We start from the raw sequence: 52,887 nt of genomic DNA on the forward strand, positions 1-52,887 counted from the left end.
CCATCGTTGTGGCTTGCGAGATCGCTATTTGCGCAATTTCGATCGTCTCATCATCCCCGGTAACTGGACGTGCCATGACTTTCTCCATCAAGTATGATGGAGGATATTATTGCACTAATGTTGTGGAAATGGAATAACGACAAGCACCAGCGCCATTGTCGAACTCTTGCTGGATAGGTAAGCCCAAGATGACAGAAGCAGGCCACGGGATCGAGCGAATTGGGGCCTTTGCCCTCCGACTAGAGGAGGCGTGTTCAGCCACTCAGCCCCATAATTGAAGCAGCCTAAAACACGCTGGCGCCTTGCCAGCAGTTGAAGATCCGGAAGCAAAAATCAGCCCACAAATGCTCCTCACAAATGTCTTCACGGTTCCATGGAGTCTTCAATGAAAAACCGCATCATCAACGTCAAGGGCGCAGAAGTTGCCATCGTTTCCCGCCAGGGGCAAGACTATATTTGCCTGACGGATATGTTGAAGGCCAAGGATGGTGACTTTTTCATCTCTGATTGGCTGCGAAACAGGAACACTGTTGAGTTTTTGGGTATCTGGGAGGCGGTTTACAACCCCGCTTTTAATTCCGGCGAATTCGCCACAATTAAAAGTCAGACAGGCTTGAATAGTTACAAAATCAGCGTCAAGGAGTGGGTTGAAAAAACCAATGCAATCGGTCTTCATGCCACGGCGGGCAGATACGGCGGAACTTACGCCCACAAAGACATTGCTTTCGAGTTCGGCATGTGGATCAGTGCCGAATTTAAAATTTACCTCATTAAAGAGTTCCAGCGGCTCAAGGATGAAGAATCACGCGCCACCTCGGTAGCGTGGGACTTTCAACGCACACTGGCGAAGGTCAACTACAAAATCCATACCGACGCCATCAAGGCGCACTTGATTCCCCCCAGCCTGACTGCAATCCAGACCAGTACCGTCTACGCCAGTGAAGCCGACCTGCTCAACGTCGCCCTGTTTGGCCTTACCGCAGCCCAGTGGCGACAAGTCAACCCAAACCAAGGCGGCAACATGCGCGATGCTGCAACCCTTGAACAACTGGTGGTGCTGTCAAATCTGGAAAGCATCAACGCGGTGCTGATTCACCAGGGCCTGGGCGCCAAAGACCGGCTGGTGCAACTCAATGCCATTGCCATCACGCAAATACGGTCACTAATTGGCCAGAACACCCTGCAAAAGCTGGCGAAACCAGCCGCCAAAAAGAGGATTACCTAATGACCGAACCCACCATCATCTGCCCCAACTGCAGAACAGAGATCAAACTCACCGAGTCGCTGGCAGCGCCCCTGATTGCATCCACCCGCCTGCAGTTTGAAAAGCAACTGGCCCAAAAAGACAGCGACATCGCCCAGCGCGAAACCGCCATGCGCGAGAAGGAAAAAGCGCTGACCGACGCAAAGCGTGATCTGGACGAGCAGGTGGCTGACCAGGTGGCCAGCCAGCTCAAAACCGAACGCGCCCGCGTGGTGGCAGAAGAAGCCAAAAAAGCCAAAGCTGCATCGGCCAACGAGCTGGACGCCAAAGCCCGCGAACTGGCAGAACTGCAAGACGTGCTCAAGGCACGCGACGCCAAACTGCTTGAGGCCCAAAAAGCCCAGGCCGAGCTGATCAAAAAGCAACGTGAACTGGACGACGCCAGGCGCGAGCTGGACCTGACCATCGAAAAGCGCGTGCAAGACGGCCTGAGCGAAGTGCGCACCCTGGCCAAACGCGAAGCCGAAGACGGCATGAAGCTGCGGGTGGCCGAAAAAGACCAGACCATCGCATCCATGCAGCAGAAGATTGAAGAACTCAAGCAAAAAGCCGAGCAAGGCTCACAGCAACTGCAAGGCGAAGTGCAGGAGCTGGAACTGGAAAACCTGCTGCGCGCCAAGTTTCCGTTTGACCTGATTGAGCCCGTGCCCAAAGGCGAGTTTGGCGGCGATGCGCTGCACCGCGTCAACAGCCAGGGCGGCACGCACTGCGGCAGCATTTTGTGGGAGTCCAAACGCACCCGCAACTGGAGCGACGGCTGGCTGGCCAAGCTGCGCGAAGACCAGCGCAGCGCCAAGGCCGAGGTCTGCGTGCTGGTGAGCCAGGTGCTGCCCAAAGGGGTTGAAAATTTTGACCTGGTGGACGGCGTGTGGATCACCTCCCCGCGCGTGGCCATCCCCGTGGCCATCATGCTGCGCCAGGGCCTGCTGCAAATCAGCCAGACCCGCGCCTTGTCTGAAGGCGTGCAGACCAAGACCGAGATGGTTTACCAATACCTCACCGGCCCGCGCTTCAGGCAGCGGGTGGAGGCGATTGTGGAGGCCTTCTCATCCATGCAAGACGACCTGGACAAAGAGCGCAAAGTCATCATGAAGCAATGGGCCAAGCGGCAAGGTCAAATTGATAGCGTAATGAACTCCACCGTGGGCATGTATGGGGATTTGCAGGGGATTGCGGGACAATCACTACAAGAAATTGAGGGGCTGGAGTTGTCAGCCCTGGAAATGAAGCTTTGATGATCAAAAACCCTATTCAGTCTGGAGCCACCTATGAGAGCTGAACCCGTTGCGGGCGTTCAACCGTCGGTCATCCGCTGGGCGCGCGAATCTATGGGAATGTCCGTTGAAGACGTTGCCCATAAGCTCAAAAGATCGTCTGAAGAGGTGATGGCTTGGGAGGCGGAAGACGGCACGTCTCCAACCTACGCGCAACTAGAAAGCCTGGCATACAAAATATTCAAGCGGCCACTGGCTATCTTTTTCTTGCCAGCCCCGCCAGATGAAATTCCGCCGACCCGAGAATTCAGAACACTGCCGGATGCCGACCTGCAGGCCCTGCACGCAGACACCTATGTTCAGGTACGCAAGGCGCATGCCTATCAAATCACTCTCAAAGAGATATTTGAAGGCCGCAATCCCAGCGGGCGACACAGCTCGCAAGAAATACCACTGGACATGCGCGAATCTGTTGAGGAACAGGCGCTTGCCGTGAGAAAAGCCCTTGGCATATCGCTGGAAGATCAGCTCGGGTGGAAGTCCGACGAACTTGCCCTGAAGCGCTGGCGTGAGGCTGTGGAAGCACTTGGTATTTTTGTGTTCAAGGCTCCGTTCAAGCAAAAAGACATCTCGGGTTTCTGTCTGCTCGATGCGGACTTTCCCCTGATATACCTCAACAACAGCACAACCAAGACCCGGCAGATTTTCAGCCTGCTGCATGAGCTGGCACATCTCCTGTTCAACGTCAGCGGCATCAGCAAGTTCGAGGTTTCCTACATGCGCAGGCTTGCCGCGCCGGAACGCCGGATAGAGCAGTTCTGCAACAAGGTTGCGGCCGAGATTCTGATTCCCTCCGCAGATTTTGGGCAGCAAATTGCAGGCCTTCCCAGCAACGCTGAGTCAGTGCAAGACCACCTGTACGCCACTTTGGCAAGCAGATACGGCGTCAGCCGCGAGGCCATATTGCGCCGGCTGCTGGACCTTGATCGCGTCAGCCAGGCGTTTTATGAGCAGAAGGCGAAGTTCTGGGCCAGCCAGAAAAAGGCGGCATCGGGTGGTGACTGGTACGCTTCGCAAAACACCTACCTGAGCGACCGGTTTGCCCGGGAGGTCATTGGCCGCCACTACCGCAATCAGATCAGCGTCGAGCAGGCGTCTGAATTCCTGGGGATCAAGGCGAAGAACTTTGCAGGCCTTGAGCAGCGCATCCTTCAGGGGGCTGCTGGATGATTTATGTGTTTGACACCAGTTCCCTTAGCAAGCTCAAGCATTTCTTTCCCGGTGTTTTCAAGTCCGTATGGGCCGGCCTGGATGAACTGGTTCAATCCGGCGATCTGATCTCTACACGCGAAGTCTGGAATGAAATCGAACGTGGCGATGTAGACCCGCACACCAACCAGTGGTTAAAAGACCGCAAGCGGATTTTTACCACGCCAACGGCGGATGAGTTGCGTTTTGTCGCCCAGATATTTCAGATTCCACACTTCCAGTCTCTGATTGGAGAAAAGCAGCGCTTGATGGGCACCCCTGTGGCAGACCCCTTCATCATTGCGTGCGCCAAGATACGCAAGGGAACCGTGGTGACGGAAGAGCGGCTCAAGCCCCACGCGGCAAAAATTCCCAATGTATGCCAGCACACCAGCGTCAGCGTGCCTTGCATTGATCTTGAAACCTTTATGCAAAAGCAGGGCTGGAGCTTTTGATGGTGGGCCGACAGAAACTCGAATTCACTGGATTGGCAGGGACCACGTGGCTGCGGTTTGAGCTACGGATTTTATTGAAGGGCTCTGTGTGTGTTGCCATGCGCAGCGGCGAGTGATGGGCGCGACGGTGGGCATGTATGGGGATTTGCAGGGGATTGCGGGGAAGTCGCTGCAGGAAATTGAGGGGCTGGAGCTTGCTGCGCTCGAAAGCCCGTATGGAAACCAACAAGCAATTTGAGGCAGGATCTGAACATGCTTAAAAAGCTCGTCGAGATTGATCACAAATGCTTTAAGCAGTTCAAGTGGGGAGCACTGCCCGAGCTTGCACGATTCAACTTGTTTTACGGCTGGAACGGCACTGGAAAAACCACGCTGTCCAACCTTCTTGCGGATATTGATCAGAAAGCCCCGATTGGAATAGGCAAGGTTGTTTTTCGCATTGACAACATGAACGTCCAGGGAGACCAGCTTGGACAAGACGATCAGTCCCTTCCAAGAATCAGAGTCTTCAATCAACGGTATGTCGAAAGCAGTATCTTCAGCCGCTTCGATAACCTTGACCATATCGTTTTCTTCGGTGAAAAGACCGTTGAACATGAGCAACAACGAAAAGCTGCGGTAGACGAACAGGCTAAGCTTCGTGACGAGTACAAAGAACTTTCGCCGAAGAAAGCCAAGGCGGCTAAAGAGCTTGATGCCTACAAACAAGATCAAGCACAAGCCATCAAAACCTTGCTCAGAACAGCAGGCCAGGACAAGTACACAAACTACAACAAGTCCCACTTCGAGACCCGCTGCGACAGCTTCAATCCTGAGATCGACATTGTCCTAAGCGACCACGAGAAGGCCGCACTGGTGGCGACCATAAGAACAGACATAAGGCCGACTCTACAGACCCAGAAGTCCATCAACCCTGTTTCAAGTTCCTTGCTTGAAACCATCAGGTTGATTCTTGCTGCGAGTCCTACCAATGTTGCGATAGAGAGTTTAAAAAACGATAGTCAGCTTGCAGGATGGGTAGGCCAAGGTCTTCAACTGCATCAGCATCGAGACGTCAAGACATGCCTATTCTGCGAGAACCCCTTGGGCGAAGATCGCATTAAACGACTGGAGCAGCACTTTGACGATTCCTTCCGCGTTCTCAGTCAGCAATTGACTGACTCGCTCCAATCCATTCAGCGACTCAGGAGCAGCGCCAACGACTTCAAACCTTACCAAACCACATCGGTGTACCCTCAACTGGCAGAGCAGTTGAAGGCCCTGAACGTCGCTCTTGAGACAAGGCAAACAGAATTTCTGAAAAGCATACAGGTCGTCGAAGATAGCCTGAATGCAAAGCGGAGCAACATTTTCATGGCTGCGGAAGCGCCGCCTGAATTAGCCAATCTGCTTTCCAAGGGTGAAGTCCTCTGCGATTCTGCGAACGAAATTCAAACGCTTCTGGCTGAGCATAACCGCATCACGAACAATTTTAATACTCAGATTGGCCAAGCAAAGGGCAAGCTCGAATCCGATTTCATCGCGTCGTCCATCGCAACCAATAAGGAAAAGAATGAACTTGCGAGGAGCACGTCCGAAAGCCTGGACAAATGTCGAACTAGGGGGCTTGAACTTACAGCAATCATCAAGAAGCTTGATGAAGAGTTGACCGAAACGGCCGCACCAGCCGAAAGCCTGAACCAAGACCTTGCCTTGTACCTTGGGCATAGCGAACTGACGTTGACCCATCACGGTAACGGCTACGCCATCACCCGAGGTAATGAAGAGGCTAGAGACTTGAGTGAAGGTGAAAAAACCGCTTTTGCATTGCTCTATTTTCTGAAATCACTCGAAGACCACCGTGGCAAGCTGGAAGAGACCATCGTGGTCATTGATGATCCAGTGTCAAGCCTGGATGCTTCCGCGCTGTTCACTGCCTTTGGCCTTATCAAAGAGCGAACAGAGAAAGCGAGGCAAATCATCGTGCTCACACACGACTTTACCTTTTTCAACTTGGTCAAGGGATGGTTCCGGCTATTTGATAAACAAAACCAGTCTCGCTACTACTCGCTGATTTCTTTGATGAACGACGGCGGCAAGAGCAACGCCATCATTGTGATGGACAGGCTCATAAAGGATTTCGGATCCGAGTACCAATACTTATTCTGCCTCGTCAAGAAGGGGGCCACAGCCCAAGGCAAAGAGCTTTCTGAGCTTTATGGCCTACCCAATGTGGGCAGACGGCTTCTTGAGCATTTCATCGCCTTCAAGTTTCCCGGTGGCATTGAAACGGAGAAGCTGATCGAGAGAATGAAGAAGCTGGAGCTCGATCCCAGTACCTTGGCAGTGTTGAATCGCTTCCTCAATATTTATTCGCATGGTGACGACATGGCCTCATCCGGGCATGATTTGAACCTGCTTGCCGAGACGCCAAAAGTCATGCAAGCAATTCTGACCGTGATGCGCACAGAGGACAAAGACCATGTTGAGCGACTCGAAGCCGCAATTCAAGGATAGGCAAATGCCGCGTCCCGAGAAACTATTTTCATGAGCAAACAAAAACTAGAACTCACCTGGATTGGCAAGGACCAGCGGCCACGGCTGGAGCCACGGATTTTGCTGGAAGACCCGAAGCGCAGTTACCACGCGAAGCAGCGGGTGACGGACAACGATTTTTTCGGTAACCGGCTCATCAAGGGCGACAACCTGCTGGCGCTGAAAGCGCTGGAGGCGGAGTTTGCGGGCAAGGTGAAGTGTGTGTTTATTGACCCACCGTACAACACCGGCAGCGCTTTCACGCATTACGACGACGGGTTGGAGCATTCGATCTGGCTGGGGCTGATGCGCGACCGGCTGGAGATTATTCGGCGGTTGTTATCTGACGATGGCTCGCTCTGGATCACGATTGATGACAACGAAGCGCACTATTTGAAGGTGGTTTGTGATGAGGTTTTTGGACGGGCAAATTTTCTCACTACGGTGATCTGGGAGAAAAAATACGCACCCAAAGCTGACTCGAAGTTTCTATCCTCTTCGCATGACTTTGTGTTGGTCTGCGCAAAAAACATGGACCGACTGCAATTAAATCGGTTGCAAAAAACTGAAAAGCAGACTTCGCGCTATACGAATAGAGACAACGATTCCAGGGGACCTTGGAAAGCTGGTGATACTTTGCGTAATGAAGTACGTGACTACGCTGTTTTCCCAGTGAAGTTGCCATCCGGTAGAGAAGTGTTTCCATCTGCGGGGACAAGCTGGCGATATACCAAAGAAAAATTTGCCGACCTGATTGCGGACAATCGAATTTGGTTTGGCGTTGATGGCGATGGACGACCAGCCATTAAGAGGTTCATTTCAGAAGTAACTGAAACCATACCAGCCACTACAGTTTGGCGCTATGACGATGTTGGGCATAACGACGAGGCCAAGAAGGAAAGCAAAGCGCTTTTTGGTGATGGTGTTTTCGGAACTCCAAAGCCAGAACGCTTGATGGCAAAAATTCTTGAGCTTGCCACCAATCCGGGCGACTTAGTCTTAGACTCCTTCGCCGGCTCCGGCACCACAGGCGCAGTCGCCCACAAAATGGGCCGCCGCTGGATCATGGTGGAGCTGGGCGAGCATTGCCACACGCACATCGTGCCGCGTCTGCAAAAAGTCATTGACGGGCAAGACCCTGGCGGCGTGACGCAGGCCACCGGCTGGCAGGGCGGCGGAGGTTTTCGGTATTACGAGCTGGCGCCCACGCTGCTGGCGACTGACCGCTGGGGCAATCTGGTCATCAACCCGCAGTACGACGCGGCCATGCTGGCTGCCGCGATGTGCAAACTTGAAGGCTTTAGCTACGCGCCCTCAGAGGTGCTCTGGTGGCAGCAGGGCCACAGCAGCGAGCGCGACTTTATTTATGTGACCACGCAAACGCTAAGCAGTCAGCAACTGGCATCCCTCAATGACGAGGTGGGCGCTGACCCGAACAACCCGCGCAGCCTGCTGGTGTGCTGTGGTGCTTACCGTGGCGTGACCGCTGCGCAGGCCGCTGAGCGCTGGCCCAACCTGACCATTAAAAAAATCCCGAAAATGGTGAAAGACCGTTGCGAATGGGGCCATGACGACTACAGCCTGAACGTGGCCAACTTGCCGATGGCGCAGAAGAAGGTCGAAGCCCCGGCGCAGAACGATTTGTTTGACGGGGATGCGGCATGACGGCCAAGCCCATTGGCGCCAATGAGGTGTTCTGTGCAATTTCCGACGCAGCGAGTCGGAAATTGGATGGCACAGCCAGCGTATTGCCAATACTCCACGCATTAAGTGGCACATCGAACGAAGGTGAAATGCTGCCTGATGCAGTGAAAGGGGCGCTACAGGCTCTGCGACGGGCTGCAGTCCGGGCGCGGCAGGTGGCGGAGCAGACCGGTACAGACCTGATCGTGGTGCGCTCGGGCCAAGTGGTGCGCGTGCCACCCCAGTCGAAAACGACGCCATGAGTCAGCGCGAAGACAAGCCTCGAATTCCACCCTGCCGCAACTATCCGGAAATTCCGGACAGTTGCCCGGGAAGCCATACGGGACATAAAAAGGAGGAGGCATGACCACACTGCAACCGCAAGTCGAGCTGTTGTCGCGTATACGGCACATCTGGGAGTCGGCGCGCACCCAGGGAGCGCGGTCTGTTAATACTGCCCATGTCTGCGCCAACTGGCTGATTGGGCAGCAGATTGTGGAGGCTGAGCAGGGCGGCACCAAGCGGGCTGGCTACGGCAAAGCCTTGCTGAAGACGCTGTCCGAGCAGTTGTCCGGTGAGTATGGCGACGGGTTTTCCGTGAGCGCCCTACAGTACATGCGCGGCTTTTTTCTAGGCTACCCGGAGCTTGTGGCAAAACAACACGCACTGCGTGTTGAATTCGATACGCCCCAGATTCAACACGCAGTGCGTGGTGAATCTGGGGGAGATGGCGCCTGGCGCCCCGGCCTGCTGCATTCGGGTCTGTCATGGACGCATTACCGCACCCTGCTGAAAGTGGATCGGCGGGAGGTACGCGATTTCTACGAAATTGAGGCCAGCCGCAGCGGCTGGTCTGCCCGTCAACTGGAGAGGCAGATCAATTCCTTCCTGTTCGAGCGCCTGGCAAAAAGCCGCGACAAAAAGGGTGTGCTGGCGTTGGCCAACGAGGGCCAGGCGATGGTGCGCCCGCAGGATGTAATTAAAGACCCGTATGTGCTGGAGTTCCTGGATTTGCCCGAGTCCCACCGCTTGGTCGAGTCGCGCATCGAGGAGGCGTTGATCAACCAGTTGCAGGCCTTCTTGCTGGAGCTGGGCAGTGGCTTTGCTTTTGTGGGGCGGCAGCGCAGGCTGACGCTGGACGGCGACCATTTTTACCCTGACCTCGTTTTCTATCATGTCAAGCTGAAATGCTATGTGGTGATCGACTTCAAGGTGGGCAAGCTCACCCACGGCGACTTGGGGCAGATGCTGCTGTACGTGAACTACTACGACCGCGAAGTCGCCACGAAAGACGACAACCCGACCATTGGGCTGATTCTGTGCAGCGAGAAGAACGAAGCGGTGGTGCGCTATGTGCTGGCCGACAAAAACGAACAGATCTTTGCCAGCCGCTACCAGTTTGCCCTGCCCAGCGAGGCTGATCTGCGCGCCGAGATTCGGCGCGAACTGGAGCAGTTTGAACAGAGCGTTCCAGATAGTCCTGTTGAAGGCGCGACTGGTAAGCCGGACTTACAAGTTGCCAAAGCCGCAGGCCGCACGAGCGCTCGCGCACCGAAGCCGTCCACCAAGCGCAAAGCCAAGGGAATAAAAAAATGAGCCAACGCGAAGTCAACAATATCGCGGGTCGCCTGAGCCTGCGCCCGCCGCAAACCGAGTCGCTTGCCAAGCTGGCGAGTGCCATTGATGCCTCACCCGCGATGATTCGGCCTGACCGAGACGCGGCGGACGTGGCGGCGATATTGGAAACACTTAAAAGCCAGTTCAAAACGCTGCAGGACTTTGAGCGCGACTTCCCGTCCATGTGTTTTGCGCTGGCTACAGGGGTGGGCAAAACGCGGCTGATGGGGGCCTTCATCAGCTACCTTTATCAAGCGCACGGCATCAAGCACTTTTTTGTGCTGGCGCCCAACCTGACGATTTACGACAAGCTGATTGGGGACTTCACGCCCAACACGCCCAAGTACGTGTTCAAGGGCGTGGCTGAGTTTGCGTCTTACCCGCCTGAAATCATCACGGGTGACAACTACGAAGAGCGCGCCCAGGCGCTGGGTGATTTGCTGTCGCCTGTCACCATCAATATCTTCAACATCGCCAAAATTGCGTCCGAGGTGCGGGGCGGCAAGGCGCCGCGCATCAAGCGGCTCAGTGAATATATTGGTCAAAGCTACTTTGACTACCTGGCCGGTCTGCCCGACCTGGTACTGCTGATGGACGAGTCGCACCGCTACCGCGCCAGCGCCGGGGTGCGGGCCATCAATGAGCTGAAACCTTTGATAGGCCTGGAGCTGACGGCCACACCTTTTGTTGAGACCTCAAAAGGCCCGGTGCCGTTCAAAAACGTGGTGATGGACTACCCGCTGGCTAGAGCCATGGAAGACGGCTTTGTCAAAGAGCCCGCCGTGGTGACGCAGCGCAACTTTGACGCGAAGAGCATGCCTGCTGAAGAGGTGGAGCGCGTCAAGCTGCAAGACGGCGTGCGTATGCACGAAGCCACCAAGGTCGAGCTGAAGACCTATGCCCGCAACATGGGTGCGAAAGAGGTCAAGCCTTTCATGCTGGTAATTGCGCGTGATACCACGCATGCCGGTGCGCTGCTGACCTGGCTGCAGTCAGACAGCTTTTTTGGCGGGCGCTACCGCAACAAGGTGATTCAGGTGGACAGTAGCAAGACCGGTGCGGAAGAGGAAGAAATGATTCGCCGCCTGCTGGCTGTTGAAAGTGTGGACGAGCCGACCGAAATCGTCATTCACGTCAACATGCTCAAAGAGGGCTGGGACGTGACCAACCTGTACACCATCGTCCCCTTGCGCGCCGCCAATGCCCGTACGCTGGTAGAGCAGTCCATTGGGCGCGGATTGCGCCTGCCCTACGGCAAACGCACCGGTGTAGATGCAGTTGACAGGCTCAACATCATTGCGCACGACCGCTTTCAGGAAATCATTGACGATGCCAACAAAGCTGACTCCCCGATCAAGCTCAAGACCTTTATCTACCTTGACGCGCTCGGCTCAGCAGATGAAGACCGCAAGCAAAGTGTGACCGTGCAACCCAACCTGGCTGCGGCCATGGGCCTGGATGTTAGCGATGGTGATTCTGGGGACGTGGCGGGTGTACCCTCGTCCGAAAATGCGTTGAGCAGCGGCCTCTCGCCCGCCGCCCCGTTTTTTGCGACGGCGCAAGAGCGACAGGCTGCTCAAATGGTGATGCAGGTGTTGGCGGAGTATGAAGTGCGTCCGCATGATGCACCTACGCGGCAAGCCTTGTTGACACCTGCGTTGCAGGCACAAATTGCCGAAACCGTGAAGGAGAAGTTGCCACCGGTTCAATCCAGTCTGCTAACTGGCGCCGATGCGCCGCCTGAACTCAATCTGGCCGAAGTGGTCCGCCGCGCAACGGAAGTGGTGGTGCAGCAAACCATTGATATTCCGCGTATTGCAGTGGTGCCGAAAGGCGACGTCACCAGTGGCTTCAAGCCCTTCACGCTGGAAGTTTCCGGGTTGCACTTGCAGCCGAAAGACCGTTCACTTGTAGGTCAAACCTTGCGGACGCATGAGCAGTTCACTTTTCACGCCCAGGCCGGGGTGGCGGAACGTCGGCTGGAAGACTACATCGTTCATGCGTTGATTGACTTTGACGATATTGACTACAACACGCATGCCAGCCTGCTCTATGACCTGGCCGGACAGATGGTGGCGCATCTGAAGAGCTACCTGACCGACGAGAACGAAGTGCGCAATGTGCTTGACTTGGACCGGCAATTGATCGCCAAGAATATTCACGCGCAAATGAATGCCCACTCTTACGAGTCGGCGACGCAGTACGTGGTGGAGGTGAGCAGGGGCTTTACGGCGCTGAAAGAGTCAACCTACTCGGTTGGCGCCAACCAGCAGCTGCGTGACTACCGCGACACGGTGGATGAGCCCAGCCGCATCAAACAAATGGTGTTTGGCAAGTTCATCAAGTGCCTGTATCCGCTGCAGAAGTTTGACTCGGACACGGAACGCCGGTTTGCAGTCATTCTGGAACGAGATGCCGACAAGTGGTTCAAGCCCGCCAAGGGGCAGTTCCAGATTTTTTACAAGCTGGGGGTCGAGCACCCGGAGTACATCCCTGACTTTGTTGTTGAGACCGCGCACCATTTGCTGATCTGCGAGACGAAGGCGCGCAATGACATGGGCAGTGACGAAGTCAAAGCCAAAGCTGAGGCGGGGGCGGTGTGGTGCCAGCACGCTTCTGAACATGCGCAAAAAATCGGTACCAAGCCGTGGAAGTACCTGTTGATCTCGCACGAACAGGTCACGGAAGACAAGCGCCTGGCTGATTTTCTATTGTCAGAAGTCAAGCCGAAATGAAAAACGGCGCCTGCAGACGCCGTCAAAGCATCGCTATTGATAAAATCGGGCTGTAGCCCTTATGTAGCGGGCGTAAGTAGCTATTAATTCAGTAGCAACTCATTGACTCCGGGTCAAGCCCGGCATGACACCACGGACAGGTCAGGCGGCCGCGGCTTTGACCTTGAGCCGCCAGGCATGTAACAGCGGCTCGGTATAACCACTCGGCTGCGCCAGGCCCTTGAAGACCAGATCACACGCCGCCTTGTAAGCGGCTGACTTGTCAAAGCGGCCGGCCATGGGCTTGTACAGCTTGTCGTCGGCATTTTGTTTGTCCACCACCGCAGCCATGCGCTCAAAGGTCTCTTTGACTTGCGCCTGGGTGACCACGCCGTGCAGCAGCCAGTTCGCCATGTGCTGGCTGGAGATGCGCAGCGTGGCGCGGTCTTCCATCAGGCCGACGTTGTGGATGTCGGGCACTTTAGAGCAGCCCACGCCGTGGTCAATCCAGCGCACCACGTAACCCAGAATGCCCTGGGCATTGTTGTCGAGCTCCTGCTGTTTGGCCTCCGCGCTCCAGTCGGGTGTCGCGGTGACGGGGATTTGCAGCAGGCCGTTGAGCAGCGCGTTGCGCTCCTTGTTCGCGTCGATTTTCCCCAGCTCTTTCTGCACCTTGCTGACCTTGACCTGGTGGCAGTGCAGCGCGTGCAGCGTGGCGTACGGACTTCGATCCCTGGATTTTCTAAGGCGTCACCGTACCCAAGGTGAAGTAAAATGTGGCGCCTTGTCCCGGGGAAGATTCGCCCCAGACCCTGCCGCCGTGGCGCGCGATGATTCGCTGCACAGTGGCCAGGCCAATGCCGCTCCCGGTAAATTCCGCCACGGTGTGCAGCCGCTGGAAGGCGCCAAAAAGCTTGTCCGAATAGGCCATGTCAAAGCCCGCACCGTTGTCCTGCACGGCATACACGGTCTCGCCGTCCGGGCGGCTCTCGCGCCTGAAGGCAATACGGGTTGGCGTCTGTTGGCGGCAGAACTTCCAGGCATTTCCCAGCAGGTTTTCAAGGACCTGACGCAGCAGTTGCGGGTCACCCTGGACCACCAGCCCCGGCTGGATATCCAGCCGCGTCACCCGGCCGGGCTCGCGCTCCTGATAGCCGTTCAATACGGTTTGGGCCATGGTGCTCAGATCGACGCTGTCCCAGCGCAGGCTGGTCCGTGAGAGCTGGGCCAACTTTAACAAGGCGTCAATGAGCTCGCTCATCTGCACCACGCCGGCGCCGATCCGGGCGAGGTAGTGCTTGGTGCGCTCACCCGCCTCGTCGGAACCCATTTCTCTGCTGAGCAGGCCGCTGAAGCCGGCAATGCTGCTCAGCGGCGTGCGCAGGTCGTGTGAGACCGAATACGAAAAAGCCTGCAGCTCCTCGTTGGCCGCCTGCAACTGTGCGGTGCGCTTTTGTACCCGCTCCTCGAGACTGGCATTGAGCCGCATGACTTCATCACGTGCCTGCTTGCGCTCGGTAATATCACGCATGCTGCCGAGAAAGTGGCGGCTACCTTCCAGGTCAAATTCCGAGACGTGCAGTTCCATCGGAAACCTGCCGCCATCACTGCGCTGTGCTGTCACCTCCCGCCCGGTTCCGAGCATATGCGCCTGACCCGTACCTAGATAACGCTTCAGGTGACCGTCATGCGCACTGTGATCGGGCTCTGGCATCAGCATGTTGATGTTGTGGCCGATGATTTTGTCGGGCGTATAGCCAAATATTTTCGCGGCCGCCGGGTTGGTCGAACGCACGATCCCCTGAGAATTGATGGTGATTACCCCATCCCCAATGGAGTTCAAGATAAGTTCTGCGAGTTTTTTTCATTGGCAAGGGATTCCAACGCCCGTTTCAGCGCACGCAGCGGATAGACGCGTAAAACCACCAACACCAACGCGCCCAGTAACAAGCCAAACAGGCTCACGAAGGCAGTTTCAAGCAGCAAGGGGCGCAATGATCTGACAACTTCGAAACGCCCGACCACGTTGCCCGAATCCAGCAGGACGGCCGAATGCAGCATCACCGGCGCAGCGAGCTGGTCAGGGCTCTGTACGATGACACGGCCTTGGGCGTCGACAATTCGGCGCACTTGAGGTAGTCCCTCATTCTGCTGATCCTTGAGCAGACCTTCAAGGCGGTGTTCTTCAAATTGCCAGAATTCGGGGTTGTTGTTGATCAACGCCGTTACCATGGCCGCGCTGAAATGCGCTTCCACGTCCATCGACGCACTGTGGAATTTGTATTCTGCGGTAAAAAAGATCGCAGGAAAAGCAAGCGCAATCATGCCGGCGAGGAGGGCGGCCATCCAATTAATGGCGCGTGTCGATTTGATGGCCCTTTCCTTCATGACAACTACCTTTGGTTTGTGGGCGCGACCCAGTGACCGTTCTGTTCAAGAATCTCCCGCCCCGCGGCGGAGCGCACAAAAACGGCAAATTGCTGCGTCAACGGGCTGGTCTTGGGACCGCTGACCATAAAAAAGGTTTTGTAATACGGGTACCTTCCTTCGGCCAGGGCTTTGAGGCTGGGCGTCACGCCATTCAATGCCAGGGCTTGAAGTGCGCGTTTTTCTGAAATGATCTGGGCCAGGGTGGTCGCGCCAAGGGCGCCGGGTATGGTTTCCAGGCTGTCCGCACTAGCCTTGTCGGTAAGCGCCATGATCATGCCTTCCCGGCCCTGTGCGGTCTTGACCGCCAGGTTCATTTCGGGCGACAGGCTTTTGACGATGTCCGTGTCTGACTCGGTGTCCGGGCGCAGCACCAGTCGCAGCGGACGGCCGTCGGGCCAGGTTTTACGCTCGCCGGTATAAATGCCGATCAGCTCAGGCGTGGTGATGGCCAATACATTCGTGCCCACGGCTGCCGCAAAGACAAACGGCGTGCGCGCATATTCGGTCGCGCTGGTGTCCGGGCCACGTTCCGCGTCTTTCAATGGTCGGCTGGTCAGGGCAAGATCTATTGCCCCGGCCCGCAGGGCCTTGATGCCGCCGCCGCTGCCCAGGCTGGGAACAATGACGACAGTGGCTTGCGGATGGATTTTTTTGAAGGCTTCCGCCAGGAGCTGCATGGTCCCCAGTGGACCGCCAGAACCGCCGATGCGGATTCTGGTGGCGACGGGATCCGCCTGGTTGGCGCTGCCAGCGCCAGGGAAAATCAAACACACCAACAGCAGCGTAAGGAATCTGAAATTCATGGGAATCTACCAGGGTAGGTCTTGGCGGTTCGTTTGCTCAACTGCGTTCAGAATATTCCGCACCCCACTTGTAACATTATGCAACAGTCGGCTTGTGCGCGCTGACACTTTACCGGGATTCGAAAACCTGCGCGCCAGCCTGTCCGAGGCGCGGCGGGGTGAAGGTTCGGACGGTGCAAAATCCAGGCATGCGAGCCCCACCTTCGCCGCCGATCCAGCCCTCGCCCAAACCCGCAACTCGCTGCACGGTCTGACGCTGGAGACCCGCGTCGCCGCGCTGGTCGCGGATTACGGTTGACGGATAAACGGATAAACGGATAGGAAATTCAACCCGATGAGCCCGAGTGTGGCCCGCCGGAACATCGTCAAAAACCGCCAGTGAACCCCGTGATGGCAGGTCAGCGGGACAACCATCAAGCAAGACGTCCGGAGTGGGCGATTTCGCGCTGCGAAGCACAACGCAGCCGCAAGCCCGCCCACAGCCCGTCTGCTTAGCCGGGTGACCGACCGCTCACCAAGCCATGCGCCGGTCTATTGATGTTTTCGTAATTCATGACGCCACACCGTTCGGGCTGAGCCTGTCGAAGCCCTTCGACAAGCTCAGGGCAGGCCAAGCTCAGGGCGAACGGTAGTAAGTTGCCTGTCATGATTTATGGAAGTATCAATAATTCAATAGTGGCTCAGGCCGTCCCGGCCTTCACCTTCAGCCGCCAGGCGTGCAGCAGCGGCTCGGTGTAGCCGCTTGGCTGCTCCAGGCCCTTGAGCACCAGGTCCAGCGCCGCCTGGTAGGCCGCCGAGGTGGTGAAGTTGCCCGCCATGTTTTTGTACAACGGGTCGCCGGCGTTCTGGCCGTCCACCACAGCGGCCATGCGCTCGAAGGTCTCCATGACTTGTTCTTTCGTCACCACGCCGTGCAGCAGCCAGTTCGCCATGTGCTGGCTGGAGATGCGCAGGGTGGCGCGGTCTTCCATCAGGCCAACGTTGTGAATGTCGGGCACCTTGGAGCAGCCCACGCCCTGGTCGATCCAGCGCACCACATAACCGAGGATGCCCTGCGCGTTGTTGTCCAGCTCGGCCTGGGTCTCGGCCTCGGTCCAGAAAGGCACGAGCGCGGTCGGGATCTGCAGGATGGCGTCGAGCAGGTTTTCCTCCATGGCCAGCGACTTCTTCTCGTTGACAAAAATCTCCATGCTTTTTTGCAGGGCCGCCACGTCGACCTGGTGGTAGTGCAGCGCATGCAGCGTCGCGGCGGTCGGCGAGGGCACCCAGGCGGTGTTGGCGCCGGCCTGCGGGTGCGCGATCTTCTGCTTCATCATGTCGGCCATCAGATCGGGCATGGCCCACATGCCCTTGCCGATCTGGGCGCGGCCACGCAGCCCGCAGGCCAGGCCGATCTGGACGTTGCTCATCTCGTAGGCGCGCAGCCAGTTGGTGTTTTTCATCAGCGGCTTGCGCATCATGGCGCCCGAATGCATGGCGCTGTGGATCTCGTCGCCGGTGCGGTCCAGGAAGCCGGTGTTGATGAAAGCCACGCGCGCCGCCGTTTCGGCGATGCAGGCCTTGAGGTTGACGCTGGTGCGGCGCTCCTCGTCCATGATGCCGAGCTTGACGGTGTTCTCCGGCAGGCCCAGCAGGGCCTCGACGCGGCTGAACAGCTCCGAGGCGAAGGCCGCTTCGGCCGGGCCGTGCATCTTGGGCTTGACGATGTAGATGGAGCCGGTGCGCGAGTTGACGATGGCTTCCTTGCCGATGCGCTGCAGGTCGTGCATGGCAATCGCCACGGTGATCACCGCGTCGAGGATGCCTTCGGGAATCTCCTTGCCGCCGTCGTACAGGATGGCGGGGTTGGTCATGAGGTGGCCGACATTGCGCACAAACATCAGCGACCGGCCGTGCAGCGTGAGCGGCTGGCCATCGCCAGTGGTGTACTCGCGGTCCGGGTTCAGGCCGCGGGTGAAGGTCTTGCCACCCTTTTGCACCTGTTCGGTCAGCGTGCCCTGCAGGATGCCCAGCCAGTTGGCATAGGCCAGCACCTTGTCGTCGGCGTCCACCACGGCCACGGAATCTTCCAGGTCCATGATGGTGGACAGCGCCGCTTCCAGCACCAGGTCGCTGATGCCGGCGGCGTCGTCCTTGCCGATGGTGGTGCTCCGGTCGATGCGGATGTCGATGTGGATGCCGTTGTGGCGCAGCAGGATGGACGATGGCGCAGCGGCCTCGCCCTGGAAGCCCACGAACAGCACGTGGTCGGCCAGGCCAGTGGTAGCGCTGCCCTTGAGCGTCACCACCAGCTTGCCGTCATCCACGCTGTACAGCGTGGCGTCCCTGTGTGATCCGGTTGCCAGCGGCGCGGCCTGGTCCAGCACGTTGCGGGCATAAGCGATGACTTTGGCGCCGCGTGCCGGGTTGTAGCCCTTGCCCTTTTCGAGGCCCTCGGTTTCGGGGATGACGTCGGTGCCGTAGAGCGCGTCGTAGAGCGAGCCCCAGCGCGCGTTGGCAGCGTTCAGCGCGTAACGGGCGTTGAGCACCGGCACCACCAGCTGCGGGCCGGCCTGCAGCGCCAGCTCGTCATCGACGTTTGTCGCGGTGGCCGTCACCTGGGCCGGCGCCGGCACCAGGTAGCCGATTTTTTCCAGAAAGGCGCGGTAGGCCTTCATGTCGCGGATCGGTCCCGGGTTGGCCTTGTGCCAGGTGTCCAGCTCTAGCTGCAGGCGGTCGCGCTCGGCCAGCAGGGCGATGTTTTTCGGCGCCAGGTCGGCGACGATGGCGTCGAAGCCCTTCCAGAAAGCCGCACTGTCGATGCCGGTGCCGGGCAAGACCTTGTCATCGACGAAGCGTTGCAAAACCGTGGCCACCTGCAGGCCATGTCGTGAAGTGCGTGGGGTCGTTGTTGTCATGGTGCATCCTCGGATAAAAAGAAAATGAAAAAGTGAAGTGAGTGTGAAAAACAAGACACTCAGGCGGCCGGAAAAAAATCCAGCACCTCCAGCAGGCTGTTGCCGGTGCGAGCAGGCAAGGTGCCCAGTTCTTCAAACGGCAGGGCATAACGATTCACCCACAGCGTGGGGTAGCCGTACCAGGTGGCGCCCAGCGCGTCCCAACTGTTGCAGCTCACAAAGGCAATTTTCCGCACGGCCAGGCCGGTGGCCTGCGGGCCCAGCGCATAGGCGTCCGGGTGGGTTTTGTACTTGCGAATGACATCGACGCTGAGCACATGGTCAAGCAGGCCGTCGAGCCCGGCTGATCGTACCGCGATGTCCAGCATGCCGGGGTCGCCGTTGGACAAAATGCCGGTGACGATGCCCCGGTCCTTCAGCGCCTGCAGCACCTCGCGGGTTTCCGGAAAGGCCGACAGGTGCCGGTACTGGTTCATCAGCCGCTCTTCGCTCGCGGCGACCAATTCCAGGCCCAGGCGCTTGCAGGCATAACGCAGGCCGGCGCGGGTCAGTTCCCAAAAGGGCCGGTAGTGCTCACCGTGGTTGCTGGTGGTCACCAGCCGCGTGTATTCAATTTGTTTGTCGCGCCAGAGCACACCAAGTGCCTGGCCTCGCCCGGGGAAAAACTGTTCCGCGAGCAGGCCCACGCTGTACACATCAAACAGCGTGCCGTAGGCATCGAACAGAACCGCCCGTGGCACAGCGTGCCCGGCTTTGGGTTTTTCCATGCCCCCACTGTATTTGATACTTGAGCAAAGATTAACAAGACAAAAATCAATTAATCAATGACTTTTAAGCGAGTAATACGCGCCGGGTTCTGGTCGGGGCGGCAAATTCATGGCAAGCGCCGTCGCATAATTTGTCGCCCCGCCTCGCGTTTTACCCGCCCGGCTTCCGACAAGGATCTTGCGTGCCCCCACTGCCTTCCCCTGCCCAGCCGCCGCCTGAAGCCGCTGCCTTGCCGCTGGCCGGTGTTCGCGTCATCGAGTTCACCCACATGGTGATGGGCCCGACCTGCGGCATGGTGCTGGCCGACCTGGGCGCCGAGGTCATCAAGGTTGAACCGCTGACCGGCGACAACACTCGCCGGCTGCTGGGTTCAGGCGCGGGCTTTTTCCCGCTGTTCAACCGCAACAAGAAAAGCATCGCGGTGGACCTGCAGCGGCCCGAGGGGCGCGAACTGGTGCTCAGACTGATCGCCACGGCCGACATCGTCAGCGAAAACTTCAAGCCGGCGACCATGGCGCGACTGGGGCTGGACTATGCCAGCCTGTCCACCCTGAATCCCCGCCTGATTTATGTGAGCCACAAGGGTTTCCTGCCCGGCCCGTATGACCACCGTACCGCGCTCGATGAGGTGGTGCAGATGATGGGCGGGCTGGCCTACATGACCGGCCGGCCCGGCGACCCGCTGCGCGCTGGCAGCAGCGTCAACGACATCATGGGCGGCATGTTCGGCGCCATCGGCGCCATGGCGGCGCTGGCCGCACGCGCCACAACCGGCAGGGGCCAGCAAGTGCAGGCCGCACTGTTTGAAAACAATGTGTTCCTGGTGGCCCAGCACATGATGCAGTTTGCAGTGACCGGCGCGCCGGCCGCGCCCATGCCAGACCGCATCTCGGCCTGGGGCATATACGACGTGTTCACCGTTAAGGACGGCGCGCAGGTTTTTCTGGCGGTGGTCAGCGACACCCAGTGGCTGCTGTTTTGCGAGGCTTTCGCTTTTGCCGACCTCAAGGCCGATACGCGGCTGGCGACCAACAACGACCGCGTGCGCGCACGGGGCTGGCTGCTGCCGCTGTTGCGCGAACGCCTGGCCCCGCACCTTGCGAGCGAACTGAGCGGCATCTTCGAGGCGCAGGGCCTGCCCTTCGCGCCGATCACGCGACCACAGGAATTGTTTGATGACCCGCACCTGCAGCAGACTGGGGGGCTGGCGCCCTTGAGGCTGCCGGACGGCCGCGACACCAAGGTGCCGCTGCTGCCGCTGACCCTGGACGGCCGGCGCCCTGGCGTACGCCTGAACCCGCCGGCGCTGGGCGAACACAGCCGAGAGCTGCTGGCCGGTCTCGGCTACTGCGAGACCGACATCAGGCGCTTGCGGGACCAGGGCGTGGTCGGCGCGCTCGATTGACGGCGGCGTAATCCATCCTTTGCGCCAGACAATTACCACCTTTCATGCGCATAATCGGGTCGCATGGACAAACTCAAGCAGCTCGAATCTTTTGTGTCGGTGGCCACCCGCGGCAGCCTGACTGCCGCCGCCAAGGCCGAAGGGGTGGCACCGGCCATCATGGGTCGCCGCCTCGATGCGCTGGAGGAACGTCTGGGCGTCAAGCTGCTGGTGCGCACCACGCGCCGCATGTCGCTGACCCATGAAGGCAGCGCCTTTCTGGAGGACTGCCAGCGCCTGCTGGTGGATTTTGCCAATGCCGAGGCCAGCGTCTCGGCCGGCGGTGTTAAGGCCAGCGGCCATTTGCGCATCACCGCACCGGCTGGCTTTGGCCGCCGCCATGTCGCGCCGCTGGTGCCGAAATTCCGCGAGCTGCATGCCGATGTGACGATTTCGCTGAACCTCAGCGACCGGGTGGTCGATGTGGCCGGGGAAGGCTTCGATTGCGCGGTGCGCGTCGGCGAGATGCCCGACTCCTCACTGGTCAGCGTGCGCATGGCCGACAACCGGCGCCTGTGTGTGGCCACACCCGATTACCTGAAACGGCACGGCACGCCGCAGCGGCCCACAGACCTGGCGAAGTTCGATTGCCTGACGCTGTCCAGCGATGCATCCCAGACCCGGGGTTGGGCATTTCGCGTTCCGCGCAATGCCCAGGGGCAACAACATGAAGGCGCCCATGCGGGCACCGGCGTTCCGCGCAACGCCCAGGGGCAACAACATGAAGGCGTCCTGACGGACGCGGCGGGCGACGGCGGCTTCGATGTCGTCCATTTGAAACCCGGTGGCCCGCTCGATTGTTCGGATGGCCAGGTGTTACACGACTGGTGCATGGCCGGTTATGGCATTGCCTGGCGCAGCACCTGGGAAGTCGAGGCCGAGATTGCCGCCGGCAAACTGGTGGCGGTGCTGACGGAGTTTGATGCGCCGCCCAACGGCATTTATGCGGTTTTTCCGCAGCGCAAACACCTGCCGCTGCGGGTGCGGCTCTGGATAGACTTTCTCAAGCACCACTATCGCCACCCCGAGTTCTGGGCCAGCCAACCGACCGCTGTCCCGTAAAAGAAGACCTTTCATGACGCTGGAAGCCCTGCTCGCCTATGCCCACATCCTTGCCATCCTGACCATGGTGGTGTTTTTGGCCAGTGAAGCAGCCTTGTGCCGCTCAGAATGGCTGAACGCGGCCGTGGTCGAGCGCCTGCGCAAGATTGACCTGATCTACGGTGTGGCAGCGCTTGCGGTTTTCGCGACCGGCCTGCTGCGCGTGTTCCTTGGCACCAAGGGCGGCGAGTGGTATGGCACCCAGCCCTTGTTGTACCTCAAGCTGGGGCTGTTTATCGTCATCGGGCTGTTGTCCATCCAGCCCACGCTGATGTTTGCCCGCTGGCAACGTGCGCTGCGCACCAACGGTGCCCTGCCCGACGCGGCGCAGGTAAAAAAGGCGCGCAGGCGGGTCATGCTGCAGGCGCATATTCTTCCGTTTATTCCGCTGGCCGCAGTTTTCCTTGCGCGTGGCTTCGGTTAACGCAGACCCAGCACCAGCCACAGGGCGGTGCCCCACATCATCAGGGCCACCAGCAGGTCCAGCGCACGCCAGAAAGCCGGCGAATCAAACCGCTGACCCGCGCACCCCAGTGCCGCCCCAAGCCCGACAAACCACAAGAGTGAGCCGGTGGCCGCGCCCAGCCCGAACACCGCGTTATGAGGCTGCGCATAAGCCAGGGAAGCTGTGCCGATCAACACGGCGGTGTCCAGCCAGGCATGTGGATTCAACCAGGACAGCGCCAGCGCCAGGCCTATGGCCTCGCGGCGCGTGGTGCCAGCCGCCGGTTGCGCATCGGGCCGCGGCGCAGCATGCAAGGGTGTCTTGAAAAAGCGCCGCATCGCGGACGCCCCATAGAAGAAAAGCACCAGAGCTCCCGCAGCTGTCATGACGCGCAAGACAGTGCCCGACATGTCACCCAGCTGTGCAAGACCCGCCACACCGATGGCGATCAGCACCACATCGGTCGCCACGCAGACGCCAACGGTCAGCCACAGATGCCGGCGCAGCAAGCCCACGCGGATGATGTGTGCGTTTTGCGGGCCAATGGCCATGATGAGCGACAGGCTCAAGACCATGCCGGCAAAAAAGGAGGAAGTGAGCAGGGGTGTCATCAGCCTCAGTGTCTGTTGCAAAGACGATTAATTAAAGAAAATTAACTAAAATTGAATTTACTCAATAAATAGTCAATAAAAGATGTTGGATGCTCGCCAGCTCGACGCACTTGCCGCCGTGATTGAACACGGCAGTTTTAGCGCCGCGGCGAAGTCGCTCAGCCTGACCCTTGCGGCCGTGTCCTTGCGCATCAAGGCACTTGAAGAAGGCATGGGTCAACGCCTGCTGGTGCGCGGCAAAGTGGCGCGTGCCACCCCCGCAGGCCAGACTTTGTTGGCGCATGTGCGCCAGGTCCGCTTGATGGAAGCAGACGTGCTGGGCACGCTGGACGGGCACCAGGGGTACGGCACCACTGGCAAAGCGGCGCGGTTGCGCAGTTTGAGTGTGGCGGTGAATGCCGATTCACTCACCAGCTGGTTTTTGCCCGGGCTCGCCGCTGCCCTGCACAAGCACCATCTGCTGCTGGACATCGTGATTGACGATCAGAACCACACCCTCGACGCGCTGCAAAGCGGCGATGTGACGGGTTGCGTCACTACCCTGGCAGAGCCCATGCGCGGCTGCCTGGCCGAGCCTCTGGGCAAGATGCGCTACCACTGCGTGGCGGCGCCGTCCTTGATCGCGCGATGGAAAAAAGGCTCAGCGCGAGTCCCACCGTCACCGCATCACCTGCTGGAAAGCCCTGCGGTGATCTTCAACCGCAAAGACGCATTACAGGACACTTTCCTCGCGCAGCACTTCGGTCTGCGCCATGCCAACTACCCGCGCCATTTCGTGCCTGCGGTCGATGCGTTCGAGCTGGCGCTGGAGCTGGGCATGGGCTGGGGCATGGTGCCCGAGCTGCTGCTGGCGGGGCGTGGCCACCGCCCGCCCCTGGCCGAGGTGCTGCCCGGCCGCTATGTGGACGTGACCTTGTACTGGCAGCACTGGACGCGGGAGCCGGTGCTCGCGCAGCGGCTGACCCGGGCCGTGAAAGACGCTGCTCGTGCCCGCCTGCCTCAGATTTGAGCAGCAGCGGGTCGGCCCAGCCAGAACCGCTTGCCTTTCTGCGCCAGACCCGTGAAGGCAAAGTCCACCTCGGGCGCGCGGCCACTGATGATGTCGGCAATCGCCGCGCCCGAGCCGCAGGCATGTGTCCAGCCCAGCGTGCCGTGCCCGGTGTTCAAAAACAGTTTGCGGGTTTGGGAGGCGCCGATGTAGGGCACGTTGGACGGCGTGGCAGGCCGCAGCCCGGTCCAGTACTGGGCATTTTTTCCGTCTGTCATTTCCGGAAACAGCTGGCGCACGCGCCGCACAATGGCTTCGCAGCGCACCAGATTCAGGTCGGTGTTGTAGCCGCCCAGCTCGGCGGTGCCGGCAATACGCAGGCGATTGCCCAGGCGCGAAAACACCAGCTTGTACTCGTCGTCAGTCAATGACACATTGAAGGACGCCGCTTCATTGATCACCGGCAAGGTGACCGAGTAACCCTTGGCCGGGTAGATGCGCAGGCTCTGGCCCTGCAGCGCCGCCCACTGCGCGCTGTAGCTGCCCAGGCACATCACATAGGCGTCGGACTGGAGCTCACTGACGATGCCGTCGGCATTCGCAATCTGTACCGCCGCCAGTGTGTTGCCCTCCTTGCGCGCACCGACGATGCGGGTGTTGTACAGAAACTCGACGCCCGCCGAAGTACACAGCGCCGCCAGCCTGGCGGTGAACTGATGGGCATCGCCAGACTCGTCGCTGGCTGTCATGCTGCCGCCCACCAGCTGGCTGCGGCTGGCGGCCAGCGCCGGTTCAATCGCCACACATTCGTCCGGCGTTTTCATGTCGAGCTCGCAACCGTATTTACGCATCAGCGCGGCCGGTGCCTGGGCGTCTGCGTACTCTTTTTCGCTGGTGTAGAAATGCAGAATGCCCGCGGTTTTCTGCTGGTAGTCGATGCCGGTGGCAGCGCGCAGTTGTTGCAGCGTGGCCCGGCTATACAGCCCCAGGTTCACCATCTGTTTGATGTTGTGCCGCGTGCGGCCTGGTGTGCACTGGCGCAGAAAGTCCAGGCCCCAGAGCCACTGGTTCAGATCGGGGCGCAGCCGAAACAACAGCGGCGCGTCTTCGCGCATCAGCCACTTCAAGACCTTGAACGGCGCGCCCGGGTTGGCCCAGGGTTCGGCGTGGCTGACCGAAACCTGCCCGCCGTTGGCAAAACTGGTTTCCAGGCCGGCGCCGGGCTGGCGCTCTACCACAGTGACCTCGTGGCCGGCCTGGCGCAAAAACCAGGCCGTGGTGATGCCGGTGACGCCGGCACCCAAAACAGTGACTTTCATGAAAACTCCAAGGAAAAAAGGTCGCAAGCCCTTGCCGGGCATGCGTGAGCAGCTATGAAATTGGTAGCGTTTCAAAGCGGCGGCGTGCACCCGTCGGGGTGCCGCTCCCACTGTCCTTGGTACCTGAGAGATTCAACCTGCCGCGCATCCAGCGCTTCGGGTTTTGCTCCTTCGGTGGTCGCCGCATCGCGCGGCAACTCTCTCCAGATTCGGCGTGTTTCATTCAATACGGGAGCCTGAGCGATCATGGGAGATTGCGCCTTCGGCGGTCTGCGCGGGCGCAAACACTCTCTTGAATGAAACTGTATTTTGCCATGGCGGTCGGCTGCAGCGGCGGCCAGCACGCGCGCCCGTAAAATCAAGCCATGCTCCTCGTCAAACAAGAATTGCTCGCGGCCCTGGCTGCCGAGCTGGACCAACTGTCCCCCGGTGCCGGCCAGAAGGCGGCTTTCGAGTCGCCCAAGGTCGCGGCCCACGGCGACTTCGCCTCCACTGCGGCCATGCAACTGGCCAAGCCGCTCAAGCTCAACCCGCGCCAGGTGGCCGATGGCCTGAAAGCCGCGCTGCTGGCCACGCCGGTCTACCAGCGCTGGGTCGATGCGATCGAGATCGCCGGGCCCGGCTTCATCAACTTCCGGCTCAAGCCCGAGGCCAAGCAGCAGACCGTGCGTGAGGTGCTGAATGCCGCCGGTCTGTACGGCGTCAAGCCGCCGCAGGCCGGGCAACGCGTGCTGGTCGAGTTTGTCTCGGCCAACCCGACCGGCCCGCTGCATGTGGGCCACGGCCGGCAGGCCGCGCTGGGCGACGCGATCTGCAACCTGTTTGCGACCCAGGGCCAGGACGTGTACCGCGAGTTTTATTACAACGACGCGGGCGTGCAGATCCACACGCTGGCCACCAGCACACAGGCACGCGCCCAGGGCTTGAAACCGGGTGATGCCGGTTGGCCCGAACCGGCTTACAACGGCGACTACATCGCCGACATCGCGGCCGACTTCATGGCGAAGAAAACCGTCAAGTCCGATGACCGCGAATTCACCGCCTCGGGCGACATCGCCGACCTGGACGCGATCCGCCAGTTTGCCGTGGCCTATCTGCGCCGCGAGCAGGACCTCGACCTGCAGGCCTTTGCGGTGAAGTTTGACAACTACTACCTGGAGTCCAGCCTGTACAGCTCGGGCCGGGTCGAGGACACCGTGGCCAAACTCAAAGCCGCCGGCAAGACCTACGAACTCGACGGCGCGCTGTGGCTGCGGTCTACCGACTACGGCGACGACAAGGACCGCGTGATGCGCAAGAGCGACGGCGGCTACACCTACTTTGTGCCCGACGTCGCCTACCACCTGGCCAAGTGGGAACGCGGCTTCACGAAAGCCATCAACATCCAGGGCATGGACCACCACGGCACCATCGCGCGGGTACGCGCCGGCCTGCAGGCCGCAGGCGTTGGCATTCCCGAAGGTTACCCCGACTATGTGCTGCACACCATGGTGCGTGTGGTCAAGGGCGGCGAAGAGGTCAAAATCAGCAAGCGCGCTGGCAGCTACGTCACCCTGCGCGATCTGATCGAGTGGACCAGCAAGGACGCGGTGCGTTTCTTTCTGCTCAGCCGCAAGCCCGACACCGAGTACACCTTCGACGTGGACCTGGCTGTGGCGAAAAACAACGACAACCCGGTGTATTACGTGCAGTACGCCCACGCACGCATCTGCTCGGTGCTGGCGGCCTGGGGCGGCGACGAAGTCACATTGAAGGATGTGGACCTGGCTGCTCTGGCCAGCGCGCAGGCGCAGGCGCTGATGCTGCTGATGGCCAGGTATCCCGAGATGCTGACCAACGCGGCCGCCGGATTTGCGCCGCACGACGTGGCCTTTTACCTGCGCGAACTCGCCGCCTGTTACCACAGCTATTACGACGCCGAGCGTATCCTGGTCGATGACGAAGCGGTCAAGTTGGCCCGCCTCGCGCTGGTCGCGGCGACGGCGCAGGTGTTGCACAATGGCTTGGCTGTGCTGGGCGTCGATGCCCCGCGCAAAATGTAAGGAATGACCATCACCATGGCGCGCAAGCTCTCCAACACGCCTACCGGGCAAGGCATGAAAAAACAACGCGGTGGCACCCTGCTCGGCCTGATCATCGGTGCGCTGATCGGCCTGGCTGCGGCGCTGGCCGTGGCGGTCTACATCACCAAGGTGCCGGTGCCCTTCATGAACAAGGGCCAGTCGCGCAGCCCGGACCATGACGCCGCCGAAGCCAAGAAGAACCAGAACTGGAACCCGAACGCCCCGCTGTACGGCAAGAACCCGGCCAAGCCGGCTGCGGCCTCCGGGGCGGTGACCGATGTGACGCCCCAGCCTGCTTCGCCAGCCACCGCCCAAAAGCCGGTGGCCGACCCGACCGCCGCCAAGCCGGGCAAGCCCGCCGCCGATCCGATTGGCGATCTGGCCAAGGCCAAAATGACGGGGCCGGCGGCGGCCCCAGCGCCGGCCGCCACCTCGGGCGCCGACCCGTTCAGCTACTTTGTGCAGGTCGGCGCTTTCCGCACGCCCGAAGACGCCGAACAGCAGCGCGCCAAGATTTCGTTGATGGGCCTGGAAGCCAAGGTGACAGAACGCGAGCAATCGGGCCGCACCGTGTTTCGTGTGCGCCTTGGTCCTTTCGACAAGAAAGAAGAGGCCGACAAAGCCAAGGAACGGCTGGACGGCAGCGGCGTCGAAACCGCCCTGGTGCGCGTCCAGCGCTGAACTTTCTGCCGGCAGGGTGTCCAACCTTGTCGCACCATCCAGCACTAAACGGAGAAATGATTGATGCAACGACGTGAATTTACGATAGCCACCGCTTCAATGGCCGCCGCCTCGCTGGGCGCCTTGGGCACCACAGCCCTGGCCCAGGCGCCGGCACCGCGCGCGGGAACCGACTTCCTGGTCCTCGACAAACCGGCCTCGGTGGAAGCCCCGGCCGGCAAGATCGAGGTGGTGGAGTTCTTCTGGTACAGCTGCCCGCACTGCAACCGCTTCGAGCCGGCACTGGAAGAATGGATCAAAAAGGCCCCGAAAGATGTGGTGGTGCGGCGTGTGCCGGTGTCCTTCCGGCCGGATTTCGAGCCGCAGCAGCGCCTGTACTTCGTGCTCGAAGCCATGAACAAGGTCGAGGAGCTTCACAAAAAGGTGTTTCTGGCCATCCACGGTGAAAAACAACTGCTCAACACCGCCGAGCTGATAGCGGCCTGGGCTGAAAAGCAGGGCCTGAACCGGGCCAAATTCAGCGAGATGTACAACTCGTTTTCCATTGCCACCAAGGCCCGCAAGGCCACGCAGTTGCAGGACGCCTACAAGGTGGACGGGGTGCCGGCGCTGGGCGTGGCCGGGCGTTTTTACACCTCGGGCGAGCTCGCCAAAAACATGGACCGGGCGCTGCAGGTCACCGACTACCTGGTGGTTCAGGCCAGAAAAGGTTAGCCCCCACGCTCGCTCACTGCGTGTAGCTCTCGCACCTTGCAGGCCGCCGCTCGCCAGAGGCTTCGCTTCTGATGCCTGTCCAAACCTGCTCAAGCAGGTTCGGAGCCGCAGGCACCAGCCCCGAGGGGGCGCTGCGCCTGCGGACTGGCAGAGCCAGATCCGCGGCCCTGGCTGGCCTGGTTCGGGGTTCATCTTCGCGCAATCCGTTCGTTCTGAGCTTGTCGGAGGATGCCTTCTAGGCGATCAAACTTGCCGCCCGCATGGGCGGTTTTTTGTTTGCTGCGCCATTTGGCGGAGCGGCGTGGCTACAATGATCCAATCCAACCAAAGCAGCAAGATTCGTGCCCCTTATGAACTACCCCGCCTGTGTACTGATGCTGGCCGCTGCCCTGGCGGCCCTACCGGCCGCCGCTGAAAAAGGCGACCGCGACAAACCCATGAATGCCGAGGCCGACGCGCTGCGGTATGACGACCTCAAGCAGACCAGCGTTTTCACCGGCAATGTGGTGATCACCAAGGGCACCATCATCATCCGCGGCGCGCGTGTGGACGTGATGCAGGACGCCGAGGGCTACCAGACCGCCTTTGTGTATGCCGCCCCCGACAAGCTGGCGTTTTACCGCAAGAAGCGTGACCTGGTGGACGAATACATCGAGGGCGAGGGCGAAAAAATCGAATACGACAGCCGCGCCGACACCGTCAAGTTCATCAAGCAGGCCGTATTGCGCCGTTATGTGGGCGCCACGCTGGCCGACGAAACCATCGGCAACCTGATTGTTTACGACAACCCGACCGATGTTTTCACAGTGGACAGCAGCGGCCAGAACCGCACCGCCAGCAACCCGTCCGGCCGCATCCGCGCGCTGCTGGCGCCGCGCAACAAGCCTGGCGCCGTTGTCACGCCCCCGCCCGCCGGTCCGACGCCCACCCTGCGCCCCAGCACCACGCTGGGCGACGATAAAAAGTAAACCCGTCTCAATGAATGTGCCCCCGGAAACCGCTCCCGTCAGCCGCCTTGTTGCCAGCGGCCTGCAAAAATCCTACGGCAGCCGCAAGGTGGTCAAGGATGTCTCGCTAACCGTCCAGAAGGGCGAAGTCGTGGGGCTGCTCGGCCCCAACGGCGCCGGCAAGACGACCTCGTTTTACATGATCGTCGGGCTGGTGCGCGCCGATGCCGGCGAGATCACCATCGACGGTGAGTCGATCGAGCACATGCCCATCCACAAGCGCTCACGCCTCGGCCTGAGCTATCTGCCGCAGGAAGCCTCGATTTTCCGCAAGCTCACGGTCGAGCAAAATGTGCGCGCCGTGCTGGAGCTGCAGACCGACGAGGCCGGCAAACCACTGGCCGCCGATGTGCTCAATGCGCGCCTTGACAGCCTGCTGCAGGACTTGCGCGTGGACCACCTGCGTGACTCGCCGGCGCCGGCGCTGTCCGGCGGCGAGCGCCGCCGCGTCGAGATTGCCCGCGCGCTGGCGACGCAGCCCCGCTTCATCCTGCTCGACGAACCGTTTGCCGGTATCGACCCGATCGCCGTGATCGAGATTCAGCGGATCATCGGTTTCCTCAAATCCCGCGGTATCGGCGTGCTGATCACCGACCACAACGTGCGTGAAACCCTGGGCATTTGCGACCACGCCTGCATCATCAGCGATGGCCATGTGCTGGCCACCGGCACGCCGTCCGAAATCGTCAACAACGCCGATGTGCGCCGGGTGTATCTCGGTGAGCACTTCAAGATGTAGGCCATGGTTCCCCCCCGTTGTCGCTCACTTCGTGTAGCTCCCTCCCCCCTGCAGGGGGCGGCGCCTGCGCCCCGGCTAAGCCGGTTGCGCGGCCCCCGCTTGGTTAATACCTCCCAACCCGCGTTGCTGCGCGTTTAGGGGGTGGCATGAAGCAGGGACTTTCCCTCCGCGTCTCGCAGCATCTGGCGCTCACGCCCCAGTTGCAGCAGTCGATCCGCCTGCTGCAGCTCTCAACGCTGGAGCTGAGCCAGGAGGTTGAGCAAATGCTCGACGAGAACCCGTTTCTGGAGGTGTCCGAAGATGCCGCGCCGCGTGAGGACTTCGGGCTGGGCCAGACCGACACGCCGGTGAGCCAGGAGACGCGCGAGTTCGAGTCCACCACGGACACGGCGGCCAGTATTCCGGACGACAGCGGTCCCGCCAGCACCAGCGATGCCGAGCCCAGCAGCGAAGCTAAACTCGAAGAAAGCTGGGAAGGCGACGGCAGCGTCGAGACCGCACCCGATGACAACGAGTGGGGCGGTGACGCCACCCCGCGCAAGAACAAGAACAACAACAACGACGACAGCGATGTCGATGCCACCGAATTGGCGCGCGGCCATGAGTCGCTGCAGGAGCATCTACACCGGCAGGCGCTGTCGCTGCGCCTGTCGCCCGAGGGCAAGGCAGCGCTGCATTTTCTGATCGAATCGCTCAATGACGACGGCTACCTGGAAGACAGCCTGGCCTCGCTGGCCGCCGGTCTGGCCGGGGACGATCTGGAGCAGGTGGAAGCGCTGGAGCACGAGTTTTCGGTGGCGCTCAAGTTGTTGCATCACATGGAGCCTCCAGGCGTGGGCGCGCGCAACCTGGCTGAGTGCCTGGGCCTGCAACTGCTCGATTGCCGCAACTGCGACGAAACCCGTGCTGCCATCGCCATGTGCCAGCAGCCCATGGAATTGCTGGCCAAACGTGACGTGAAACGGCTGGTGCAGCTCTGCGGTTTTTCGGACACGGTGATCAAGGGCGCGATTGCCTTGATCGGCCGGCTCGACCCCAAGCCGGGCCGGCGTTTTGTCAATGTCGAGCGCAACCTGGTGGTGCCCGACGTGTTGGTGGTCAAATCCGGCCGGGGGTTCAAGGTGTCGCTCAACAGCGATGTAATGCCGCGCCTGCGTGTGCACGACATCTACGCCAATGCAATCAAGCAGAACAAGGGCCAGGGCGGCGCCGCGTTGCAGCAGCGCCTGCAGGAGGCGCGCTGGTTCATCAAGAACATCCAGCAGCGTTTTGACACCATCCTGCGCGTCAGCAGCGCGATTGTGGAGCGGCAGAAAAACTTCTTCACGCATGGCGAGCTGGCCATGCGCCCGCTGGTGCTGCGCGAGATTGCCGACGAGCTGGGCCTGCATGAATCGACCATTTCGCGCGTGACCACCGCCAAATACATGAGCACGCCGTTTGGCACCTTCGAGCTCAAATACTTCTTTGGCTCGGCGCTGGGTACCGAAACCGGCGGCAACGCATCCAGCACGGCCGTGCGCGCGCTGATCAAACAATTCGTCGCATCCGAGAGCCTTAAAAAGCCGCTCAGCGACAACCAGATTTCTGAAATGCTCAAAGAGCAGGGCATTGAATGCGCGCGCCGCACCGTTGCCAAGTACCGCGAAGCCCTGCGTATCGCGCCGGCCAACCTGCGGCGCTCCCTCTAAACCAGGCCCAGACGATGAACCAACTCCAACTTTTTCTGCCTTGCGCCGCCGGCGTCGAGGAGCTGCTGGCTCTTGAAGTCAAACGCATCACCGGCACCACCGGCAAAGCCTGGCGCGCCGGTGTGCAGGTGGCTGGCTCCTGGCGCGACGCGCTACAACTCAACCTGCACAGCCGCCTGGCCCAGCGCGTGCTGATCGAGCTGCAGCACAACAGCTACCGCAGCGAGCAGGACCTGTACAACGCGGCCGCCGCCGTGGCCTGGGAGATCTGGTTCACACCCAAACAGACCTTCAAGGTCGAGATCACCGCGCAGCACAGCCCGCTGACCAGCCTGAACTTTGCCGCTTTGAAAATCAAGGACGCGATTGCCGACCGCTTCCGCGACAAATACGATGTGCGGCCCGATGTCGATACCCGCTGGCCCGACGTGCGCATCTACGCCCACCTGACCACGGACGCCGTGACGCTGTACATCGACACCTCGGGCGAGCCGCTGTTCAAGCGCGGCTGGCGCGAGGACAAGGGTGATGCGCCGCTGAAGGAAACCCTGGCCGCCGCCATGCTGGCCGCCAGCGGCTGGAGCGGTGACGAAGGCCTGTGCAAACAGGGTGTGCCGCTGTACGACCCCTGTTGCGGCTCCGGCACCATCGTCATCGAGGCGGCGCAGGTGGCGCGCAACATCGCCGCCGGCATGGGCCGGCGCTTCGCGTTCGAAAAGTTTGTACCCTTCCAGTCCCACGTCTGGGAAGGCCTGCTGGACCAGGCCGAGGCCGCGATCACCGCGCCGACGGCGCCGGTGTTCGGCAGCGACGTGTCTTTCCGCATGGTCGATTTTGCGCAGCGCAATGCGGAGCGCGCAGGTGTCGCCGATGTGGTGCAGTTGCGCGGCGGCGACGCGCTGCAACGCATGCCGCCCGCGCCGTCGGGCGTGATGCTGGTCAACCCGCCTTACGGCGAGCGGATCGATGTGGCCGGCGTGGCCGGCATTCCGGCGGCACAGGGTCGGGATCAGCGCCGGTCAACACAGTTCCAGGGTGAGGCGATTGACGAGTTTGGCCAGCCGCTGGCGCAGGGCCACGGCGATGAGCGCGATGAATCCGGCGCTGCCCCGGCACGCGACCGCAGCGCCAACCCTGCGCGCGAACAGGCGCAGACCGACAGCGGCGAAGAGGTTTCTGATTTCTTTCCGCAGCTGGCCAGCCACTGGAAGAAAAACTACGCGGGCTGGACCGCCCATGTCTTGAGCCCCGACATGAAGCTGCCGCAAAAAATGCGCCTGAAGGAATCACGCCGCGTGCCGATGTGGAACGGCCCGATTGAATGCCGGCTCTTCCGCTTCGACATGGTGACCGGCTCAGCACGCGGCAAGCCCGCGCCCGGTCTTGCTCCCCCTTCCCCTCTCGCTCCCTCTCCATCTGGGAGAGGGCTGGGGTGAGGGCCGCCACAGACGCGCCCCACCGCGCAGTCGTCCTCGACACCAACATCGTGCTGGACCTCTTCGTCTTCAACGATGTGGCGGCACTCCCCCTCAAGCAAGCCCTGCAGACCGGCGCGCTGGACTGGCTGGCGACCCCGGCCATGCGCGACGAACTCGAGCGCGTGCTGGCCTATCCGCAAATCGCCCCGCGCCTCGGTTTCTACCAGCTCAGCGCTGCCGACGTGCTGGCCGCCTTTGACCGACATGCGCGGCTCACGGACGTAGCGGCCAAGGCGCCGGTGACTTGCAGCGACGCGGACGACCAGATATTCATCGACCTGGCGGTGGCGCACAAGGCCTGGCTGCTGAGCAAAGACCAGGACGTTCTTTGTATGCAAAAAAGGCTGCTGGCCCTTGGTGTCCGGGCGCAAGCAGCTACTAATAACATAGCACCTTGAGACTCAGGCAGCAGCAGGCGCCAGTTCCCCGGTGCTCGACACCTTGTCCTCCGGCTTGCTGCCGACAAAGCTGTGCGCTGACCTGCGGCCAGTAGCACCCGCCGCAGCGCGGCAGATACACTTTCGATCATAAGAGCCTCGCGTGAGGCTTATCACTGTTTTTCTCATGACACCCTCCAAGCCGCCCGCCCCTTCTGCCACCCCGCCTTCTTCAACGCCCGAGACAGCCTGGATGGAAGTGGAGGGTTTTGAGGAGCTTGACGACATCCTCGACGACTTGCGCAGCCGCTACGACGAAACACCGCAGTGGGAGTTTTGTGAAGGGTTCATGGCCGCCGTGATCTGCTCACGCCGCCCCATCGCCGCCAGCGAGTATTTGCCGGTGCTGCTGGGAACACCCGCCGAAGGCGAAGCGCCCGATCCGGACGGCGGCTCGTTTGCAAGTGAAGCGCAGCAAGCGCGCTTCATGGCACTGTGGACGCAGCGCTGGAACGAAGTAGCGACCGCACTGGACAACAAGGTCGAGTCGCTGGAAGACGATGCCTGTTACCACCCCGAGGTGATGGACGTGCGCGGCGCCGTAGCCGACATGCCGCCCGACGAGCAGGTCGCCTTCCAGGGCGAAAGCAAGGGCGAACTTCTGCCGGCCTTTGCCCAGGTCTGGGCCCTGGGCTTTATGTTTGCAGTCGAAAGCTGGCCCGAAGAATGGGCCGCACCGCGCGACAAGGACGCCGCCCAGTGGCTGGACGACGCGCTACAGGCCGTGGTGGCCATGACCGAAGACGACGACGCTGCGCCCCAGGTCTCACCGCTCAACGACGAAGGCAAGCCCAGCACCAGCATTGCACGCCTCAACGCCTTTGGCGACGCCATCTGGGCCGTCTACGACCTGCGCGAACTCTGGAAAACCATGGGCCCGCGCGTAGAGACCGTGCGCAAGGAAGCGGAGCCCGGGCGCAATGATTTATGCCCGTGTGGCAGCGGCAAGAAATACAAGAAGTGTCATGGGGCGGGGTGAGGCCCTAAAGCAACCGGCAGTGAGGCGGACGTGGCTCAACCCGTTCGGCTGTGTTTCTCACGTTTCTCTATCTCTTGCGCCTCCTTGATGCCCCGTTCGCGTCGTGCCGCAGGGCCATTGAGCGTCCCATCCTCCAGCTTGCCCTCTTTGGGAACCAGTTTAGGCGCTACCTTCTCAACAACTTTTCTGATGATTTGAGGCGCTATTCCCATTTGTATTCTCCTTTTGAGTTGATCATCACCGTAACAAAAGACCGCTTGATTGCGTCCAGACAATACATACATAAAGTCACTTCCGCTGTCGTCACCCGTTTTCGCGTGAGCTCAGATTCACTTTGTGCGCAGCACGGTCGCGTAAGACGTGAAGTGCGCGGCCGCGTTGCGCAGGGTCTGGAGCGCGGCTGCCTTCTCCACGCCAGACAATGTGGCGAGCGCCGCTTGCTGGGACAACATGCTTGGCGTAGTTGCCGCGAGGTTCAGCCTGCTGGTCAGCGCAAGCAGGTCTGATGCAGGCGAAACTGACTGGCATAGGTCGTGGAGCTTGCCCGCGTATGTCTCAAGCTTGACGCAGTTCGAGCTGAAGTCTCTGTCCGCATCCACGTCTGAGGCGATGCCCTCAAGCGACTTTGCCACTTCATCCAGAAAGTTGGCCACTTTGGCTCTCTTTTTCTCGCTCAAAGTAATGGCGAACGCCACGACAGATCCGAATGCTTTGGCGACTGAAAGCCAGGGTTCTGCGAGAAAAGACATGGGGTCTCCAGCCAGTGTGTTTTCTATCAGCTCTGACTCGATGTACGGCGCAAAACCTGCTCCATCAACTGGCCCTTGCTCGATATTCTGGACATTGCTTACTCCTTGCAGACGGCGTGCTTGGCAGGTTTTACCGCATAACGCTGCAAATTCATACAGGCATAAAACCTTGCGAAACACCGCAGTTCTTGCCCTCACCCTGTCAAAACCCCCTTTGGAACCTGAAAGTAGCAATGATTTCGGCCTGCAACCCAATGAACACGAGCGTCAGCAGCTACTGATTTAATAGCAGATCAGTGTCTGTGCCAGAACCGTCATAACAAACGGTGCAGGGTTGATGGGCGGGCATCGCCCCTCAAACCTCCTGCGAATAAACAATAAACCCCATATGTTTGGCCACCTTGTCATACAGCAGGCGGCCCGCCGCATTGGTGGTGTGCGTCTGCCAGTACACACGTGTAATGCCCGCTGCCTTGGCCTGTTCGTACACGCCTTGAATCAGCGCACGCCCAACGCCCTTGCCGCGCGCGGCCGGGTCGGTGAAAAGGTCTTGCAAATAACACGTCAGCTCGATGCGGGTGGTGCTGCGGTGGTAAAGGTAGTGGGTCAGACCCAGCAACTGGCCGTCCTGCTCTGCCACCAGTGCAAACACGGGCTCAAGCGGGTTGAAGAAACGTTGCCAGGTGACTTCTGTGATTTCGGACGCCAGCGCAGTTGCGCCATGGCGGCCATAAAAGGCGTTGTAGCCGTCCCAAAGCGGTTGCCAGGCTGCGAGGTCGGTTTGTTCAATGCTGCGTATCTTGATTGGTGGCATGTCAGTCCGGTGCTGATGAGTAAAAAAGCGGCTTGTTGTGAGCGTCAGGCATCGTTAAAAGAACAGCTTCAGCGCATGCGCTGTTTCCAGCGGCAGCTCTTCAGGAATGAAGTGCCCGGCCTGCATCGCGTGGCCGCTGACAATGCCGCTGCACTGCGCCTGCCACAACGCCAGCGGGTCAAACAGCTTTTGCACTACACCGCGTTCGCCCCACAAGACCTGGGTGTCGCAGGCAATCTTGTCGCCGCGCGCGCGGCTTTCGCGGTCATGCACCAGGTCGATACCGGCGCTGGCGCGGTAGTCCTCGCACGCGGCGTGAATGGCTTCGGGTGTGCAAAAGCAGCGCTCGTATTCGATCAAGGCTTCGGCCTCGATGTAACTCAGCCCCTTGCTGCCCCATCCGCCCAGCTTGGCGTGCAGGTAGGCCACCGCGTTGCCGCCAATCATGGTCTCGGGCAGCGGGCTGGGCTGGATCAGGTGGAACCAGTGGTAATACGCGCTGGCAAAGGCCATGTTGGTGGCGTTGTACATGTCCAGCGTGGGCGCGATGTCGATCAGGCACAGCTTGTCCACGCGGGCCGGGTGGTCCAGCGCCAGCCGGTGCGCCACGCGGCCGCCGCGGTCGTGGCCGCACAGGAAGAAGCGGTCACGCTCCAGCGCATCCATCAGGGCCAGCGCGTCTTGCGCCATGTTGCGTTTGCTGTAGTTGCTGTGGTCGGGCAGGCCAGGGACTTTGGATGAGTCGCCATAACCCCGCAAGTCCGGCAGCACCAGAAAGTAGTGCGCCTGCAGCGCCTGCACCACGCGGTGCCACATCACATGGCTTTGCGGAAAGCCGTGCAGCAGGAGTAGAGTCGGCCCCTGCATGGTGCCACCAAAACGCGCAAAGATGGAGGTGCCGTTGACCTCGAAGTCACGCGCTTCAAAACCTTCAAACCAGGTGTCGGGCAGGGTCGAGGCCATGGTCACTCCTTGGATAAGTTGAGCATCAACGGCCGCCGCGCAGGGCCACCCCAGGCAAGGTCAGCCCCCGCTGGGGACATCCCTGAACAAGCTCAGGATGAACAGGAAACGGTGCCAAGCGTGGGGGCATCATTTTTTCAGGTACTTCTGCAAATTGGCAGCGGCGGGGGCGCGCACCTTGTGACGCAAAAGGCGTCCAGCCCCGCAGCAAGCCCGGCGTGCCCAGCGCGACCAGGCCCAGAAGTTGAAGCGGTCACTATGAGTCGCAATCAGACCTTGGGGGTTAAAGGTAAAACGTCCATCAATCACCTTATGCACCATGCGCCCGGTGGCGCTGAAACGATAGTGGGCCTCCCAGTGTGCCTGGCCGGTGTCAGCGTCGGCCAGAATATCGCTGTAGGTCAGCTTCCATACGTCGCGCCCCCTGGCGCGGGTGGTATCACAAAGCATGTGCCACATGCCGGTCACCTGGGTGTGGCCGCGCAGCGAAAAAGCCTCGTCCTCAAAAGTGGACGTCGGGTGCATAACACTGGGCCATGGTGTCAGAGTCCAGGTGCGCAAAGGCGCTGTAGAACTTTTCCAGGGTTTGTTGGTGGGGGTGCATGGGCATTTTCTGCGGGGGGTGGGCTGGAGAAATCGTACACCCTTGGGCGAGTGAGGCCTACGCCGCGCGTCAAGCGGCGCGGTGGTGCCATTGATAAAGTGGCCAATCAACCCATCTGGCTACTTATGATTCCTTTTTCTGTTCTTGACCTGTCTCCTATTGCTGAAGGCAGCAACGCCGCGCAATCGTTGCGCAACACGCTGGACCTGGCGCAACACGCCGAGCGCTGGGGCTACCAGCGCTACTGGCTGGCTGAGCACCACGGCATGCCTGGTATTGCCAGTGCCGCCACAGCAGTGGTGATGGCGCACGTGGCGGGCGGCACCTCGCGCATAAGGGTGGGGGCCGGCGGCATCATGCTGCCCAACCATTCGCCGCTGGTGATTGCCGAGCAGTTTGGCACGCTGGAGTCCCTGTTTCCGGGTCGCATTGATCTGGGCCTGGGCCGCGCGCCCGGCTCCGACCAGGCCACGGCACACGCGCTGCGGCGCGACCTCAACGCCAATCCCGACGAGTTCCCGCAGGACGTGGTGGAACTGATGCATTATTTCCAGCCGGTGGCCGAGGGCCAGCGCGTGCGCGCCGTGCCCGGTGCCGGGCTGCAGGTGCCGGTGTGGATTCTCGGCTCCAGCCTGTTCGGCGCCCAGCTTGCGGCCCAGCTCGGTTTGCCGTTTGCCTTTGCCTCGCACTTTGCGCCGGCGCAGATGGTGCAGGCCATTGAGGTCTACCGCAGCCGCTTCCGGCCTTCGGCGCAACTGGAGCGCTCGCATGTGATGCTGGGCTTCAATGTGTTTGCCGCCGACACCGCCGACGAGGCGCGGCTGCTGTCCTCGTCCATGCAGCAGGCCTTCGTCAACCTGCGCAGCGGCCGGCCCTCGCGCCTGCAGCCACCGGTGGCGGGCTACGAGGAGCGGCTCACACCGCCCGAGCGCGCGATCCTGGAGCAAACCCTGTCCTGCTCAGCCATCGGTTCGCCGGATACCGTGCGGCGCGACCTGCAGGCCTTCGTGGTCCGCACCGGCGCCGACGAGCTGATGATCACCTCGCAGATCTTCGACCACAAGGCGCGCTTGCGCTCTTACGAGATCACCCGCAACCTGCAAGGCTGAGGCGAGCGCAGTCGCGATATGGGGCTACTTCTTCACTGAGAGCAGCTCGATCTCGAACTCCAACGTGGCGTTGGGCGGAATCACGCCGCCGGCACCGCGCGCTCCATAGGCAATCGCCGGCGGGCAGGTGAGCTTGGCCTTGCCGCCGACCTTCATTTTCTGCACACCTTCGGTCCAGCATGGGATCACCCGGTTCAGCGGAAACTCGGTGGGCTCGTTGCGCGAGTAGGAGCTGTCGAACTCCTTGCCGCCGGGAAAGCGACCACGGTAATGCACCTGTACGGTGTCGGACGCGGCCGGGCTGGCACCGCTGCCGTCCTTGAGCGAACGGTAGACCAACCCGCTGGTGCTCACGGAGGCGCCGGCCTCTTTGGCGGCGACGGCCGCAGCCGCATCGGACTGCGCCCAGGCAGCGGGCAGGAGACACAGGGACAAAACGCTGGCACAAATGATGGACCGCACAACAACTCCTTGGGAATTTCAGAAGGCCGCCGACGGCAACCCATGCACCCATGTTAGCGTTGCACACAAACACCACCAGATGCGGGGCATCCGTCTACAAGCTCAGGACGAACAGGTAGCAGTCATGGAGACATCTCTGGTCAAGCAGGGGCCGCGGATCCGGCTTCGCCGGTCCGCAGGCGCAGCGGCCCCCCAGGGGGGCAGAGAGCTACACGCAGTGAGCGAACGTGGGGGCTCTATCTAGGCGCGCTTTGGAACACATCCCGGCTCTCCTTCCACCAGGCATCGTCCACGCCTGCCATCAGCTTGTCGAAGGCAAAAGCTTTTTGGCTGATCACCAGCCGCGCCGCGCAGCGCCGCAGCGCATGAAATGACTCTTCGGTGGCCGCCAGCGCCGGGCATTTGGCGCGAAGTTTTGCGTAGTAATACGGCGGCCAGGTGCCCGTGGCATTGATGTCCTGCTCGCTCAACCAATAGACCTGCCCGCTGCCTCCTGACAGCCAGCGCTCGGTGAAGGGCAAGGGCAAGCCTTGCTTGAGCGCATAACTGCGCAATTGGGACGGCAGCGGGTCGAAAGCCGGCGGGGCATCAGCAGGCCGGTTGGCGCTGTTGTCGGCCGGCGCGGCTGGTGGCACGGCCCGCAGCCCGATTCTTCCCTCGGCCAACATGCGCCAGGCGCCAGACAGCCAGATGAGGGCGCAGGGGCCGGTACAACTGCTGCCCGCCGCCACCATGTAGGGGAACAGCGGCGCCAGCGTGTCGGCCAGCAGCAAGGCTTCGCGGGTGTCGCCACCAGTGATTTTGAGTTCCACCCGGCCCAGACTGTGCCAGGCATCGGCCGGTCGGCGCTGCATCCATTGCACCAGCTTGCCGGTGTCGCCAGGCAGCAGCTCACCGCTGAGCGTGATGCCGCGCGCCACACCGGCAAGCGGGCCATCGGGAAACGGGTTGCTGAGGTCCCACTGCAGCGCCTGCACCGAGGGGTGGAGCAACAGGGGCAGCAGCATAGCCACCCGGCGCACGGCCCGGCCGACCGGCTGCCAAAACTTCTGTCGCCATGGTGGTCTGTGCATTGCGTCCTTGGTCAAGCGCTGCTTACGCGGCAAATGGGTCTGCCAACAATCACTTTACCTGTCCGGGCTGGCAGTTTGCCTGAGCGTGCGGCGCAGCAAAAACAGCACCACACCGAAGTTCAGCAGGTTCCAGGCGATGCCGTTGAAGAAGGCGGCGTCGTAGGAGCCGGTGAGGTCAAACACCTTGCCGGACATCCAGCCGCCCAGTGCCATGCCCAGCATGGTGAACATGATCACGGTGCCGACGCGGGCACCGGCTTCGGCGGCGGGAAAATGCTCGCGCACGATGATGGCGTAGCTCGGCACAATGCCGCCCTGAAACAGGCCGAACATCGCCGAGATCACATACAGCGAGACCATGCCGTCAAACGGAATGAACAGCAGCAGCGCGACGGTTTGCAAGGCCGAGCCGAGCAGCAGCGTGCGCAGCCCGCCTATGCGGTCGCAGATGGCGCCGGAGATCAGCCGGCTCACAATGCCGCAAGCCAGCATCAGCGACAACATCTCCGCACCACGCGCCGCACCAAAACCCAGGTCGCTGCAATACGCCACGATGTGCACCTGCGGCATGGACATGGCCACGCAGCAGGACAAACCAGCCACACACAGCAGCGCCTGCGCCTGGCCCAGCGTCAGGTTGAAAGGTCGGTCACTGGCGGCAACACCGCGCACATTGACAGGCGCCAAAGCGAGGGCCGGCGGGCGCTGGCGCATCAGCTGGGCCAGCCCCAGCATCGCCAGGCTGCAAAACAGGCCCAGGCCCCAGTAGGTCTGGCGCCAGCCCACACTTTCAACAAAGTGCTGGATGATGGGCGGCCAGAGCGCGCCGCCCAGGTAGTTGCCGCTGGCGCACACCGCCACCGCAATGCCGCGACGCCGCGCAAACCACAGCGAGGTGTCGGCCAGCAGCGGGGAAAACGTGGCCGAGCTACCGAGCAGGCCAATCAACACGCCGTGCGCCAGCGCAAACAGCCAGACGCTGCCCGACATGGCGGCCGCCGCAAAGCCCAGGCCCATGCCAACGGCGCCCACACTCAAGGGCACGGCCACGCCAAAACGGTCGGCCAGCCGGCCCATCAGCATGCCGCCTATGCCAAAGCCGACCATCAGCAAGGTGTAGGGCAAGGCAGCGTCGGCCCGCGCCACGCCAAAGTCGGCCTGCACCGCCGGCAACACCACCGGCACCACATACATGCCGGCAGCGCCCACGGTCATCAGCGCCAGTGTCACCAGCAGGCGGCGCCAGGCCGTGGCGGAGTCAATCAGGTCGGCAGCAGCAGGGGTGTGGGGCATGGCCGTGTCAGCCCAGCAGTTGTACCAGCCGCTGCAGCGCATGCTGCACGGTGGCAAGGCGCACCGCAGCGCGGTCACCGCCGAAGTGCTGGACCTCGCTGCTGAGCCGACCGTCCAGCATGAAGCCGAACCAGACCGTGCCCACCGGCTTGGCCCGGCTGCCGCCGCTGGGGCCCGCCACGCCGGTCACTGCCACCGCCACCTGCGCCCTGGAACGCGCGATGGCGCCGGCCGCCATGGCGCGCGCGACTTCTTCGCTGACCGCGCCGTGCGTATCGATCAGCGCCGCATCCACACCCAGCAGCTCGGTCTTGGCTTCATTGGAGTAGGTCACAAAGCCGCGCTCGAACCAGTTGCTGGAGCCCGCCAGGTCGGTACACGCGGCGGAGATCAAACCGCCGGTGCAACTTTCAGCGCTGGCCAGCATCCAGTTTTTTTTAAGCATCAAATCGGCCAGCAGCCCAGCATGGGCTTGCGCAAGCAGCTCTTTTTTTGATGGCAAATTGTGACTCACCAGAACCTCCAGACGGCAATCACCAGCAAGGTGCAGAAGGCGGCGGCGAGATCGTCCAGCACGATGCCGAAGCCGCCGCGCCAGCCAAACCCCTTGAAAGTGCGGTCGGCCCAGGCGGTCGGGCCAAACTTCACCGCGTCAAAAAACCGGAACAGCACAAAGGCCACAAGCTGGCCCCAGAAACCGGCCGGGGTGATCAGCCACAGAATCAGCCAGAAAGCCACCACCTCGTCCCAAACGATGCTGCCGGGGTCGGCCACCCCCATGTGTCTAGCCGTCACGGTGCAGGCCCAGATGCCTGCCAGCACGGCCAGGGCAATCAGCACGCCGATCTGCAAGGTCGTCAGCCAGGGCGCCATGAGCACAAAGGCCAGCCAGGCCCACAAGGTGCCGACCGTGCCGGGCGCCACCGGGCTCAGGCCTGAGCCAAAACCCAGCGCGATGCAATGCGCCGGGTGCGCCAGCATGAAACCGGCACTCGCCCGGCGCGGCGGCACGCTGGAATAGGCGCTGGTGGGGTTGGCAACAGGGTTCATCGAGTTCACAGGCAAGCGGCGTGTTGGGAAGAAGCCGCGATTATGGTGGGCCGGGCAAAACGCCCTCGGCATCGGCGAAAGATTGAGCCCAGTGCGCGATGCAGGCCCTGATCTTGGGCAGGCGGTGCCGGGCGGTCAGCGTCACGGCGTAGATGGGGCTGGGTTGTTCGTCCACAAAATCTGGCAGCACTGGCACCAGCAGGCCGCGCCGCACCAGCGGCTCGGCCACCACCGTGGCAAACCGCGAGATGCCCAGGCCATGCAGCGCCAACTGCGCGGTGATGCCGGTACTGCCCGAACACCACTGCCCTTCAGCCACCACCACCACCACCGGCTCGCCCTTGACCACAAAAGGCCAGCGGTTGAGCAGGGTGACGGCGCTGTTGGTGATCAGGCGGTGCCGGTGCAGATCGTCGGGATGCACCGGTGTGCCATGGGCCTGCAGGTAGCCCGGCGTGGCGTACAACCTGCGGCCCAGCACGCCAAGTTGCCGCGCCACCACCGTGTCGGTCGGCGGTATGCCGGTGCGGATGGCAATGTCGATGCCGTCATGCGCCATATCCACCAGTCGGTCCTCAACCCGCAGGTCCACATGGAGTTGCGGGTGTTTTTGATGCAGGCTCTCAAAACCGGGAATCAGCAGGTACTCTGCCACCACCGTGCTGGCGGCCACTCGCACCCAGCCGCTGGCCTGGCCTGACTGGCTGGCAAACTCCCCCTCCAACTCTTCCAGCGTGCCGGTCAGCCGGCGGCAGTAGTGCAAAAAGGTCTGGCCCTCGGCAGTGGGTGTCAGGCCGTGGGTAGAGCGGTGGATCAGCCGCGCACCGCAGGCTTTCTCAATACGGCTCAGGCTGCGCGAGATCTGGCTCACCGGCACGTCGCGCTCGCGCGCCACGGCCGACAGCGTGCCCAGCTCGGCCACGCGGGCAAACAGGTGCATGTCGTCAAAGCTCAGATCGCGCATGGCGCCATGGTAACCAGCTGTGGTCGTCCTTGCCTTTGCAGCGCCCGCAAAACGCCATTGCGCGCGGTGCTGTTTCTGGACCGACGGCGCTTGCCTAAAGTGGCTTTCATCGTCACAACCCTGAAAGAACACACCATGTATCCGCACTTCACTCCGGCCGAATACGCCCGACTGACCGATGCAGCCAAACGCCAGGCGCATGTATTGCGCGAGCAGGCCATCAGTGACTTCTGGCGGCAGGCAGGCATAGCGGCGCGCAGCACCCTGCGCTCAGCCAGCCGATGGGGGCGCAGCCTGGCACGCCACGGCCAGCCCGGCAAACAGCAAGGCGCCTGACATGCCGACACTGAACCTGAAACTCGCACCGCTACAGAACCCCGGACGCTACCGGCAACTGGCGCAGGCCCTGACGGCCTTGACGGCAGAGCTTCTGGGCAAACGGCGCGATGTCACCGCCGTGATGATTGAAGACCTGCCTGCCGCGCGCTGGTACGTGAACGCCGCAGAAGTGCAGCGCCCCACCGCGTTTCTGGAAATCAGCATCACCGAAGGGACCAACACAGCGCTTGAAAAGGCGGCGTTTATCGCGGCTACGTATTCGGAGCTGGAGCGCCAGCTGGGTGCTGGCGGCCCGCTGGAAGAGGCCAGTTACGTGATCGTGCGCGAACTGCCGGCCGCCGACTGGGGTTATGGCGGAGCGACCCAGCAGCTGCGCCAGCTCGCGCGGCTTTCAGAGCCTGCTCAGGCGAAATGATCAAACGAGGCATAACGCTTTTCCAGTAGCTGGCCCTGGGCGTTGTGCAGCCGCAGGCCGGGCGCGGCCTCGATCTGCCCGATGCGGGTGACCACGGTTTGCGACTGCTGCGCCGCCTGCTGCACCGCCTGCCACTGCGCAGCAGGGGCTGTGAAAGCCAGTTCATAGTCATCCCCACCGGCAAGCACGTAAGCCAGCAGCTTTTCATAAGAAAAAAGCCGCTCAGCCCTTGCTATCTGTGCGTTTAATGCTATTAAATTAATAGCAATGGAGGTGTCGATGCGGGCCCCCACGCCAGAGGCCTTGAGGATGTGACCCAGATCGCCGAGCAGGCCGTCGCTCACGTCAACCGCCGCCGTCGCGATGCCGCGCAGCGCCATACCGAGCGCCACACGCGGCGTCGGTTGCTCCAGCCGGTGACGTGCCAGCGCCAGCAGTTCATCGGGCAGCGGCGCATGGTCGCGCAGCGCGTCCAGCGCCAGTCTGGCCTCACCCAGGGTGCCGCTGACATACACATCGTCACCGGCCTGCGCGCCCGAGCGCAGCAGGGCCTGGCCACGCGGCACCTCGCCAAACACCGTGATGCAGATTGTCAAAGGCCCCTGCGTGGTGTCGCCGCCCACCAGCTCGCAGCCCTGCGCGTCGGCCAGTGCGAACAGCCCGCGCGAAAACCCGGCCAGCCAGTTTTCATCCACCCGCGGCAAGGCCAGCGCCAGCGTGAAGGCCAGTGGTTGCGCGCCGCAGGCCGCCAGGTCACTGAGGTTGACGGCCAGCGCCTTGTGGCCCAGCGCGCAGGGATCGACATCGGCAAAAAAATGCCGGCCCTCGACCAGCATGTCGCTGGAGACGGCCAGTTGCATGCCGACTGCCGGCTGCAGCAGCGCGCAGTCGTCGCCAATGCCGAGCACCGCGCGGCTTGTGGGGCGCTGGAAGTAACGCGCGATCAGCTCGAATTCACCCATGGGGGGAGCATAACGGGTGGAAGCGTTTGTTGTTGGTGTCTTGCGCCGTTGAGGTCTGCCTGCGCCTGCTGGCCGGGGGTTGCCCGGCGCCCGCCGGGGCGAGACCCGGCTTGCTGGCACACCATTAACAGGTTAGCGCAGAAGCGCTTCAACAAGCTCAGCCCGAGCCGCATAAAGAAGCTGCAGCTAAACCGGCAAACCCCGAAACTTCAGCGCCGCCTGCCGAATCACTTCGGCCAGCAGTTTTTCCTTGCCCTGTAACTCGCGCAACCAGCGTGCATCGTTGTTCGACAGCTCGACGCTGCTGCGCAGCAGGTGGATGCCGCTGCTGGCACCCAGTGGTCCGGCATGCGGGCCGAGTTTGTCCATGGTCATCAGGATGTGGTCGCGCAAGGCCATGTGCTCGCCGGTGGCCGGGTCCACATAGACGGCCTCCAGCCCGAAGCGGCACGCCTGGAAGCGGTTGTAGGTGTAGACCAGGTAGTCGTCCTCGGTCGGCGTAAAGGGCTGGTCGTTCATGAACCAGGAGGCCAGTGATTGCACATAACCCGACAGCGCGGCGGCGCGGCCCACCGTCAAGGGTGTGTCGAAAACGCGGATCTCGATGGTGCCGAACTCCGGCTTGGGCCGGATGTCCCAGTAGAAGTCCTTCATGCTGCGGACCACACCGGTGCGCGTCATCTTCTCGAAGTACACCGTGAACTCGTCCCAGGTCAGCGCCAGTGGCGCGCGGCCTGACAGCGGAAAGGCAAACACCGAGTTCAGTCGTGCGGAGTCAAAAGCCGTGTCCTGCCCCTGCACATACGGGCTGGAGGCCGACAGTGCGATGAAGTGCGGAATGTAGCGTGACATGCGGTGCAGCGTGAGCAGCGCGGTGTCGGCGTCGGGACAGCCGACATGCACATGCTGGCCAAAAATCGTGAACTGCTTGGACAGGTAGCCGTACAGCTCGGACAGCTCGCGAAAGCGTGGCTTGTCGTAAATACGGCGCTCATGCCATTGCTGAAAAGGGTGGGTGCCGCCGCCAACCACGGCGATGTTGAGCTTGTCGGCGCTTTTGACCAGCGCGTCGCGGATTTGGGTGAGCTGGCCCAGCACTTCCGACGAGGACTGGCAGACGCCGGTGGAGATCTCGATCATGCTCGACGTCATCTCGGGCACCACGCTGCCGGGCAGTGGCGTTTTGTGCATCAGGCGCAGCATGTCCTCCGCATACGGGGCCAGGTCGTAGTCGTGGGTGTTGACGAGTTGCAGTTCGAGCTCGACGCCCAGCGAGAGTGCCGCCGACTTCTGAAAAGGCTCCAGCCCGCCTGGCGCCAGCGGGGTAGCAGTGTGTTTACTCACGAAGGTCTCCTGCGGATGAGGTGCTGAAGGGCCGAGGGCTCCAGGGCCTGGAGCTTTCACCGGCGCGGTAAATGGCAAAGGTGGCCAAAATGGCGCCCAGCACCTCCATCAACAAAATCGCCGGCAGCGCGATGCTGGCAATGCGCGGACCGAGCGAGGCCGAGGCGGCCATAAACTGCGACACCAGCAGCAGCGCGACCGACGACATCGGCGACATCGCGCAGCCGACCCACAGGGCTTGCTTCCAGCTCGCGCCGCTGCCCACATTGCCGAGCGCCACGCCCATGATTTTGGCCAGCGCCCTCGCCGCCACCAGCGCCAGCACCATGCCAGCGACCGGGCCGCTCCAGTCGGCCTGCGCGGCCACCACGGACACCAGCACAAACATCAGCATGGTCAGCATCGCCGAGGCGGTGCCCATCTGGCGTGGCCAGGACCAGGGGCGCGGATTGAGTTGCTTGAGCAGCATGCCGCCCAGCAGCGCGGCCAGCGGTGCCGAGCCGCCAAAATGCGCGGCCAGCGCGGCGCCGGCGGCAATCAGGGCCAGCAGCAAGATGGCGGTGTTCTCGCTGGTCGGGCTCATCACGCGCAATGCCGAGCGCAGTGCCAGTGCCAGGCCGGCGCCCACCGCCACCGATAAGCCCAGCACCACGGCTACCGGGTACAAGGTGTCGGCCAGGCTTTGCTCGCCGCGGCCCATCATGCCGGCCCTGGCGCTGCAAAGCGTCAGTGCATACAGCGTGCTCAGGGTGGACAGCACCATGGCCCGCTCGGTCACCGGACCCGAGGCGCGGGTGTCGATGATCACGCGCGACAGCACGGCCGGCGACGCGGCCATGGCCAGCAGGGCCAGCGGCTCGGCGACCGCCTCGCGCATGCCTAAAAAAGTCAGCGACCAATACACCATAAAAAAGGTCAGGGTTGACTCAGCCAGGCTTTGCACCAGCACCATCGGGTTGTGACGGAACCAGCGCAAGGGGATGCGGCCCCCGGCTTCAAACAGCACCACGGCCACGCCGAGTTCGAGCAGGAACAGCCCGGTGCCCTGCAGTGGCCAGACCGCGCCCGAAAACCCAGCCAGGCCGGCAAAGCCGCCCACCACCGAATATCCGACAACCTTCGGGATGCCGGCGAACCGCTGCACCAGGTGACCGGTCAGGGCTGCCAATGCAAGCAAGATAGACCACTGCACAGTAGCTAGACCCGCAGAGGGCTTGATCCATTCGGCCCAAAAGGCCATGACTTCGTTCATGGGTGGGTGTCTCCGCTGATGGTTGATGGGATGGATGCAAGTCCGTCGCCAAGGACAGGGACGGAGTGCTCGAGGGGGACAGGCCGACGATACGGCGTAAGAAACCCCGTTGGGATGGGCTTACTCAAATTTACAACAATCGGCAGGACTCGCTTGTAGGACAAGCGCGTGGATCAGGGCGCAGGGGATTGACTGACCGCTGGATATCGGTCTGGAACGAAAAAGTTTTTGGGGTGCGTGCGCCAGCGCGCCCAAATCGCCGCCCGTATGCGGGCGCGGTCCACGCCGCTGACGTTGTGTGCCTGCAGTGCCAACCGGAAAGCCAGGTAAAAACTCACCCCGAGGTTGAGCGCGCCTATCAGCGGGATGGCCACCACACACCACCACAGCGCCGGCTGGCGCAGCACGTCCCAGCCCAGCGCCGCAGCGGCTGCGGTCAGTTGCCCCGCCGACAGCGTGACGTGGCGCACTTCAAGCTCCAGCCCGAAAAACCCGGTCATCGGCGGAATCAGGCCGAGCATGAAACCCAGCGCGATGTTGGAGGTGAAGCCCGAGATGTTGTCGCGCATGAAGCCGGCCCAGCGCTGCGCGCGTTCCATGCCCAGCGCGCGCGTGATGCGCGGGTTGTAGCGCATCGCTGACGCCAGGCGGTACAGTACAAACCAGTTCTCCACCCAGCCGCCGATGATGCTGGCGGCAAACAGCACGGCACCGGTGAACGCCGCCCACAGCAGCGTGGGGCCCAGCAGGCTCAGGGTCTGCAGCACATGCACGGCTTCCTTCGTATCAATCATCGGGTGGTCCAGGCCGAACTGCATGGCGGCGCTGATCAGCAGCACCACCGGGACCACCATCAGTACGTTGCCGAGCACGGCCGCCACCTGTGAGCGCACCAGATGAGTCACCTCATCAACAAACTCGCTGACCGCTTCGCCCGAGCGCAGGTCCTTGAGTTTGGCGGCCATGGCCGGCGCCGTCATGGCCGGCTGCTTGGTGGCCAGCGTGAAATGCAGCAACTGGATCAGCACAAAACTGGCGGCGTACATCACGCCGGCGAGAAAGCCGCTCCAGAACGCCGACAGCGCCAGCCCGGCGATCATGAATTTGAGCAAGGTGGTGCCCGCCGTCACTGCGCCGCCGCCGGCCGCCTTGCCCAGCATTTGCATATAAGCCGCGCGGTCGCGGGTGATGTAATGCTCACCGGTTTCCGCGCCGCGCTCGGCGACCTTGGCCGCCAGCAAGGTGGAGTTGGCGGCGATTAGCGCGCGTATGCTGCGCCGTTGTTCGGCCAGCAGCACCAGGCGCGCCAACAGTTGCATCGCGCTACTAGCTGGTTTGTCGGACAGCAGGCAATCGAGCAGTTCTCGGATGCGCAGGATGCGCTCGCGCAACTGGCGCAGGCGAAACACCAGGCCGACCGAAATGCCGTGTTCGTCAAGGTGCGCATAAATCGACGAGGCCGCGCTGCGGCAGGCCTCAAGCCGGCTTTTGAACTGGTCCAGCGCCAGGTGCAGCGCGCCGCTGCCCTGGCCGTGCGCCTGTAAGGCAGCACGCAAGGCATCCAGGTCGCCGGCCAGGCCGTGAAACGGCCGGGCTTGCAGCGTCGGCGCACTCATGCGCAGGCGCAGCTCGGGCGAGAAGCCGGTGGCCGCCACCTGGCTGGTGCAATAGGTCAGCGCTTCCAGCAACACGTCCTGCCAGTCTTGCATCAAGGTGCGGGCGGGGGCCGACGCTGCCTCGCCATCGGCGGCGGAGTCACCGGGCACGGCGGTCGTGAGCAAGGCGCCCAAGCGGGCCAGCGCGTCCTCGTCAATCAGCTTGAGCCACCGGGCATCAAACGGCGACGGAAACAGCAGCATGAACAATTCGGTGGCATGGGTGGTCTCTGGCGTGCCGGGCAGAAGTTTGTAGCGCAGCCTCTCACCAAGCTCGCTGAGAAAGGCCGCGCGTGGCGCAAACCCGAAATCGGCAAACAGCGGAGTGGCATCGACCGTGCCGACCAGCGTGCGCCACCAGTGATGCAGCCTGGCCTGGAACTCTGGCTGTGCCTGTGCGGCGTCCAGAAAAAGCCGCAAGCGTGCGACTGCAGCCTGGGGGTTGTTGTCCTTGCCCCTGATCCAGTCCAGCAGGTCAATCAGCCAAAGATGGCGGCCGGCGAGTCCGGCCTTTGGCTCCAGCAGGTCCAGCAGTTGAGCCAGGTTGTGCATGCCGCTGCCGGACTCAGTGCAGCACGCGGCTGCCATCAGCTCCGTCGGGGCCTGCAACCTGGCCTGCGTCGAGCACAAAAACCGGGACCGCCGTCTCAAAGCGCTCACCGTCCTCGGCGACAAAAAAATAGCTGCCGTGCATGGTGCCTGTCGGTGTGCGCAGCCGCGAGCCGCTGCTGTACTGGAAGGATTCGCCCGGCTTGAGCAGTGGCTGGTGGCCGACCACGCCCAGGCCCTTGACTTCCTCGCTGTGGCCGCGCGCGTCGCTGATGATCCAGTGGCGCGAAATCAGTTGCGCCGCGACCTTGCCGGTGTTGGTGATGGTGACGGTGTAGGCAAAGCCGTACACCTCGTCGTCAGGGGCCGACTGCTCGGGCAGGTAATGCGGCAGGACGTGGCAGGAAAATTGGTATTTCGGCATGGCATGCAAAAGATGGGTACCCATGTTAACCGGCCTCCATGCAGCCTGTTTGATGGTCACGGGGCAGGGTGCGACAATCCTGCGATGAGCCAAATCAAGCCACCGGTGTACCGGATTGCCCCCTCTATTTTGTCGGCCGACTTCGCGCGGCTGGGTGAAGAACTCCAGGCCGTGATTGCCGCCGGCGCAGACTGGATCCATTTCGACGTGATGGACAACCACTATGTGCCCAACCTGACCTTCGGGCCGATGATTTGCAGTGCCCTGAAGCCGCATGCCAAAAAAGCCGACGGCACGGCCGTGCCCATCGACGTGCACCTGATGGTGCAGCCGGTCGATGCGCTGGCGGGGGCCTTTGCCGACGCCGGCGCCGACCTGATCAGTTTTCACCCCGATGCCTCTGGCCAGGTTCACCGCAGTGTGCAGGCGATCAAGGCCAAAGGTTGCCAGGCCGGGCTGGTGTTCAATCCGGCCGCGCCGCTGGATGTGCTGGACTGGCTGATCGACGATATCGATTTGATCCTCATCATGAGTGTCAACCCAGGCTTCGGCGGGCAAGGGTTCATCGACTCGGCGCTGCGCAAGATCGAGCAGGCCAGGAAGCGCATTGACGCGTCTGGCAAAAACATCCGGCTGGAGGTCGACGGCGGCATCAAGGCGGACAACATTGCACGCGTGGCATCGGCCGGCGCTGACACCTTTGTGGCCGGCAGCGCGATTTTCGGCAAACCGAATTACAAGGCTTCGATTGACGCCATGCGCGCGGCGTTGGCGACATAAGGCCGCTGGGCGCCAGGATGGGCGCGGCCGGGCCCCTTTGTTTTCTTAAAGGAAGTGGCGGATGGCGGCTACAGCAGGTGGGCTGCTCTGCAGGACAAGCACGAGGTATTTGCGGCGGCGGCGAGGCGGGCGTGCGCCCGGCCATGATGGAGCCGCGTACCGACATCATCCTGCTCGATGTGATGATGCCCGACATGGACGGCTATGAGGTACTGGGCCACCTCGGCCGGGACGTGCGCAGAGCCGATACTCCGGAGATTTTTCTGACCGCACTAGTATCGTGACTTATAAACTACGATACATATCTATGTCCAAGCTTGACATCTGCGACCTGCCTGGTGAAAGTCCAGTCGATGGGGCGGTGTTCGCTGTTGCGGCGCTGTTGCCAAGCCTGGACGTTGCACTCGAGGGTGGCGCGCGAGGCAAGGCGCGTGTTCAGGCATTGGCGCGCCAGTACCCCGATTTCGATCTCGGCCATATTCAGCCAGCTGGCGTGCTTGGGGGTGTAGTGAAATCGCACCCGGCGCAGCAGCTTGGCAGCCCGGCGCTCACCCAGGACATCAACAAAGCTTCTTGCGAAGTGAGTGTTCAGATTGTCCAGCACAAGATGCAGGCACCGAGCCCTGCGGTAAGTGGTGGCCAGAAGGTGGCGCACCAAGGCGACGAAGTCGGCCTTGCCGCGATGGTCGGTTACGACAACCGTTCGGATGCCAGCCTGGGGCTGAACCGCCACGAACAAGTTGCAAGTGCCCCGGCGCACGTATTCGTAGTCTTCTTTGAGA

General features: G+C 61.5%; 51 protein-coding genes, 2 pseudogenes and 1 riboswitch. Of the genes and pseudogenes, 28 read left to right on the forward strand and 25 right to left on the reverse strand.

Features of this window, described 5'->3' with window-relative positions; all coding sequences use genetic code 11:
• The first annotated feature begins 385 nt into the window (after positions 1–385).
• The 9 genes from Q8O29_RS07585 (at position 386) to Q8O29_RS07625 (ending at position 12,730) form a co-directional block, all read left to right on the forward strand.
• Positions 386–1,225: a KilA-N domain-containing protein gene (locus Q8O29_RS07585; protein ID WP_305561455.1), complete on the forward strand. Its 840-nt coding sequence runs from the start codon at positions 386–388 to the stop codon at positions 1,223–1,225.
• A complete protein-coding gene (locus Q8O29_RS07590) occupies positions 1,225–2,499 on the forward strand; it encodes a DUF2130 domain-containing protein (protein WP_305561457.1) in 1,275 nt (424 codons plus the stop codon). Before Q8O29_RS07585 ends, Q8O29_RS07590 begins: the two co-directional genes overlap by 1 nt.
• A gap of 33 nt (positions 2,500–2,532) precedes the next feature.
• The gene (locus Q8O29_RS07595) at positions 2,533–3,708 is read left to right on the forward strand and encodes an XRE family transcriptional regulator (RefSeq protein ID WP_305561459.1); all 1,176 of its coding nucleotides are present in this window, start codon (positions 2,533–2,535) and stop codon (positions 3,706–3,708) included.
• Complete coding sequence (locus Q8O29_RS07600) at positions 3,705–4,181, forward strand: PIN domain-containing protein (RefSeq protein ID WP_305561461.1); 477 nt, start codon at positions 3,705–3,707, stop codon at positions 4,179–4,181. The genes Q8O29_RS07595 and Q8O29_RS07600 overlap by 4 nt, the downstream gene beginning before the upstream one ends.
• A gap of 252 nt (positions 4,182–4,433) precedes the next feature.
• The gene (locus tag Q8O29_RS07605; RefSeq protein ID WP_305561463.1) at positions 4,434–6,677 is read left to right on the forward strand and encodes an AAA family ATPase; all 2,244 of its coding nucleotides are present in this window, start codon (positions 4,434–4,436) and stop codon (positions 6,675–6,677) included.
• 30 nt (positions 6,678–6,707) lie between these two features.
• Positions 6,708–8,360 (forward strand): site-specific DNA-methyltransferase, encoded by a 1,653-nt coding sequence (locus Q8O29_RS07610; protein ID WP_305561465.1) that lies wholly within the window; start codon positions 6,708–6,710, stop codon positions 8,358–8,360.
• Positions 8,357–8,641 carry a hypothetical protein gene (locus Q8O29_RS07615; protein WP_305561467.1) on the forward strand — a complete coding sequence of 95 codons (285 nt, stop codon included), beginning with the start codon at positions 8,357–8,359 and terminating at the stop codon, positions 8,639–8,641. The genes Q8O29_RS07610 and Q8O29_RS07615 overlap by 4 nt, the downstream gene beginning before the upstream one ends.
• Before the next feature lie 100 nt (positions 8,642–8,741).
• The gene (locus Q8O29_RS07620; protein ID WP_305561469.1) at positions 8,742–9,974 is read left to right on the forward strand and encodes a YhcG family protein; all 1,233 of its coding nucleotides are present in this window, start codon (positions 8,742–8,744) and stop codon (positions 9,972–9,974) included.
• The gene (locus Q8O29_RS07625) at positions 9,971–12,730 is read left to right on the forward strand and encodes a DEAD/DEAH box helicase family protein (RefSeq protein ID WP_305561471.1); all 2,760 of its coding nucleotides are present in this window, start codon (positions 9,971–9,973) and stop codon (positions 12,728–12,730) included. Before Q8O29_RS07620 ends, Q8O29_RS07625 begins: the two co-directional genes overlap by 4 nt.
• 141 nt (positions 12,731–12,871) lie before the next feature.
• Here the strand turns inward: Q8O29_RS07625 and Q8O29_RS07630 are convergent.
• From Q8O29_RS07630 to Q8O29_RS07645, 4 genes and pseudogenes are all read right to left on the reverse strand, one after another.
• Positions 12,872–13,426 (reverse strand): annotated as a pseudogene (locus tag Q8O29_RS07630) (malate synthase G); the annotation flags it as partial.
• 25 nt (positions 13,427–13,451) lie between these two features.
• A complete protein-coding gene (locus tag Q8O29_RS07635) occupies positions 13,452–14,552 on the reverse strand; it encodes a PAS domain-containing sensor histidine kinase (RefSeq protein ID WP_305561472.1) in 1,101 nt (366 codons plus the stop codon).
• Positions 14,549–15,097: a hypothetical protein gene (locus tag Q8O29_RS07640; RefSeq protein WP_305561474.1), complete on the reverse strand. Its 549-nt coding sequence runs from the start codon at positions 15,095–15,097 to the stop codon at positions 14,549–14,551. The genes Q8O29_RS07635 and Q8O29_RS07640 overlap by 4 nt, the downstream gene beginning before the upstream one ends.
• 5 nt (positions 15,098–15,102) lie before the next feature.
• Positions 15,103–15,942, reverse strand: a complete 840-nt coding sequence (locus Q8O29_RS07645; protein ID WP_305561476.1) for a PstS family phosphate ABC transporter substrate-binding protein — start codon at positions 15,940–15,942, stop codon at positions 15,103–15,105.
• A gap of 94 nt (positions 15,943–16,036) precedes the next feature.
• On the opposite strand from Q8O29_RS07645, the gene Q8O29_RS07650 reads away from it, so the two are divergent.
• Positions 16,037–16,240: a hypothetical protein gene (locus Q8O29_RS07650; RefSeq protein ID WP_305561478.1), complete on the forward strand. Its 204-nt coding sequence runs from the start codon at positions 16,037–16,039 to the stop codon at positions 16,238–16,240.
• Between the two features lie 382 nt (positions 16,241–16,622).
• On the opposite strand, the gene Q8O29_RS07655 is transcribed toward Q8O29_RS07650, so the two are convergent.
• Positions 16,623–18,839 (reverse strand): malate synthase G, encoded by a 2,217-nt coding sequence (locus Q8O29_RS07655; RefSeq protein ID WP_305561480.1) that lies wholly within the window; start codon positions 18,837–18,839, stop codon positions 16,623–16,625.
• Between the two features lie 59 nt (positions 18,840–18,898).
• A complete protein-coding gene (locus Q8O29_RS07660; protein WP_305561482.1) occupies positions 18,899–19,606 on the reverse strand; it encodes a haloacid dehalogenase type II in 708 nt (235 codons plus the stop codon).
• A 191-nt stretch (positions 19,607–19,797) separates the two neighbouring features.
• On the opposite strand from Q8O29_RS07660, the gene Q8O29_RS07665 reads away from it, so the two are divergent.
• The 3 genes from Q8O29_RS07665 to Q8O29_RS07675 all read left to right on the forward strand — a co-directional run bounded on the left by Q8O29_RS07665 (position 19,798) and on the right by Q8O29_RS07675 (position 22,576).
• Entirely contained in the window at positions 19,798–21,012 is a 1,215-nt protein-coding gene (locus Q8O29_RS07665) for a CaiB/BaiF CoA transferase family protein (RefSeq protein WP_371134175.1), read from the forward strand.
• A gap of 63 nt (positions 21,013–21,075) precedes the next feature.
• Complete coding sequence (locus tag Q8O29_RS07670) at positions 21,076–22,113, forward strand: LysR family transcriptional regulator (RefSeq protein WP_305561486.1); 1,038 nt, start codon at positions 21,076–21,078, stop codon at positions 22,111–22,113.
• Between the two features lie 13 nt (positions 22,114–22,126).
• Positions 22,127–22,576 (forward strand): DUF2214 family protein, encoded by a 450-nt coding sequence (locus Q8O29_RS07675; protein WP_305561488.1) that lies wholly within the window; start codon positions 22,127–22,129, stop codon positions 22,574–22,576.
• Here the strand turns inward: Q8O29_RS07675 and Q8O29_RS07680 are convergent.
• The gene (locus tag Q8O29_RS07680; RefSeq protein ID WP_305561490.1) at positions 22,573–23,208 is read right to left on the reverse strand and encodes a LysE/ArgO family amino acid transporter; all 636 of its coding nucleotides are present in this window, start codon (positions 23,206–23,208) and stop codon (positions 22,573–22,575) included. The two genes, Q8O29_RS07675 and Q8O29_RS07680, sit on opposite strands and share 4 nt — an antisense overlap.
• A gap of 82 nt (positions 23,209–23,290) precedes the next feature.
• Here Q8O29_RS07680 and Q8O29_RS07685 point away from each other — a divergent pair, with 82 nt between their 5' ends.
• Positions 23,291–24,217, forward strand: a complete 927-nt coding sequence (locus Q8O29_RS07685) for an HTH-type transcriptional regulator ArgP (protein WP_305561492.1) — start codon at positions 23,291–23,293, stop codon at positions 24,215–24,217.
• Here the strand turns inward: Q8O29_RS07685 and Q8O29_RS07690 are convergent.
• Complete coding sequence (locus Q8O29_RS07690; RefSeq protein WP_305561494.1) at positions 24,208–25,515, reverse strand: D-amino acid dehydrogenase; 1,308 nt, start codon at positions 25,513–25,515, stop codon at positions 24,208–24,210. The two genes, Q8O29_RS07685 and Q8O29_RS07690, sit on opposite strands and share 10 nt — an antisense overlap.
• A 214-nt stretch (positions 25,516–25,729) precedes the next feature.
• Positions 25,730–25,820: riboswitch (glycine riboswitch) on the reverse strand.
• Between the two features lie 60 nt (positions 25,821–25,880).
• Here Q8O29_RS07690 and argS point away from each other — a divergent pair.
• The 9 genes from argS (at position 25,881) to Q8O29_RS07735 (ending at position 35,304) form a co-directional block, all read left to right on the forward strand.
• Positions 25,881–27,557, forward strand: coding sequence for an arginine--tRNA ligase (gene argS, locus Q8O29_RS07695; protein ID WP_305561496.1), 1,677 nt, complete (start codon positions 25,881–25,883; stop codon positions 27,555–27,557).
• Between the two features lie 54 nt (positions 27,558–27,611).
• Entirely contained in the window at positions 27,612–28,259 is a 648-nt protein-coding gene (locus tag Q8O29_RS07700) for an SPOR domain-containing protein (protein WP_305561545.1), read from the forward strand.
• A 63-nt stretch (positions 28,260–28,322) separates the two neighbouring features.
• Positions 28,323–28,973, forward strand: a complete 651-nt coding sequence (locus Q8O29_RS07705; protein ID WP_305561498.1) for a thiol:disulfide interchange protein DsbA/DsbL — start codon at positions 28,323–28,325, stop codon at positions 28,971–28,973.
• Between the two features lie 350 nt (positions 28,974–29,323).
• Positions 29,324–29,941 carry a lipopolysaccharide transport periplasmic protein LptA gene (gene lptA / locus Q8O29_RS07710; protein ID WP_305561500.1) on the forward strand — a complete coding sequence of 206 codons (618 nt, stop codon included), beginning with the start codon at positions 29,324–29,326 and terminating at the stop codon, positions 29,939–29,941.
• A gap of 10 nt (positions 29,942–29,951) precedes the next feature.
• The gene (lptB, locus tag Q8O29_RS07715) at positions 29,952–30,719 is read left to right on the forward strand and encodes an LPS export ABC transporter ATP-binding protein (RefSeq protein ID WP_305561502.1); all 768 of its coding nucleotides are present in this window, start codon (positions 29,952–29,954) and stop codon (positions 30,717–30,719) included.
• 146 nt (positions 30,720–30,865) lie between these two features.
• The gene (locus Q8O29_RS07720; protein WP_305561504.1) at positions 30,866–32,410 is read left to right on the forward strand and encodes an RNA polymerase factor sigma-54; all 1,545 of its coding nucleotides are present in this window, start codon (positions 30,866–30,868) and stop codon (positions 32,408–32,410) included.
• Positions 32,411–32,424: 14 nt separating this feature from the next.
• The gene (locus Q8O29_RS07725; RefSeq protein WP_305561506.1) at positions 32,425–33,846 is read left to right on the forward strand and encodes a class I SAM-dependent RNA methyltransferase; all 1,422 of its coding nucleotides are present in this window, start codon (positions 32,425–32,427) and stop codon (positions 33,844–33,846) included.
• A complete protein-coding gene (locus Q8O29_RS07730) occupies positions 33,843–34,286 on the forward strand; it encodes a putative toxin-antitoxin system toxin component, PIN family (protein WP_305561508.1) in 444 nt (147 codons plus the stop codon). Before Q8O29_RS07725 ends, Q8O29_RS07730 begins: the two co-directional genes overlap by 4 nt.
• Before the next feature lie 166 nt (positions 34,287–34,452).
• Entirely contained in the window at positions 34,453–35,304 is an 852-nt protein-coding gene (locus Q8O29_RS07735; RefSeq protein WP_371134173.1) for a UPF0149 family protein, read from the forward strand.
• 35 nt (positions 35,305–35,339) lie between these two features.
• Here Q8O29_RS07735 and Q8O29_RS07740 read toward each other — a convergent pair whose 3' ends face one another.
• From Q8O29_RS07740 to Q8O29_RS07760, 5 genes and pseudogenes are all read right to left on the reverse strand, one after another.
• Complete coding sequence (locus Q8O29_RS07740) at positions 35,340–35,588, reverse strand: hypothetical protein (protein ID WP_305561510.1); 249 nt, start codon at positions 35,586–35,588, stop codon at positions 35,340–35,342.
• Between the two features lie 45 nt (positions 35,589–35,633).
• Positions 35,634–36,233 carry a hypothetical protein gene (locus Q8O29_RS07745; RefSeq protein ID WP_305561512.1) on the reverse strand — a complete coding sequence of 200 codons (600 nt, stop codon included), beginning with the start codon at positions 36,231–36,233 and terminating at the stop codon, positions 35,634–35,636.
• 175 nt (positions 36,234–36,408) lie between these two features.
• The gene (locus tag Q8O29_RS07750) at positions 36,409–36,867 is read right to left on the reverse strand and encodes a GNAT family N-acetyltransferase (RefSeq protein ID WP_305561513.1); all 459 of its coding nucleotides are present in this window, start codon (positions 36,865–36,867) and stop codon (positions 36,409–36,411) included.
• 54 nt (positions 36,868–36,921) lie between these two features.
• Positions 36,922–37,830 carry an alpha/beta fold hydrolase gene (locus Q8O29_RS07755; RefSeq protein ID WP_305561515.1) on the reverse strand — a complete coding sequence of 303 codons (909 nt, stop codon included), beginning with the start codon at positions 37,828–37,830 and terminating at the stop codon, positions 36,922–36,924.
• A gap of 129 nt (positions 37,831–37,959) precedes the next feature.
• Positions 37,960–38,434 (reverse strand): annotated as a pseudogene (locus Q8O29_RS07760) (nuclear transport factor 2 family protein).
• Positions 38,435–38,559: 125 nt separating this feature from the next.
• On the opposite strand from Q8O29_RS07760, the gene Q8O29_RS07765 reads away from it, so the two are divergent.
• Complete coding sequence (locus tag Q8O29_RS07765; RefSeq protein ID WP_305561517.1) at positions 38,560–39,543, forward strand: LLM class flavin-dependent oxidoreductase; 984 nt, start codon at positions 38,560–38,562, stop codon at positions 39,541–39,543.
• 24 nt (positions 39,544–39,567) lie between these two features.
• Here Q8O29_RS07765 and Q8O29_RS07770 read toward each other — a convergent pair whose 3' ends face one another.
• From Q8O29_RS07770 to Q8O29_RS07795, 6 genes are all read right to left on the reverse strand, one after another.
• Entirely contained in the window at positions 39,568–40,005 is a 438-nt protein-coding gene (locus tag Q8O29_RS07770; protein ID WP_305561519.1) for an FKBP-type peptidyl-prolyl cis-trans isomerase, read from the reverse strand.
• Positions 40,006–40,241: 236 nt separating this feature from the next.
• Positions 40,242–41,078 (reverse strand): hypothetical protein, encoded by an 837-nt coding sequence (locus Q8O29_RS07775; protein WP_305561521.1) that lies wholly within the window; start codon positions 41,076–41,078, stop codon positions 40,242–40,244.
• Between the two features lie 54 nt (positions 41,079–41,132).
• Complete coding sequence (locus Q8O29_RS07780; protein WP_305561523.1) at positions 41,133–42,371, reverse strand: MFS transporter; 1,239 nt, start codon at positions 42,369–42,371, stop codon at positions 41,133–41,135.
• 7 nt (positions 42,372–42,378) lie between these two features.
• Positions 42,379–42,816 carry a CinA family protein gene (locus Q8O29_RS07785; protein ID WP_305561549.1) on the reverse strand — a complete coding sequence of 146 codons (438 nt, stop codon included), beginning with the start codon at positions 42,814–42,816 and terminating at the stop codon, positions 42,379–42,381.
• A 65-nt stretch (positions 42,817–42,881) separates the two neighbouring features.
• Positions 42,882–43,421 carry a phosphatidylglycerophosphatase A gene (locus Q8O29_RS07790; protein WP_305561525.1) on the reverse strand — a complete coding sequence of 180 codons (540 nt, stop codon included), beginning with the start codon at positions 43,419–43,421 and terminating at the stop codon, positions 42,882–42,884.
• A gap of 40 nt (positions 43,422–43,461) precedes the next feature.
• The gene (locus Q8O29_RS07795) at positions 43,462–44,385 is read right to left on the reverse strand and encodes a LysR family transcriptional regulator (protein WP_305561527.1); all 924 of its coding nucleotides are present in this window, start codon (positions 44,383–44,385) and stop codon (positions 43,462–43,464) included.
• A 57-nt stretch (positions 44,386–44,442) separates the two neighbouring features.
• Here Q8O29_RS07795 and Q8O29_RS07800 point away from each other — a divergent pair, with 57 nt between their 5' ends.
• Both Q8O29_RS07800 and Q8O29_RS07805 read left to right on the forward strand, forming a co-directional pair.
• A complete protein-coding gene (locus Q8O29_RS07800) occupies positions 44,443–44,721 on the forward strand; it encodes a hypothetical protein (RefSeq protein ID WP_305561529.1) in 279 nt (92 codons plus the stop codon).
• A gap of 1 nt (position 44,722) precedes the next feature.
• Positions 44,723–45,139: a tautomerase family protein gene (locus Q8O29_RS07805; RefSeq protein WP_305561531.1), complete on the forward strand. Its 417-nt coding sequence runs from the start codon at positions 44,723–44,725 to the stop codon at positions 45,137–45,139.
• Here Q8O29_RS07805 and thiL read toward each other — a convergent pair.
• From thiL to apaG, 5 genes are all read right to left on the reverse strand, one after another.
• Positions 45,127–46,101, reverse strand: coding sequence for a thiamine-phosphate kinase (gene thiL / locus Q8O29_RS07810; RefSeq protein ID WP_305561533.1), 975 nt, complete (start codon positions 46,099–46,101; stop codon positions 45,127–45,129). The genes Q8O29_RS07805 and thiL overlap by 13 nt on opposite strands.
• Positions 46,102–46,287: 186 nt before the next feature.
• A complete protein-coding gene (locus tag Q8O29_RS07815) occupies positions 46,288–47,445 on the reverse strand; it encodes a YbdK family carboxylate-amine ligase (RefSeq protein ID WP_371134174.1) in 1,158 nt (385 codons plus the stop codon).
• The gene (locus Q8O29_RS07820) at positions 47,438–48,697 is read right to left on the reverse strand and encodes a cation:proton antiporter (RefSeq protein WP_305561535.1); all 1,260 of its coding nucleotides are present in this window, start codon (positions 48,695–48,697) and stop codon (positions 47,438–47,440) included. Before Q8O29_RS07820 ends, Q8O29_RS07815 begins: the two co-directional genes overlap by 8 nt.
• A 173-nt stretch (positions 48,698–48,870) precedes the next feature.
• Positions 48,871–50,940 (reverse strand): site-specific recombinase, encoded by a 2,070-nt coding sequence (locus tag Q8O29_RS07825; RefSeq protein ID WP_305561537.1) that lies wholly within the window; start codon positions 50,938–50,940, stop codon positions 48,871–48,873.
• Positions 50,918–51,325 carry a Co2+/Mg2+ efflux protein ApaG gene (apaG, locus tag Q8O29_RS07830; protein WP_305561553.1) on the reverse strand — a complete coding sequence of 136 codons (408 nt, stop codon included), beginning with the start codon at positions 51,323–51,325 and terminating at the stop codon, positions 50,918–50,920. The genes Q8O29_RS07825 and apaG overlap by 23 nt, the downstream gene beginning before the upstream one ends.
• Before the next feature lie 84 nt (positions 51,326–51,409).
• Between apaG and rpe the strand changes: the two genes are divergently transcribed.
• Positions 51,410–52,105: a ribulose-phosphate 3-epimerase gene (gene rpe, locus Q8O29_RS07835; RefSeq protein ID WP_305561539.1), complete on the forward strand. Its 696-nt coding sequence runs from the start codon at positions 51,410–51,412 to the stop codon at positions 52,103–52,105.
• Between the two features lie 131 nt (positions 52,106–52,236).
• Positions 52,237–52,389 (forward strand): response regulator, encoded by a 153-nt coding sequence (locus tag Q8O29_RS07840; protein WP_305561541.1) that lies wholly within the window; start codon positions 52,237–52,239, stop codon positions 52,387–52,389.
• A gap of 8 nt (positions 52,390–52,397) precedes the next feature.
• On the opposite strand, the gene Q8O29_RS20340 is transcribed toward Q8O29_RS07840, so the two are convergent.
• Positions 52,398–52,865, reverse strand: a complete 468-nt coding sequence (locus tag Q8O29_RS20340) for a transposase (RefSeq protein ID WP_371134176.1) — start codon at positions 52,863–52,865, stop codon at positions 52,398–52,400.
• Between the last annotated feature and the right edge of the window lie 22 nt (positions 52,866–52,887).

This window comes from Polaromonas sp., from assembly GCF_030689685.1.
In the GTDB taxonomy this organism is placed as follows: Bacteria; Pseudomonadota; Gammaproteobacteria; order Burkholderiales; family Burkholderiaceae_C; genus Polaromonas.

Excerpts from the sequence above, each read along its gene's own strand:
- Q8O29_RS07585 (WP_305561455.1), top strand. The coding sequence starts at position 386 with ATGAAAAACCGCATCATCAACGTCAAGGGCGCAGAAGTTGCCATCGTT.
- Q8O29_RS07590 (WP_305561457.1), top strand. The coding sequence starts at position 1,225 with ATGACCGAACCCACCATCATCTGCCCCAACTGCAGAACAGAGATCAAA.
- Q8O29_RS07595 (WP_305561459.1), top strand. The coding sequence starts at position 2,533 with ATGAGAGCTGAACCCGTTGCGGGCGTTCAACCGTCGGTCATCCGCTGG.
- Q8O29_RS07600 (WP_305561461.1), top strand. The coding sequence starts at position 3,705 with ATGATTTATGTGTTTGACACCAGTTCCCTTAGCAAGCTCAAGCATTTC.
- Q8O29_RS07605 (WP_305561463.1), top strand. The coding sequence starts at position 4,434 with ATGCTTAAAAAGCTCGTCGAGATTGATCACAAATGCTTTAAGCAGTTC.
- Q8O29_RS07610 (WP_305561465.1), top strand. The coding sequence starts at position 6,708 with ATGAGCAAACAAAAACTAGAACTCACCTGGATTGGCAAGGACCAGCGG.
- Q8O29_RS07615 (WP_305561467.1), top strand. The coding sequence starts at position 8,357 with ATGACGGCCAAGCCCATTGGCGCCAATGAGGTGTTCTGTGCAATTTCC.
- Q8O29_RS07620 (WP_305561469.1), top strand. The coding sequence starts at position 8,742 with ATGACCACACTGCAACCGCAAGTCGAGCTGTTGTCGCGTATACGGCAC.
- Q8O29_RS07625 (WP_305561471.1), top strand. The coding sequence starts at position 9,971 with ATGAGCCAACGCGAAGTCAACAATATCGCGGGTCGCCTGAGCCTGCGC.
- Q8O29_RS07640 (WP_305561474.1), bottom strand. The coding sequence starts at position 15,097 with ATGAAGGAAAGGGCCATCAAATCGACACGCGCCATTAATTGGATGGCC.
- Q8O29_RS07645 (WP_305561476.1), bottom strand. The coding sequence starts at position 15,942 with ATGAATTTCAGATTCCTTACGCTGCTGTTGGTGTGTTTGATTTTCCCT.
- Q8O29_RS07655 (WP_305561480.1), bottom strand. The coding sequence starts at position 18,839 with ATGACAACAACGACCCCACGCACTTCACGACATGGCCTGCAGGTGGCC.
- Q8O29_RS07660 (WP_305561482.1), bottom strand. The coding sequence starts at position 19,606 with ATGGAAAAACCCAAAGCCGGGCACGCTGTGCCACGGGCGGTTCTGTTC.
- Q8O29_RS07670 (WP_305561486.1), top strand. The coding sequence starts at position 21,076 with ATGGACAAACTCAAGCAGCTCGAATCTTTTGTGTCGGTGGCCACCCGC.
- Q8O29_RS07675 (WP_305561488.1), top strand. The coding sequence starts at position 22,127 with ATGACGCTGGAAGCCCTGCTCGCCTATGCCCACATCCTTGCCATCCTG.
- Q8O29_RS07680 (WP_305561490.1), bottom strand. The coding sequence starts at position 23,208 with ATGACACCCCTGCTCACTTCCTCCTTTTTTGCCGGCATGGTCTTGAGC.
- Q8O29_RS07685 (WP_305561492.1), top strand. The coding sequence starts at position 23,291 with ATGTTGGATGCTCGCCAGCTCGACGCACTTGCCGCCGTGATTGAACAC.
- Q8O29_RS07690 (WP_305561494.1), bottom strand. The coding sequence starts at position 25,515 with ATGAAAGTCACTGTTTTGGGTGCCGGCGTCACCGGCATCACCACGGCC.
- argS (WP_305561496.1), top strand. The coding sequence starts at position 25,881 with ATGCTCCTCGTCAAACAAGAATTGCTCGCGGCCCTGGCTGCCGAGCTG.
- Q8O29_RS07700 (WP_305561545.1), top strand. The coding sequence starts at position 27,612 with ATGAAAAAACAACGCGGTGGCACCCTGCTCGGCCTGATCATCGGTGCG.
- Q8O29_RS07705 (WP_305561498.1), top strand. The coding sequence starts at position 28,323 with ATGCAACGACGTGAATTTACGATAGCCACCGCTTCAATGGCCGCCGCC.
- lptA (WP_305561500.1), top strand. The coding sequence starts at position 29,324 with ATGAACTACCCCGCCTGTGTACTGATGCTGGCCGCTGCCCTGGCGGCC.
- lptB (WP_305561502.1), top strand. The coding sequence starts at position 29,952 with ATGAATGTGCCCCCGGAAACCGCTCCCGTCAGCCGCCTTGTTGCCAGC.
- Q8O29_RS07720 (WP_305561504.1), top strand. The coding sequence starts at position 30,866 with ATGAAGCAGGGACTTTCCCTCCGCGTCTCGCAGCATCTGGCGCTCACG.
- Q8O29_RS07725 (WP_305561506.1), top strand. The coding sequence starts at position 32,425 with ATGAACCAACTCCAACTTTTTCTGCCTTGCGCCGCCGGCGTCGAGGAG.
- Q8O29_RS07735 (WP_371134173.1), top strand. The coding sequence starts at position 34,453 with ATGACACCCTCCAAGCCGCCCGCCCCTTCTGCCACCCCGCCTTCTTCA.
- Q8O29_RS07740 (WP_305561510.1), bottom strand. The coding sequence starts at position 35,588 with ATGTATGTATTGTCTGGACGCAATCAAGCGGTCTTTTGTTACGGTGAT.
- Q8O29_RS07750 (WP_305561513.1), bottom strand. The coding sequence starts at position 36,867 with ATGCCACCAATCAAGATACGCAGCATTGAACAAACCGACCTCGCAGCC.
- Q8O29_RS07755 (WP_305561515.1), bottom strand. The coding sequence starts at position 37,830 with ATGGCCTCGACCCTGCCCGACACCTGGTTTGAAGGTTTTGAAGCGCGT.
- Q8O29_RS07765 (WP_305561517.1), top strand. The coding sequence starts at position 38,560 with ATGATTCCTTTTTCTGTTCTTGACCTGTCTCCTATTGCTGAAGGCAGC.
- Q8O29_RS07775 (WP_305561521.1), bottom strand. The coding sequence starts at position 41,078 with ATGCACAGACCACCATGGCGACAGAAGTTTTGGCAGCCGGTCGGCCGG.
- Q8O29_RS07780 (WP_305561523.1), bottom strand. The coding sequence starts at position 42,371 with ATGCCCCACACCCCTGCTGCTGCCGACCTGATTGACTCCGCCACGGCC.
- Q8O29_RS07785 (WP_305561549.1), bottom strand. The coding sequence starts at position 42,816 with ATGCTTAAAAAAAACTGGATGCTGGCCAGCGCTGAAAGTTGCACCGGC.
- Q8O29_RS07790 (WP_305561525.1), bottom strand. The coding sequence starts at position 43,421 with ATGAACCCTGTTGCCAACCCCACCAGCGCCTATTCCAGCGTGCCGCCG.
- Q8O29_RS07795 (WP_305561527.1), bottom strand. The coding sequence starts at position 44,385 with ATGCGCGATCTGAGCTTTGACGACATGCACCTGTTTGCCCGCGTGGCC.
- Q8O29_RS07805 (WP_305561531.1), top strand. The coding sequence starts at position 44,723 with ATGCCGACACTGAACCTGAAACTCGCACCGCTACAGAACCCCGGACGC.
- thiL (WP_305561533.1), bottom strand. The coding sequence starts at position 46,101 with ATGGGTGAATTCGAGCTGATCGCGCGTTACTTCCAGCGCCCCACAAGC.
- Q8O29_RS07820 (WP_305561535.1), bottom strand. The coding sequence starts at position 48,697 with ATGAACGAAGTCATGGCCTTTTGGGCCGAATGGATCAAGCCCTCTGCG.
- Q8O29_RS07825 (WP_305561537.1), bottom strand. The coding sequence starts at position 50,940 with ATGGCAGCCGCGTGCTGCACTGAGTCCGGCAGCGGCATGCACAACCTG.
- apaG (WP_305561553.1), bottom strand. The coding sequence starts at position 51,325 with ATGCCGAAATACCAATTTTCCTGCCACGTCCTGCCGCATTACCTGCCC.
- rpe (WP_305561539.1), top strand. The coding sequence starts at position 51,410 with ATGAGCCAAATCAAGCCACCGGTGTACCGGATTGCCCCCTCTATTTTG.